The organism is Kribbella sp. NPDC050124 (genome assembly GCF_044460355.1).
Classification (GTDB): domain Bacteria; phylum Actinomycetota; class Actinomycetes; order Propionibacteriales; family Kribbellaceae; genus Kribbella.
Map to the genome: position 1 here is coordinate 167,117 of NZ_JBITJU010000015.1, position 50,189 is coordinate 217,305.

The 50,189-nt window shown below is 69.4% G+C and carries 52 protein-coding genes (1 of these 52 cut by a window edge); 16 read left to right on the forward strand and 36 right to left on the reverse strand.

All coding sequences use genetic code 11. The features are described 5' to 3' along the window. Together ACIBL3_RS29940 and ACIBL3_RS29945 are read right to left on the reverse strand one after the other, a co-directional pair. A protein-coding gene (locus ACIBL3_RS29940) for an HPP family protein (RefSeq protein ID WP_396357027.1) crosses the window boundary here: on the reverse strand, positions 1–282 show its 5' portion. Its footprint begins 309 nt before the window's first position; the window shows 282 of its 591 coding nt (coding positions 1–282); it begins with the start codon at positions 280–282; its stop codon lies off the left edge, out of view. A 37-nt stretch (positions 283–319) separates the two neighbouring features. Continuing rightward, complete coding sequence (locus ACIBL3_RS29945; RefSeq protein ID WP_396357028.1) at positions 320–1,147, reverse strand: universal stress protein; 828 nt, start codon at positions 1,145–1,147, stop codon at positions 320–322. Positions 1,148–1,344: 197 nt separating this feature from the next. Here ACIBL3_RS29945 and ACIBL3_RS29950 point away from each other — a divergent pair, with 197 nt between their 5' ends. The 3 genes from ACIBL3_RS29950 to ACIBL3_RS29960 are packed head-to-tail and all read left to right on the forward strand — an operon-like array spanning position 1,345 to position 5,763. Beyond that, complete coding sequence (locus ACIBL3_RS29950) at positions 1,345–1,989, forward strand: PEP/pyruvate-binding domain-containing protein (RefSeq protein ID WP_396357029.1); 645 nt, start codon at positions 1,345–1,347, stop codon at positions 1,987–1,989. Next, on the forward strand, positions 1,986–4,673 hold the full coding sequence (locus ACIBL3_RS29955) for a GNAT family N-acetyltransferase (protein ID WP_396357030.1): 2,688 nt from the start codon (positions 1,986–1,988) through the stop codon (positions 4,671–4,673). The genes ACIBL3_RS29950 and ACIBL3_RS29955 overlap by 4 nt, the downstream gene beginning before the upstream one ends. Before the next feature lie 25 nt (positions 4,674–4,698). Then, entirely contained in the window at positions 4,699–5,763 is a 1,065-nt protein-coding gene (locus ACIBL3_RS29960; protein WP_396357031.1) for a zinc-dependent alcohol dehydrogenase family protein, read from the forward strand. A gap of 13 nt (positions 5,764–5,776) precedes the next feature. Here the strand turns inward: ACIBL3_RS29960 and ACIBL3_RS29965 are convergent, their stop codons facing one another. Together ACIBL3_RS29965 and ACIBL3_RS29970 are read right to left on the reverse strand one after the other, a co-directional pair. Next, complete coding sequence (locus ACIBL3_RS29965) at positions 5,777–6,139, reverse strand: hypothetical protein (protein WP_396357032.1); 363 nt, start codon at positions 6,137–6,139, stop codon at positions 5,777–5,779. After that, the gene (locus tag ACIBL3_RS29970; RefSeq protein WP_396357033.1) at positions 6,136–7,161 is read right to left on the reverse strand and encodes an Acg family FMN-binding oxidoreductase; all 1,026 of its coding nucleotides are present in this window, start codon (positions 7,159–7,161) and stop codon (positions 6,136–6,138) included. Before ACIBL3_RS29970 ends, ACIBL3_RS29965 begins: the two co-directional genes overlap by 4 nt. Positions 7,162–7,325: 164 nt before the next feature. On the opposite strand from ACIBL3_RS29970, the gene ACIBL3_RS29975 reads away from it, so the two are divergent. The 4 genes from ACIBL3_RS29975 to ACIBL3_RS29990 all read left to right on the forward strand — a co-directional run bounded on the left by ACIBL3_RS29975 (position 7,326) and on the right by ACIBL3_RS29990 (position 9,817). After that, entirely contained in the window at positions 7,326–7,886 is a 561-nt protein-coding gene (locus tag ACIBL3_RS29975; protein WP_396357035.1) for a hypothetical protein, read from the forward strand. Positions 7,887–8,031: 145 nt separating this feature from the next. Beyond that, positions 8,032–9,012: a universal stress protein gene (locus ACIBL3_RS29980; protein WP_396357036.1), complete on the forward strand. Its 981-nt coding sequence runs from the start codon at positions 8,032–8,034 to the stop codon at positions 9,010–9,012. Between the two features lie 2 nt (positions 9,013–9,014). Further along, positions 9,015–9,575: a flavodoxin family protein gene (locus tag ACIBL3_RS29985; protein WP_396357037.1), complete on the forward strand. Its 561-nt coding sequence runs from the start codon at positions 9,015–9,017 to the stop codon at positions 9,573–9,575. Continuing rightward, on the forward strand, positions 9,572–9,817 hold the full coding sequence (locus ACIBL3_RS29990) for an SHOCT domain-containing protein (protein WP_396357038.1): 246 nt from the start codon (positions 9,572–9,574) through the stop codon (positions 9,815–9,817). Before ACIBL3_RS29985 ends, ACIBL3_RS29990 begins: the two co-directional genes overlap by 4 nt. A 6-nt stretch (positions 9,818–9,823) precedes the next feature. Here the strand turns inward: ACIBL3_RS29990 and ACIBL3_RS29995 are convergent, their stop codons facing one another. From ACIBL3_RS29995 to ACIBL3_RS30015, 5 genes are read right to left on the reverse strand one after another with little or no spacing between them, the layout of a single operon-like run. Next, a complete protein-coding gene (locus tag ACIBL3_RS29995) occupies positions 9,824–10,243 on the reverse strand; it encodes a pyridoxamine 5'-phosphate oxidase family protein (protein WP_396357039.1) in 420 nt (139 codons plus the stop codon). 55 nt (positions 10,244–10,298) lie between these two features. Then, on the reverse strand, positions 10,299–11,018 hold the full coding sequence (narI, locus tag ACIBL3_RS30000) for a respiratory nitrate reductase subunit gamma (RefSeq protein WP_396357040.1): 720 nt from the start codon (positions 11,016–11,018) through the stop codon (positions 10,299–10,301). After that, positions 11,015–11,626, reverse strand: a complete 612-nt coding sequence (narJ, locus tag ACIBL3_RS30005; RefSeq protein WP_396357041.1) for a nitrate reductase molybdenum cofactor assembly chaperone — start codon at positions 11,624–11,626, stop codon at positions 11,015–11,017. The genes narI and narJ overlap by 4 nt, the downstream gene beginning before the upstream one ends. Continuing rightward, complete coding sequence (narH, locus tag ACIBL3_RS30010; protein ID WP_396357042.1) at positions 11,623–13,290, reverse strand: nitrate reductase subunit beta; 1,668 nt, start codon at positions 13,288–13,290, stop codon at positions 11,623–11,625. Before narH ends, narJ begins: the two co-directional genes overlap by 4 nt. Continuing rightward, positions 13,290–16,985: a nitrate reductase subunit alpha gene (locus ACIBL3_RS30015; RefSeq protein WP_396357044.1), complete on the reverse strand. Its 3,696-nt coding sequence runs from the start codon at positions 16,983–16,985 to the stop codon at positions 13,290–13,292. Before ACIBL3_RS30015 ends, narH begins: the two co-directional genes overlap by 1 nt. Before the next feature lie 239 nt (positions 16,986–17,224). On the opposite strand from ACIBL3_RS30015, the gene ACIBL3_RS30020 reads away from it, so the two are divergent. Then, entirely contained in the window at positions 17,225–18,433 is a 1,209-nt protein-coding gene (locus ACIBL3_RS30020) for a nitrate/nitrite transporter (RefSeq protein ID WP_396357045.1), read from the forward strand. Here the strand turns inward: ACIBL3_RS30020 and ACIBL3_RS30025 are convergent. The 3 genes from ACIBL3_RS30025 to ACIBL3_RS30035 all read right to left on the reverse strand — a co-directional run bounded on the left by ACIBL3_RS30025 (position 18,414) and on the right by ACIBL3_RS30035 (position 20,897). After that, a complete protein-coding gene (locus ACIBL3_RS30025) occupies positions 18,414–19,139 on the reverse strand; it encodes a hypothetical protein (RefSeq protein ID WP_396357046.1) in 726 nt (241 codons plus the stop codon). The two genes, ACIBL3_RS30020 and ACIBL3_RS30025, sit on opposite strands and share 20 nt — an antisense overlap. A gap of 97 nt (positions 19,140–19,236) precedes the next feature. After that, on the reverse strand, positions 19,237–19,998 hold the full coding sequence (locus ACIBL3_RS30030; protein WP_396357047.1) for an ABC transporter permease: 762 nt from the start codon (positions 19,996–19,998) through the stop codon (positions 19,237–19,239). Continuing rightward, a complete protein-coding gene (locus tag ACIBL3_RS30035) occupies positions 19,995–20,897 on the reverse strand; it encodes an ABC transporter ATP-binding protein (RefSeq protein ID WP_396357049.1) in 903 nt (300 codons plus the stop codon). The genes ACIBL3_RS30030 and ACIBL3_RS30035 overlap by 4 nt, the downstream gene beginning before the upstream one ends. Before the next feature lie 185 nt (positions 20,898–21,082). On the opposite strand from ACIBL3_RS30035, the gene ACIBL3_RS30040 reads away from it, so the two are divergent. Beyond that, entirely contained in the window at positions 21,083–21,934 is an 852-nt protein-coding gene (locus ACIBL3_RS30040) for a universal stress protein (protein WP_396357050.1), read from the forward strand. 1 nt (position 21,935) lies between these two features. Here the strand turns inward: ACIBL3_RS30040 and ACIBL3_RS30045 are convergent, their stop codons facing one another. Then, positions 21,936–22,448 (reverse strand): DUF1579 family protein, encoded by a 513-nt coding sequence (locus ACIBL3_RS30045; protein ID WP_396357051.1) that lies wholly within the window; start codon positions 22,446–22,448, stop codon positions 21,936–21,938. A 70-nt stretch (positions 22,449–22,518) separates the two neighbouring features. Continuing rightward, complete coding sequence (locus ACIBL3_RS30050; RefSeq protein WP_396357052.1) at positions 22,519–24,273, reverse strand: GAF domain-containing protein; 1,755 nt, start codon at positions 24,271–24,273, stop codon at positions 22,519–22,521. A 138-nt stretch (positions 24,274–24,411) separates the two neighbouring features. Between ACIBL3_RS30050 and ACIBL3_RS30055 the strand changes: the two genes are divergently transcribed. Further along, positions 24,412–25,065 carry a response regulator gene (locus ACIBL3_RS30055; RefSeq protein WP_396357053.1) on the forward strand — a complete coding sequence of 218 codons (654 nt, stop codon included), beginning with the start codon at positions 24,412–24,414 and terminating at the stop codon, positions 25,063–25,065. 224 nt (positions 25,066–25,289) lie between these two features. Further along, positions 25,290–25,886, forward strand: a complete 597-nt coding sequence (locus ACIBL3_RS30060; RefSeq protein ID WP_396357054.1) for a hypothetical protein — start codon at positions 25,290–25,292, stop codon at positions 25,884–25,886. Here ACIBL3_RS30060 and ACIBL3_RS30065 read toward each other — a convergent pair. After that, positions 25,861–26,673, reverse strand: coding sequence for a 2-oxo acid dehydrogenase subunit E2 (locus ACIBL3_RS30065; RefSeq protein ID WP_396357055.1), 813 nt, complete (start codon positions 26,671–26,673; stop codon positions 25,861–25,863). The genes ACIBL3_RS30060 and ACIBL3_RS30065 overlap by 26 nt on opposite strands. A 141-nt stretch (positions 26,674–26,814) precedes the next feature. On the opposite strand from ACIBL3_RS30065, the gene ACIBL3_RS30070 reads away from it, so the two are divergent. Then, a complete protein-coding gene (locus ACIBL3_RS30070; protein WP_396357056.1) occupies positions 26,815–27,804 on the forward strand; it encodes an Acg family FMN-binding oxidoreductase in 990 nt (329 codons plus the stop codon). A 41-nt stretch (positions 27,805–27,845) separates the two neighbouring features. On the opposite strand, the gene ACIBL3_RS30075 is transcribed toward ACIBL3_RS30070, so the two are convergent. Continuing rightward, complete coding sequence (locus tag ACIBL3_RS30075; protein WP_396357057.1) at positions 27,846–28,139, reverse strand: 2TM domain-containing protein; 294 nt, start codon at positions 28,137–28,139, stop codon at positions 27,846–27,848. A gap of 155 nt (positions 28,140–28,294) precedes the next feature. Between ACIBL3_RS30075 and ACIBL3_RS30080 the strand changes: the two genes are divergently transcribed. Beyond that, complete coding sequence (locus ACIBL3_RS30080) at positions 28,295–29,254, forward strand: PEP/pyruvate-binding domain-containing protein (protein ID WP_396357058.1); 960 nt, start codon at positions 28,295–28,297, stop codon at positions 29,252–29,254. On the opposite strand, the gene ACIBL3_RS30085 is transcribed toward ACIBL3_RS30080, so the two are convergent. The 16 genes from ACIBL3_RS30085 to ACIBL3_RS30160 form a co-directional block, all read right to left on the reverse strand. Further along, positions 29,251–29,661, reverse strand: a complete 411-nt coding sequence (locus tag ACIBL3_RS30085; RefSeq protein ID WP_396357059.1) for a pyridoxamine 5'-phosphate oxidase family protein — start codon at positions 29,659–29,661, stop codon at positions 29,251–29,253. The two genes, ACIBL3_RS30080 and ACIBL3_RS30085, sit on opposite strands and share 4 nt — an antisense overlap. A gap of 30 nt (positions 29,662–29,691) precedes the next feature. Further along, entirely contained in the window at positions 29,692–30,300 is a 609-nt protein-coding gene (vanX, locus tag ACIBL3_RS30090) for a D-Ala-D-Ala dipeptidase VanX (RefSeq protein ID WP_396357061.1), read from the reverse strand. Then, a complete protein-coding gene (vanA, locus tag ACIBL3_RS30095; protein ID WP_396357062.1) occupies positions 30,297–31,364 on the reverse strand; it encodes a D-alanine--(R)-lactate ligase in 1,068 nt (355 codons plus the stop codon). The genes vanX and vanA overlap by 4 nt, the downstream gene beginning before the upstream one ends. Then, positions 31,357–32,379 carry a D-lactate dehydrogenase VanH gene (gene vanH, locus ACIBL3_RS30100; protein ID WP_396357063.1) on the reverse strand — a complete coding sequence of 341 codons (1,023 nt, stop codon included), beginning with the start codon at positions 32,377–32,379 and terminating at the stop codon, positions 31,357–31,359. The genes vanA and vanH overlap by 8 nt, the downstream gene beginning before the upstream one ends. Before the next feature lie 24 nt (positions 32,380–32,403). After that, positions 32,404–33,525, reverse strand: a complete 1,122-nt coding sequence (locus tag ACIBL3_RS30105; protein WP_396357064.1) for a lipid II:glycine glycyltransferase FemX — start codon at positions 33,523–33,525, stop codon at positions 32,404–32,406. Continuing rightward, entirely contained in the window at positions 33,522–34,142 is a 621-nt protein-coding gene (locus tag ACIBL3_RS30110) for a M15 family metallopeptidase (RefSeq protein ID WP_396357065.1), read from the reverse strand. The genes ACIBL3_RS30105 and ACIBL3_RS30110 overlap by 4 nt, the downstream gene beginning before the upstream one ends. A 64-nt stretch (positions 34,143–34,206) precedes the next feature. Further along, a complete protein-coding gene (locus ACIBL3_RS30115; RefSeq protein ID WP_396357066.1) occupies positions 34,207–35,397 on the reverse strand; it encodes an RNA polymerase sigma factor in 1,191 nt (396 codons plus the stop codon). After that, entirely contained in the window at positions 35,394–35,738 is a 345-nt protein-coding gene (locus ACIBL3_RS30120; protein ID WP_396357067.1) for a YciI family protein, read from the reverse strand. The genes ACIBL3_RS30115 and ACIBL3_RS30120 overlap by 4 nt, the downstream gene beginning before the upstream one ends. Positions 35,739–35,775: 37 nt before the next feature. Then, on the reverse strand, positions 35,776–36,174 hold the full coding sequence (locus ACIBL3_RS30125; protein ID WP_396357068.1) for a VOC family protein: 399 nt from the start codon (positions 36,172–36,174) through the stop codon (positions 35,776–35,778). Between the two features lie 74 nt (positions 36,175–36,248). Continuing rightward, entirely contained in the window at positions 36,249–37,490 is a 1,242-nt protein-coding gene (locus tag ACIBL3_RS30130; protein WP_396357069.1) for an RNA polymerase sigma factor, read from the reverse strand. Between the two features lies 1 nt (position 37,491). Then, positions 37,492–37,857, reverse strand: coding sequence for a YciI family protein (locus ACIBL3_RS30135; protein WP_396357071.1), 366 nt, complete (start codon positions 37,855–37,857; stop codon positions 37,492–37,494). Beyond that, positions 37,854–38,312, reverse strand: a complete 459-nt coding sequence (locus ACIBL3_RS30140; protein WP_396357072.1) for a hypothetical protein — start codon at positions 38,310–38,312, stop codon at positions 37,854–37,856. Before ACIBL3_RS30140 ends, ACIBL3_RS30135 begins: the two co-directional genes overlap by 4 nt. Positions 38,313–38,407: 95 nt before the next feature. Then, positions 38,408–39,985: a DHA2 family efflux MFS transporter permease subunit gene (locus ACIBL3_RS30145; RefSeq protein WP_396357073.1), complete on the reverse strand. Its 1,578-nt coding sequence runs from the start codon at positions 39,983–39,985 to the stop codon at positions 38,408–38,410. Between the two features lie 49 nt (positions 39,986–40,034). After that, on the reverse strand, positions 40,035–42,146 hold the full coding sequence (locus tag ACIBL3_RS30150; RefSeq protein ID WP_396357074.1) for a hypothetical protein: 2,112 nt from the start codon (positions 42,144–42,146) through the stop codon (positions 40,035–40,037). Between the two features lie 16 nt (positions 42,147–42,162). Continuing rightward, positions 42,163–44,160, reverse strand: a complete 1,998-nt coding sequence (ligA, locus tag ACIBL3_RS30155; protein WP_396357075.1) for an NAD-dependent DNA ligase LigA — start codon at positions 44,158–44,160, stop codon at positions 42,163–42,165. Between the two features lie 50 nt (positions 44,161–44,210). Further along, positions 44,211–45,113 carry an NADP-dependent oxidoreductase gene (locus ACIBL3_RS30160; RefSeq protein WP_396357077.1) on the reverse strand — a complete coding sequence of 301 codons (903 nt, stop codon included), beginning with the start codon at positions 45,111–45,113 and terminating at the stop codon, positions 44,211–44,213. Here ACIBL3_RS30160 and ACIBL3_RS30165 point away from each other — a divergent pair. Next, positions 45,112–45,450, forward strand: a complete 339-nt coding sequence (locus tag ACIBL3_RS30165; RefSeq protein ID WP_396357079.1) for a hypothetical protein — start codon at positions 45,112–45,114, stop codon at positions 45,448–45,450. The genes ACIBL3_RS30160 and ACIBL3_RS30165 overlap by 2 nt on opposite strands. 7 nt (positions 45,451–45,457) lie before the next feature. Here ACIBL3_RS30165 and ACIBL3_RS30170 read toward each other — a convergent pair whose 3' ends face one another. From ACIBL3_RS30170 to ACIBL3_RS30185, 4 genes are all read right to left on the reverse strand, one after another. Continuing rightward, entirely contained in the window at positions 45,458–46,246 is a 789-nt protein-coding gene (locus tag ACIBL3_RS30170) for a MerR family transcriptional regulator (protein WP_396357080.1), read from the reverse strand. Between the two features lie 15 nt (positions 46,247–46,261). After that, positions 46,262–47,023, reverse strand: a complete 762-nt coding sequence (locus ACIBL3_RS30175) for an ABC transporter permease (protein WP_396357081.1) — start codon at positions 47,021–47,023, stop codon at positions 46,262–46,264. A gap of 9 nt (positions 47,024–47,032) precedes the next feature. Further along, a complete protein-coding gene (locus tag ACIBL3_RS30180; protein WP_396357082.1) occupies positions 47,033–47,779 on the reverse strand; it encodes an ABC transporter ATP-binding protein in 747 nt (248 codons plus the stop codon). An 81-nt stretch (positions 47,780–47,860) separates the two neighbouring features. Continuing rightward, the gene (locus ACIBL3_RS30185) at positions 47,861–48,013 is read right to left on the reverse strand and encodes a hypothetical protein (protein ID WP_396357083.1); all 153 of its coding nucleotides are present in this window, start codon (positions 48,011–48,013) and stop codon (positions 47,861–47,863) included. Between the two features lie 242 nt (positions 48,014–48,255). Between ACIBL3_RS30185 and ACIBL3_RS30190 the strand changes: the two genes are divergently transcribed. Together ACIBL3_RS30190 and ACIBL3_RS30195 are read left to right on the forward strand one after the other, a co-directional pair. After that, on the forward strand, positions 48,256–48,867 hold the full coding sequence (locus ACIBL3_RS30190) for a response regulator (protein WP_396357085.1): 612 nt from the start codon (positions 48,256–48,258) through the stop codon (positions 48,865–48,867). Beyond that, the gene (locus ACIBL3_RS30195) at positions 48,864–50,054 is read left to right on the forward strand and encodes a sensor histidine kinase (protein ID WP_396357086.1); all 1,191 of its coding nucleotides are present in this window, start codon (positions 48,864–48,866) and stop codon (positions 50,052–50,054) included. Before ACIBL3_RS30190 ends, ACIBL3_RS30195 begins: the two co-directional genes overlap by 4 nt. The last annotated feature ends 135 nt before the right edge of the window (positions 50,055–50,189 follow it).

Sequence of the window (50,189 nt, forward strand, 5' to 3'; positions counted from 1 at the left end):
CTCGACTGCGGCCACCAGATAGCTCATCACGTCGGCGACCCGGCGCGGCGGCGTGTCCGCGGTCGTCCGGACCGCGGCGACGGGAACGCGGTCGTTCAGCAACGCGGCGTCCTGCACGAGGTCGGCCTCGCTGACGATTCCAGCGAGCGTTCCGCTCTTGTCGACGACCGGCATCGCGGTGATCTTGCGGTCGTCCAGGAGTCGCAGCGCCCGGCCGATCGAGGTCTCGGCGGTCACGGTGACCGCCGGTGTGGTCATCAGGTCCCGGATCAACATCGTCATCACCTCGTTGTGTGAACGGCTCGAAACTCTCGGTTGGTCAGCCACCGGCGGCGGCGGCCGGGATCACGGCGACCGGACGGGTGGCGTGCTGGAGGACGGTCTGGCTGACCGAGCCGAGCAGCAGGCCGGCGAACCCACCCCGGCCACGGGCGCCGAGCACGATCAGGCTCGCGTCCGCGGACAGCCGCAGGATCTGCTCGGCGGGATGCCCGGTGACCCGGACGATCTCGGCGTCGTCGCCGTCGTACCGGGTCCGTAGTTCGGCTTCGGGGTCGCCGGCGGCGTCGTCCGCGAGTTGCCTCGCGGCGACCACACGGACCGGCAGGCTGTGCCGGCGGGCGTACTCGAGGCCGAAGTCGAGTGCTTTCAGGCTCGGCGACGACCCGTCGTAGCCGATGACGACCGGGCCGGGCAGGGCGTCCAGCTCGGTGGCTGTCGTGTCGTCGGGGCGAACGACGACGACCGGGCAGCGGGCGTTCGCGGTGAGGTCGAGGCCGGTCGACCCGAGCATTGCGCCCAGGGTGACGCCGAGGCCACGGCTACCGATCACGACCAGGTCCGCGTCGGCGGACGCCGCGATCAGAACAGGTGCCGGAAAGCCGTCGGCGCGTCGTCCTTCGACGGCGATCCCGGGCTCGAACTTCTCGGCCGACTCGATGGCCTGGCGGACGATCCTGTCGGCGGCAGCCCGCAGGCCGGGGGCCAGTTCGCTCGCACCGAGCGGCACGTTGAACAGCGGCCAGACGAACGCGTGCACCAGGTGCAGCTCGGCGCCGCGGGCTGCCGCCTCGGTCGCGGCCCACCGGATAGCGATCTCCGCGGCCGGCGAACCGTCGATGCCTGCCACCACTCGACCTTTGGTCATCGTTGCCTCCTTCCACTTCACGGTCGCGCGCCGGGGCCTCCGCATCCCAGAGTCGAAGGTCCCGCTCACCCGCGGCCTTCGGTCAGCGTCCGGCCATGGCACGGTCCGGAGTCGGGAAGCCGCGGGACTTTCGGCCCTGTGGGCGCGGCGGTCCCAGGGATCGAATGGAGGGACAGAGCTGAGTTGAAGGAGTGGTCATGAACAGGGCGAGTGCCACCTGGCTGAAGCAGCCTGTGCCGATCGTGCCCAGGGTGCGCCGGGCGGCTGAGGAACGCGCCGGGTTCGCTGTGACCACGGCCGCTTACCGCGAGTTCGTACGGGCGGCGCGGCTGCGGCCGCACATCGCCGGCGAGCTTCGCCGCTGGCGTGCCGGGCGCGACCTGGTCGCTGTCGGCGCCGCCATTCGTACGGCGTTCGCGGATGCCGAGTGGCCGGCCCCGGTGGCAGCGGCGATTGTGGCCGGGTACGCGCGGCTGGGCGGTGACGGGACCGCGGTGACCGTTCGCAGCCTCGGTGCGCCGCAGCAGGAGGTGTTCCGCGACCTTCGGACGACGTACGACGTACTGGCGGCCTGCAAGCGATGCTTCGCAGCGCCCTTCACCGATGCGGCCATCCTCGACCGCAAGGAACGCGGCGTCAGCCAGCTGGACGTAGCGGTGTCGATCGGCATCGAGCGGCAAGCACAGCCGGCCCCGGCGCCGGTGACGGAATTCGCTCCGTCCATCGGGGACTGCGCGGGCTATGTCGTCGACACCGCCGAGATCCGGCGGCTCGCGGCCTGGGCGCTCGCCGCTGAACGGCATCGGAGCCGACCCCGAGCACGGATCGAAGGAGCGCGATGACGACCTCGGTGACCGACCCAGCACACCCCGAAGGCGGGTGGGACGCGCTGGCCGCAGATGGATCCGTGGTCCGCATCCGGCCGATCCGTGCCGATGACGAGACTGCCCTGAAGGCGATGAACGAGCGCTTGTCCGACCGTTCGGTGTACCTGCGGTTCTTCGCCCTCGATCGGCGCGGCGCCGACGCGCACTCGCATCACCTCGCCGACGGCAGCCCAGACCACCAGGCGCTGGTCGCCGAGACCGCCGGACACGTCGTCGGTGTCGCGAGCTACGAACTGCTCCGTCCCGGCGAGGCCGAGATGGCGTTCCTGCTGGACGACGCCGTGCACGGGCGGGGCATCGGCACTCTCTTGCTCGAGCAGTTGGCAGCTGTCGCCCGCGAGGATGGCATCCTGCGCCTCTGCGCCGACACGTTGGCGGAGAACGCGGCCATGCTCCGGGTCTTCGCCGACTCGGGCTTCGAGCAGACGCACCGCTTCGACAGTGGCGTGGTCGAGTTGACTCTCGACACGTCGTACTCGCCCCGGACCCTGGACCGGATGGCCGAACGCGAACGGCAGGCCGAGGACCGCTCGCTGCGGCCGCTGTTCTCGCCAACCGCGGTCGCAGTGATCGGCGCCGGTCGTACCCCTGGTGGCATCGGACACGAGGTACTGCGCGCGATCGCGGCCGGCGGCTACTGCGGTGAGTTGTACGCCGTGAACCCGCGAGCCGACCGGATCGGCGCCGTGGCGGCATACCCGTCGATCCTCGCAGTGCCGGGCCCGGTAGACCTCGCCGTCATCGCGGTTCCCGCCCCGCAGGTGCCGGATGTTCTCGCCGAGTGTGGCCACAAGGGCGTGGCCGGCGCTGTCGTCCTCACCTCCGGGTTCTCCGAGCTCGGAGCCGACGGGCACCAGGCCCAGCAAGAGATTCTCTCAGTTGCCCGCCGGCACAGCATCCGGCTGATCGGGCCGAACTGCCTCGGCATCGTGAACACCGCGCCCGACGTCGCGCTCAACGCCACGTTCGCGGACGTGACGCCGGTGCCCGGCTCGCTGGCGATCGCCGCGCAGTCCGGCGCGGTCGGCATCGCGGTCCTGGACCACGCGAGCCGCATCGGCCTCGGCATCTCGGAATTCGTCTCACTCGGCAACAAGGTCGATGTCAGCGGCAACGATCTGCTGCTGCACTGGTGGAACGACGCGCGGACCGACGTGATCGCGCTGTACCTGGAGTCGTTCGGCAACCCGGTCAAGTTCGGGCGGCTCGCCCGGCTGGTCGGCCGGACGAAACCGGTCCTGGTGGTCAAGGGTGGCCGGTCGACCGGCGGGCAGCGCGCAGGCGCCTCGCACACGGCTGCCGCCGCGACGCCGGACACCGCGGTCGACGCGCTCTTCGCGCAGTCCGGCGTACTGCGGATGGACACCGTCGAGGAGCTCGTGGAGACAGCCCGGGTACTCGCCGGCCGCCCGCTGCCGAAGGGCAACCGCCTCGCTGTGATCGGGAACGCCGGTGGGGCGGGTGTGCTTGCCGCCGATGCCGCCGGGCGCCTCGGGCTCGAGATCCCCGAGCTCAGCTCCGCGAGCCAGCAGGAACTGACCGGTGCCGTCGGCGCGGGAAACCCGGTCGACCTCGGCGCCGCCGCCTCCCCGGAGAACTTGCGGCACGCGCTCCAAGTGATCCTCGACAGCGGTGAAGCCGACGCGGTGCTGGTCTGCTACGCCGCGACCCGGGCCGGAAGTGTCTCCGAGACGTACGCCGCGATCGCTGCCGCCGCCGAAAACACTGACATCCCGGTGCTGGTCACCTGCCTCGGGGCCCCGGACGCGGGGCCGCGCATCCCGCTGGCCAACGGCGCACACTTGCCGGTCTTCCCGTTCCCGGAGAGCGCCGTGCGGGCACTCGCGCACGCCGTGCGGTACGCCACCTGGCGGTCGCGTCCGCAGGGCGTCGTACCGCAGCTCGATCGCGTCGACGCGGAAGGTGCCCGGACGGTCGTACGACGCTTCCTGGAGCGCCAGCCCTCGGGTGGCTGGCTGGATCCGGAGCAGGCCGAGCAGTTGCTGAAGTGTGCCGGAATCCCTGTGGTCCATTCGATCCGGGCCGGCGACCGGAAGCAGACGCTGGACGCCGCCGCACTGATCGGCTACCCGGTCGTCGTCAAGACCGCCGCCGAGGGGATCGTCCACAAGACCGATGTCGGGGGAGTGCGCCTCGGCCTGACCGACGAGAGTGCGGTCGAACGGGCGTACGACGAGATCGTCGCGGCGACCGGTGATCGGCACGTCGCCGTGCAGGCGATGGCCCCGGCTTGGACCGAGATGGTCGTCGGCATGGTCCGCGACGCGTTGTTCGGTCCGGTCGTGATGGCCGGAAGCGGCGGCGTGCTCACTGACCTGATGGCCGACCGCCGCTGGCGAGGACTGCCGCTCACCGATCTGGACGCGGTCGAGATGGTGCGATCACTGCGTTGCGCACCGCTGCTGGCCGGCTATCGCGGCGCCGAACCCGCGGACGAAGCTGCCGTACTCGATGTCTTGCACCGGGTCGCCTGGCTCTCGGAGACGCTGCCGGAGCTGGCAGAGCTCGACATCAACCCGTTGACCGCCGCGCCGTCCGGCGCCGTCGCGGTCGACGCGAAACTGCACGTCACCCCGGCCGCCCCGGCCCGCGACTGGTACGCGCGGCATCTGCGCTGAAGCACCCATCGAGTAGGAGGTCGAAATGAAGGCGTTGGTCTACCACGGTCCTGGGCACCGCAGTTGGGAAGAGGTGTCGGATCCGGTCATCGAGGACCCCGAGGACGCGATCATCCGCGTCGACGCGGTCACCATCTGCGGTACCGACCTGCACATCCTGAAGGGCGACGTACCGACGGTTCAGCCCGGCCGGATCCTCGGTCACGAGGCGGTCGGGACGATCCTGGAGATCGGCGCCGGCGTGCGCGGACTCAGCCCCGGCGACCGGGTGCTCATCTCGTGCATCACGTCCTGCGGCCGCTGCGTCTACTGCCGAGAGGGCCACTACGGCCAGTGCTTGGGCGGTGGCGGCTGGATCCTCGGCCACCTGATCGACGGGACGCAGGCCGAGCAGGTGCGGGTGCCGTTCGCGGACCGCTCGGTGCACAAGTTGCCGGACAACGTCACCGACGAGGGCGCATTGCTGCTCGCCGACATCCTGCCGACGTCCTACGAGGTCGGTGCACTCAACGGGCGGGTGTCACCTGGGGACACCGTGGTCATCGTCGGCGCCGGACCGATCGGCCTGGCCGCGATCGCGACCTGCAAGCTGTTCAGCCCGGCCCGGATCGTTGTCGTCGACCTCGCCGACAGCCGCCGGAAGGCCGCGCTCGAGCGCGGCGCCGATCTGGCGCTGAGCCCGCAGGACGACGTCGCCGGCGAGGTCCGCGCCCGCACCGGTGGACTGGGCGCAGACGTGGCCATCGAGGCTGTCGGCATCCCGGCGACCTTCGAGCTGTGCACCCAGGTGGTTCGCCCGGGCGGGACGGTCGCCAACATCGGCGTGCACGGCGCTCCGGCGACGCTGCACCTGGAGGATCTGTGGATCAAGAACGTCACCATCACGACCGGCCTGGTCGACACGATGACGACGCCACGCCTGCTGTCCATGCTTGCGGCCGGCCGGCTGGAGGTGCCGGAACTCATCACGCACCGCTTCGGCCTGGACGAGATGCAGGACGCGTACGACGTCTTCGCGCGCGCAGGTGAGACGGGTGCGCTCAAGGTGGCGCTGTTCAGCACCGAAGGTGTGGGGCAGGACAACCACTGAGTACTACGCGGGATCAGCCCTGGCCGATGCGGACGGCGACTCTGGTGAGCGCACGGAGGCCGGCCAGGGCCTCGTACACCCGCAGCTGCAGTCCGACGAGGTGGCCCCCGGCAACGAGTTCTCGCCGTACCTCTTCGAGCCGGTCGACGATCCGCGCGACCTCGTCGGCGATGACGGCGTCGGCGGGTGCGGCGCCCGCACGGCAGGCGGTGAGCGCCGGCAGGATGTGGCTGCGATAGGCGGTGACGGTCGCCTGGATGGTCGCCATCAGCTGGTCGGGCCGCGGATCGACGGCGAAGTCCTCGTCCGCCACTCCGCGCAGGCTCTGCTCCCACTGCTCCAGCTCGCGCTGCAGGGACGCACTTGCGATGGTCATGACTCCTCCGGGTTGTCGATGAAGTCCTGCGTCGGCCGGCGCCCGGTGGTCGCCGCGGCGCGTCCGCGGCCGAACCGGATCACCATGTGCGCGAAGCCGGACTTCCGGGTCGTGCCCTGAATCGTGCGCTGAACCGCGCGACGCAGGTCGTCATGCTCGAGCGGCTGGTTCAGGAAGGACGCCGTAGCCCCTCGACGGGTCGCGACCAGGAGCACGCGCTCGAGTGCGAGACCGGCGGCCACGTGGTCGGCTGGTTCGTCGCCCGCCGTGGACAGTACGGCGATCGACGGGTGCTGCTCGAAGGCGGCGCTCGGCCGGGACCGGTCCAGGGGTGCGGTGGCGAGATCGCGGACGACACCCGGATAGGTCGCGGAGCGGGGACCGAGCGCGGCGCTGGGAATCCCGTCCGCGCCTTGCCGGCGACCGACCCAGCGGGCTCGCTCCGCGCTGCGGTGCCAGTCGCCGATCTCACGCAGGTCCGCCTCTCGCACCAGGTCGAGGATCCGCTCGGTCTGCGCGTCGCCCAGCCAGGTCAGTTCGGCCTTCTCCTTGAACGCCTCCTGGATCAACGCGATCCGTAGGTCCTGGGTGATCGACTCGTCCTGGACCGGGGCGCGACTGGTGTGCCGGCGGGGGATCTCGGCGTACAGCACGCTGAGCTCCTGGTCGGGAACGCCGGCCGGCTCGGTGACGATCCGGGCCACGAGGTCGGGCTCCTCCTCCGGGCAAGGCATGAGCCCGAGCCAGGTGTGGTAGCCCATCGACGCCGCCGCGCACCGCAGGTTGAAGGTCGCGGCGCCGGCGGCGATCCGCAGGGCTCGTCCGCTCGGGTCTTCCGCGGGCAGGGCGCGGGAGCTGTCCAGGAACACGTCGATGACGTGGCCGCTGACCTCGAAGCGCCACGGCTGGGTGTTGTGCATGCTCGGCGCCGCGACAGCAGCCGTGAGCAGTACGTCGATCTGTTCCGGCGACAGCCGGTCTTCCACCATCGGGGGCCTCCTGGTCGTTCTTCGCGGCCACAAACTGTTCCGCGCCCCCAGCGTCGCGCGCGCGAGACCGCCGAGGCTGCGGGCATCGGTCCTGAAGTGACGGGCCCTTCGGCTCTTCGCGCGGTGACCAGGGCCTCTGACGACGGACCGCCGTACCGGCTGATGCTCGAAGTACAGATCAAGGAAGGGACGAGATCATGACCACCACTCCGGACCGTCGGCGGATCCCGGCGCCTGTGATGGAACCTGACGGTGATCGGTACCCGATCATCACGACTGCGGCGGGCCGGGCTCTGGCCGTGCTGCGGATTGCCTTCGGCCTGACGTTCCTGTGGGCCTTTGTGGACAAGGTGTTCGGGCTCGGTTACGCGACCCCGGAGGGCAAGGGCTGGATCGACGGTGGCGACCCCACCGCCGGATTCCTGGGCAAGGGAACCAGTGGCCCGTTCGCGGACTTCTACCAGGGTCTGGTGGGTGACTGGTGGGTCACTCCGCTGTTCATGATCGGGCTGGCCGCCATCGGTCTGGCGTTGACGCTGGGCATCGGGATGCGGATCGCCGCGCTGTCCGGAAGCCTGCTGTACGTGCTGATGTGGACGGCGAACCTGCCGCCGGAGAACAACCCGGTGCTGGACGATCACATCCTCGGCGCGATCACCCTCGTGGTTCTGGCTCTGGTTGCTGCTGGCAACTGGTGGGGCCTCGGCCGGCAATGGGCACGACTCGACTTCGTCCGCCGCTTCCCGTGGCTGCGGTGACCGAACGCCGGGTGTGAAGAACAGCTGGGAGGACCAAGGTCCTTCCAGCTGTTGCCGTCCGGCCTGGCCGGCGAGGCATCGCGCCTCTGCCGTCCAGGGGCACCGGCGGGCGACGCTCGAAGTGAACAAGTCGAGGAGGCGTGCGATGAACAGCTGGGTGCGGAGCGGACCGGTGGTCGTCGAGGTCGATGGCACGGCCGAAGGGATGCGTGTCGTCGACTATGCGTGCGTAGAGGCCCTTCGGACCGATGCCGGCCTGGTTCTGGCCGCGTCCTATCGGGCGCACAGCACCTTCTCCCCGATGCGGCCGGACGACCAGCCGAAGTCACCCGGCGACATCGCCGATGCCTGGCTGCGAGCGGCCGTGGCACATGTCCACCACCGGTACGGCTACGGCCTGCAGCTCGAGGCCGTGTCGAAGGAGGGGGCGCGGGCGCGGGTGCTCGCGGAGATCGCCCGGCACGCCCGGGTGCTGATCGTCGGGCGGACCCCGAAGCGTGGGCCGCAACGGCTGATGGCCGCTCACGCGAACCTCGGCCTGGCTGCCCGGGTCGGCTGCCCGGTGCTCGTCGTACCGCTGTCCTGGCGGCCGTCCGTGCTCGATCGCAAGGTTGCGGTCGGCGTCGACGGATCGGCGTTGTCGGCGGAGGCGGTGGAGTTCGCGTTCCGGACCGCCGCCGACCGTGAGGGGGACCTGATCGTGGTGCGGGCGGGCCTGCCGCCGGACCACGCCTGGAACGACGACGATGTCGAGGACTCCTGGATCAGCCGGGCCGATCACGCCATCGGCGAAGCGATCGCCGGCTGGACCGGTCAGTTCCCCGACGTGAAGGTGACCCGGTTCCTGAGCAGCCGGCCGGCCGCTGAAGCGCTGGTGCGCGAGAGCGAGCAGGTCGGGCTCGTGGTCGTCGGAGTGCACGACCACTCGGTGGCGGTCTCCGATCCGGTGGCCCGCCGGTGCGTCGCGGCGATGGTGTGCCCGGTGGCCATCGTCCCGCACCACCTGACGGCCGCCGAGCGGGAGCTCCTGGACCGGGTCGGCCGCGACCACGTGTTCTTCACCCTGCCCACCGCTGTACAGGCCTTCCAGGACCGTACGGCGACCACCACCGAAGCAAGGAGCTGACCATGTCCGAGACACCACGTGCCCTCATCGTGTACGAATCGATGTTCGGCAACACCTGGAAGGTCGCGGCTGCGATCCGGGACGGCCTGAGCACCGTCATCGACACCGACCTGGTCCGCGTCGACCAGGCGTCGACCCGCGTCCCGATGGACGTCCGGCTGCTGGTCGTCGGCGGACCGACTCACGCGTTCAGCATGAGCCGGCCGTCGACGCGGTCGGACGCCGGGAAGCAGGGCGACGTCGTGATGCCGGTCGAGACAGGCATCCGGGAGTGGCTCGGCGCGCTGCCGACCTGCACCACGAAGACGCTGTCCGCGACCTTCGACACCCGGATCACCAAGGTTCGCCGGCTGCCCGGTTCGGCCGCTCGGTCCGCGGACAAGATCCTGCGCCGCCGGGGCTTCCGGCCGCTGCGGCCACCGGCGAGCTTCTTCGTCGACGACACCACCGGCCCGATCGAGGAGCGGGAGCTGGAGCGGGCCCGGCAGTGGGGAATGGAGCTCGGCCAGGCGCTGCGGTCCTCGCTCGGGATCATCCGGCGGGGGAGCAGGCGATCCGCATGATGCACGACGGCGTCGATCCGAACCTGATCTGGATCCTGTTCGGACTGACGATCTGGCTGGCGGCGATCGGCGGCGCGGTGGCAGTGACGGTCCGGGCGGTCCGCTGGCCGCCGCCACGCGCCGCGACGCGGCTTCCGTCGCCGCTCGACCTCCTGGAACGGCGGTTCGCCGCCGGTGAGATCAGCCGGGAGGACTTCGACGAGGCCCGCGCTCGCCTGCGCGAACACGAGCTCGACCTGTGACGGGGGTCAGTGCGCCGTCAGCCGCCGACCGGTGATCCGCCCGAGACCGAGCCGGATGAGTTGCGCGTCCGTGCGGGCCACCCAGGACTGCACGGGCAACCGGCGATGCACTTCGGCATGCTCATTCGCAGGTACGACTGACAGTCGGCCGACCGCGGTGACCGTCCAGCCGTGCCGACGGTCGGTGTCGACGTCATCGGCCTCGAACGCCACGACGTCGCCGCGCTCGGCGGCTCGGAGCTTGTTGCCCTCGGCAGTGAGGAAGACCAGGCTGTCGCCGTCGATGAAGAAGTTGACCAGCCGGACGGCAGGCAGACCGGCCTCGCTGAACACGAGGCGGCCCAGCGGCACGGTGCGGAGCAACCGCAGGCATTCGTGCTGGTCGAGAACCTCCAGCACAGCGTCGTCGAAACTTACGTCGGTCACAGGCTGAGCTTGAGGGTCGGGGCGGTCGCTCGGTAGGGCCGAAGGTCCCGACTGGTCAGGCGTCTCGCTCCCAGCCGCGGCGGGACCGGCGGTTCTGCGCCGCGTCGCGGCTGCGGTAGACGATGTACGGCCGGAAGAGGTAGCCGACCGGCGCGCTGAACGCGTGGACGAGGCGGGTGAACGGCCAGATCGCGAACAGCAGCATGCCGATCAGCGTGTGCAGCTGGAACGCGAACGGCGCCTCCTGCATGGCGTCGACATCCGGCTGCAGCGCGAAGAGCGAGCGGAACCACGGGGAGACCGTTTCCCGGTAGTTGTGTTCCTCGCCGACGGCGCCTGACCCGAGGAGCGTGGTGGCGAGCCCGGCGACGATTGCGGCGACGAGGACGACGTACATGGTCTTGTCATTCTTGGTGGTGGCCGTGAAGACCGGGCCCTGGGTGCGGCGGCGGTAGACGAGAAGGGCCACACCGACCAGCGTGCAGACACCCGCCACGCCGCCGAGCGCCAGCGCCTGAATGTGGTAGCCGTGCTCGCTGAGGCCGACGGCGGACGTCCAGGACTCCGGAATGACCAGTCCGATCAGGTGTCCGATCACGACCACGAGGATGCCGAAGTGGAACAGTGGGCTGGCGATCCGGAGCAGGCGGCTCTCGTAGAGCTGGCTGGATCGAGTCGTCCAGCCGAACTTGTCGTAGCGGTAGCGCCAGATCGTCCCGACCACGAGCACAGCGATGGTGACGTAGGGCAGGATCACCCACAACAGCGTGCTCATCGCGGTTCTCCCGCCGGGTACGGCTCGAGCCCGACCCGTTCCTGCGGAGGTCCTTCGGCTGCGATCCGGCGCGCCGCGAGCACGACGTCCGGTCCGGACGGCGGGAGGGTGGCCAGCACCGTTTCGACGAGCTGTGCGTACGGCGACTTGTGCCGATGCAGCGCGTCCTTCAGGAGTTCCAGAGCAGCGCGGTGCTGTGTGAGCAGCGCCAGCCCGGCCTTGGGATCACCGGTGGCGGCGAACTCGAGAACGACACTGAGGTGATCGGGCAGCTCGCCCTCAGGCGGTGTCAGACCGGCGGCGCGGTAGATCTCCTTGAAGCCGACCAGGGCCTTGCCGCGCTCGCGGGTGTCGCCATGGGTCCACCACGTCAGGTAGAGGCAGCATCGCGGGCGCAGGTCGAACGTCGCCACGTAGTCGCGCTGGGCGGCGTCCGGTGTGGTCGCCGCGAGATGGCCTGCGAACGAGTGCAACGGAGTCGCGAGCTTGTCCGGCAGCGTCGAGATCGCGTTGGTGATCATGGGGAGTTGCTCGAACAGCTCCTGGTCGGGGTATCCGAGGAACAGCGAGGTTGCCTTGTGCGCTACCGCGGTGGTTCGGGTGTTCATGACTCACCGGCTTCGTCACGGCGAGGTGGGAAAAGACCGGCCGGTGTTCCCTGCCCGTCCCAGTTGAGCAGGTTGACCCGCCGGGCCACTGTCTCCTCGCCCGCGACCTGATCGTCGGTCTGCCGGTGCCGCAACGCATGGAACGTCTCGACCGCCACCGGGACCGGCCGACCGGATGCCTCGCCGAACGGCTTCGACCCGGTCAGATACATCCCGGGTCCGCCCTCGTAGTCGAGCGAGCAGCCGATCTCCTCCAGTTGCCGCCCGGTCTCCTCGTAGGCGGTGGGGATGACGTAGCGGTCGTCGTACTTCGCGATCGCGAGCAGCCGGTACATCGCCGAGATGCTCGCCTCCGTCATCCCGACCCCTGCCGGGATGTCCGGTCGGGCCGGGCGGCCGAGGTTCAGGTCGCGCTGGTAGGAGCGCATCGCGGCCAGCCGCCGCAGGACACCGTCGACCACAGCCGTGTCGCCGGCGGTGAACAGCTCGGCCAGGTACTCGATCGGGATCCGCAGCGACTCGATCGCGCCGAACAGGTTGCCGGACTCCTCGGCGTCGTGACCGGTCTCGCGGAGCGCGTCCACGACGGGCGACAACGGCGGGATGTACCAGACCATCGGCATGGTGCGGTACTCGGGATGCAGTGGCAGCGCCACCCGGTACTCCTTGGCCAGCTTGTAGACCGGCGACCGCTGGGCCGCGTCGATCCACTCCGCGCTGATCCCTTCCAGTTCCGCGGCGCGGATCACCGACGGGTCGTGCGGATCGAGCAGGACGTCTAGCTGGGCGGCGTACAGGTCCTTGGGGTCCTGCACGGAGGCGGCCGCGAGGACGGCGTCGGCGTCGTACAGGAAGAGGCCGATGTAGCGCAGTCGGCCGACACAGGTCTCCGAGCAGACGGTGGGCAGGCCGACCTCGACGCGCGGGTAGCAGAACGTGCACTTCTCGGCCTTGCCGGTCTTGTGGTTGAAGTACACCTTCTTGTACGGGCAGCCCGACACGCACATCCGCCAGCCGCGGCACGCGTCCTGGTCGACCAGGACGATGCCGTCCTCGGCCCGCTTGTACATCGCCCCGGACGGACAGGACGCGACGCATGACGGGTTCAGGCAGTGCTCGCAGATCCGGGGCAGGTAGAACATGAACGTCTGCTCGAACTGCAGCTTGATGTCGCGGGAGAGCTTGGCCAGCACCGGGTCCTGGACGGCGAGCTCCGGACCGCCGGCCAGGTTGTCGTCCCAGTTCGCCGACCACTCGATCTTCATCGGCTCGCCGCTGATCAGGCTGCGGGGCTGGGCCACCGGCATCTGGTCGCCGAGCGGCGCGCTGGTGAGCTTCTCGTAGTCGTAGGTCCAGGGCTCGTAGTAGTCCCGGATCGACGGCAGCTTCGGGTTCGCGAAGATCGTGAGCAGCTTGCGCAGGCGGCCGCCACCTTTCAGTTTCAGGCGCCCGCGCTTGTTCAGCTCCCAGCCGCCCCGCCACTTCTCCTGGTCCTGGTAGGTCCGTGGGTAGCCCTGACCGGGCCGGGTCTCGACATTGTTGAACCAGACGTACTCCATCCCGGTCCGGTTCGTCCACGCCTGCTTGCAGGTCACCGAGCAGGTGTGACAGCCGATGCACTTGTCGAGGTTCATCACCATCGCCAGCTGCGCCATCACCTTCATCAGTACGTCACCTCCTGGGACCGGCGGCGGACCACGGTGATCTCGTCGCGCTGGTTCCCGGTCGGGCCGAGGTAGTTGAACGCGAAGGACAGCTGCGCGTAGCCGCCGATCAGGTGCGTCGGCTTCACCAGCAGCCGGGTCAGCGAGTTGTGGATACCGCCCCGCTTGCCGGTCGTCTCGGTCAGCGGTACGTCGATGGTCCGCTCCTGAGCGTGGTGCACGAACACGGTGCCGGCCGGCATCCGGTGGGAGACGATCGCCCGGCAGACCAGCACGCCGTTGCGGTTCACCGCCTCCACCCAGTCGTTGTCCTTGGCACCTATCGCGGCGGCGTCGGCCGGGCTCATCCACATCGTCGGTCCACCGCGGGACAGCGACAACATGAGCAGGTTGTCCTGGTACTCGGAATGGATCGACCACTTCGAGTGCGGGGTCAGGTAGCGAACCGTCACCTGCCGCTGCCCGTCCGGTCCGGGCTGTGGCTCGCCGAACAGCAGGTTGAGGTCGAGCGGCGGGCGGAAGACCGGCAGCTGTTCGCCGAACTCGGCCATCCAGTCGTGGTCGAGGAAGAAGTGCATCCGGCCGGTCAAGGTGTGCCACGGCTTGAGGTGTTCGACGTTGACCGTGAACGGCGCGTACCGGCGGCCACCGGTCTCACTGCCCGACCACTCCGGGCTGGTGATCACCGGCACCGGCCGCGCCTGCGTGTCGGCGAAGACGATCCGCTTCTCCTCGCTGCCCTCGGCGAGCGCGACCAGCGGCGTTCCGGTGCGCCGCTCAAGGGCCCGGAAGCCCTCCACCGCCAGTCGCCCGTTGGTCGTCCCCGACAGGGCGAGGATCGCCTCCGCGAACTTCTTGTCGGTGTCCAACGCCGGCCTGCCCGCGGCGATGCCGGCCGACATGACGCCGTTGCGGTGTGCGAGGTCGTCGACCTCCCGGTCGGGCACGACCGTGACCGCCTTCGTCGTCACGCCGAGCCGGTCGACGAGTGGTCCGAGGGCGGCGAGTTGCTCGGCCACCGCTGCGTAGTCGCGCTCGACAACACTGAGTCCCCACATGGTTTTGCCGGGGACGGGATCGATGTCCTCGTGCCGCCAGTCGCGGACGACGCCGCCGGGTTGGGCGGTCTCGCCGGGAGTGTCGTGCTGCAACGCGGTGGCGACCAGGTCACGCCGTACGCCGAGGTGTTCGGCGGCCAGCTCGCTGAACCGGCCGGCGATGGTATGGAAGGCGTCGAAGTCGGTCCTCGTCTCCCACGGCGGATCGACGGCGGGGTTGAAGGCGTGCACGAACGGGTGCATGTCGGTGCTCGACAGATCGTGCTTCTCGTACCAGGTGGCGGCCGGCAGCACGATGTCGGACAGCAGCGTGGTGGAGGTCATCCGGAAGTCCATCGAGACCAGGAGATCGAGTTTGCCTTCCGGTGCCTGGTCCCGCCAGGTCACGTCGCGCGGTCGCTTGTCCGGTGGTGTCTCGTCGGCGCGCAGGTTGGCGTCGGTGCCGAGCAGGTGGCGCAGGAAGTACTCATTGCCCTTGCTCGACGAGCCGAGCAGGTTCGCCCGCCACACCGTCAGCACGCGCGGCCAGTTCTCCGGCGCGTCCGGATCCTCGCAGGCCAGCTTGAGCGTGCCGTCGCGCAGGCCGCTGACGACGTGCTGCGCCGGGTCGTTGCCCGCCGCGTCCGCTTCGGCGACCAGGTCCAGCGGGTTGCGGTCGAACTGCGGGTACGACGGCATCCAGCCGAGCCGCGCGGACTGAGCGACGACGTCGGCGGTGTGCATCCCGGTCAGCGTGCCGGCGGCCAGCGGCGAGGCGAGCGCGTCGGCCTGATTGCCGTCGTACCGCCACTGGTCGGTGTGCGTGTACCAGTAGGCCGTCCCGATCATCTGCCGCGGTGGCCGGACCCAGTCCAGGCCCATCGCCAGCGTCGCCCAGCCGGTGATCGGCCGGCACTTCTCCTGGCCGACGTAGTGCGCCCAGCCGCCACCGTTGCGGCCCATGCGGCCGGTCAGCATCAGCAGGGTCAGGATCGCCCGGTACGTCGCGTCGCCGTGGAACCACTGGCAGATCCCGGCGCCCATGATGATCATCGACCGGCCACCGGACTCCTCGGCGTTGGTCGCGAACTCCCGGGCGATCCGGGTCGCCGTCGCGGCCGGCACCGACGTGAGCTGCTCCTGCCAGGCGGGTGTGTACGGCGTTTCGGCGTCGTCGTACCCGGTCGGCCAATCGCCGGGCAGGTCGTCGCGACGTACGCCGTACTGGGCGAGCATCAGGTCGAAGACCGTCGTCACCAGCCGGCCAGCCACCTCGGTCGCGGGGACACCGCGACGGAGTACACCGGCCCCGGACGGCTCGTCGAAGCGCGGGAGCAGGACCTCGACGTTCGTCGAGCCGGCAAGGTCCTGGACGGTCAGCTGCGGGGAGACTTCACCGAGATCGAGGTTCCAGCGCCCGACGCCGGAGTCGGTGTATCGGAAGCCCATCGAGCCGTTCGGGACGGCCGGCCCGCCGGTCCGGCCGTCGAGCAGGACCGTCTTCCAGGCAGCGCCTTCGGTGTCGTCGCCGAGGTCGGCCGCGGTGAGGAACTTGCCCGGGACCAGCGAGCCGTCCTTGTCCTGCAGCGTGACCAGGAACGGCAGGTCGGTGTACTGCCGGACGTAGTCGACGAAGAACGGCACGCGCCGCTTCACGAAGGACTCGGTCAGGATCACGTGGCCCATCGCCATCGCCAGGGCGCCGTCGGTGCCGGGCTGGGCGGGCAGCCACTCGTCGGCGAACTTCGTGTTGTCGGCGTAGTCCGGCGACACCGCGACCACCTTGGTGCCGCGGTAGCGCACCTCGGCCATCCAGTGGGCGTCCGGCGTCCGGGTCACCGGCACGTTCGAGCCCCACATCAGCAGGTACGACGCGTCCCACCAGTCACCGGACTCCGGTACGTCGGTCTGGTCGCCGAACACCTGTGGTGACGCGACCGGAAGATCGGCGTACCAGTCGTAGAACGAGGTCATGCAGCCGCCGATCAGCTCGATGAACCGCGCACCGATCGCGTGCGACACCATCGACATGGCGGGGATGGGGGAGAAGCCGGCGATGCGGTCGGGGCCGTGCGCCTTGATCGTGTGCACGTGGGCGGCGGCGATCAGCTCGGACGCCTCGGCCCAGCCGATCCGCACCAGGCCGCCTTTGCCGCGAGCCTGGTGGTAACGGGTCCGCCGTACCGGGTCACCGACGATGTCCGCCCAGGCGGCGACGGGATCGCCGAGTCGCTCCTTGGCTTCCCGGTACATCTCGACCAGGACGCCGCGCGCATAGGGGTAACGCACGCGTGTGGGGGAGTAGGTGTACCAGGAGAACGCCGCGCCGCGTGGGCATCCGCGCGGCTCGTACTCCGGGCGGTCGGCGCCGACGGACGGGTAGTCGGTCTGCTGCGACTCCCAGGTGATGATGCCGTCCTTGACGTACACCTTCCACGAGCACGAGCCGGTGCAGTTGACCCCGTGGGTGGACCGCACGACCTTGTCGTAGCTCCACCGGTCCCGGTAGAACACGTCGCCGTCCCGGCCACCGCGTTTGTGGACCGTCCGCAGGTCGTCGGACACCTCGGCCCGGCGGAAGAAGCGGCCGGTTCGCAGCAAGGCGTCCGCGGCCGCATTGTCCAGACCAGCTGCTGCCCTGCCTGGTTCCGCGCCCATCCCGTTCCCCTCGGATCGAAGCCGGCTGACCTGTCCACCGAACTGCAGTGCGCACCGTTTCGTCAATGGGGACACGGCGGAAGACCGCCGGATCAGGCCGAACGGCCGCCGGGCTGGCGTCCTTCGGCCTTCGATGGTGGGACTTCCGCCTCTGACCGTCGGTCACTCGCGTTCCTAGGCTCGATCAAGACGCCGATGAGTGACTCGGCGGGACTCGAGGAGGCATAGTGGTGGGATCGATGCCTGATCGGCCGGAAGTCGACGTGCCGGCGCGCAGCGTGGCGGCGCGACCGGTGGTGCAGCTTGCCGTGGCGACGACCGGATTCCTGCTGACCTTCTGGGCCTGGGCGCTGATCAGTCCGCTGGGCGCCAGGTACGCCGACCAGTTGAACCTGAGCTCGTTCGAGCAGGCGCTGGTGGTCGCGACCCCGGTCCTGGTCGGCTCCCTCGGCCGGATCCCGGTCGGGGCGCTCACCGACGCGCTCGGCGCGCGCCGGATGATGCCGGCGATCGCGGCGCTGACCGTGCTGCCGGTCCTGTTCATCGGGCTGGTCGCGGACAGCCTGCCCACCTTGCTGCTCGGTGGCTTCTTCCTCGGTCTCGGCGGCACGTCGTTCGCGGTCGGCGTACCGCATGTGAACTCGTGGTTCGAGCCGGCGCGTCGCGGTACCGCGATCGGCATCTTCGGCGCCGGTACGGGTGGTACGGCGCTGTCCGCGTTCACCACGGTGCCGATCACGGATGCCTGGGGTGCGGAGGCGCCGTTCCTGCTGGTCGCGGGGCTGCTGGTGGTGCTCGCCGTCGTGTCGGCGTGGTTGCTGCATCCGGCACGGGGCTGGACGGCCGGCTCGCCGCACGGCTTCGTGGGCCGGGCCTGGCGGACCGCCCGCAAGCCGGTCACGATGCAGTTGGCCTTCCTGTACGCGGTCGGCTTCGGCGGGTTCGTTGCCTTCAGCGTCTACCTGCCGTCGTACCTGCGCAGCGCCTACGACCTGACGCAGTCCGACGCCGCGTTCCGGACGGCGGGCTTCGTGGTGATCGCGGTCGTGGCGCGTCCGGTGGGAGGCTGGCTGTCCGACCGCCTGCACCCCGTTCCGGTCCTGGTCGCAGCCTTCGCCGCGACCACGCTCCTCGCCGCCGTCGCTGCGATCGAGGCCCCATTGATGCCGGTCGCGACGATCGCGTTCCTCGGTCTGGCCGCCGCGCTGGGTGCGGCCGCCGGAGCCTGCTTCGCGCTGGTCGCCAAGGTCGTCCCGGCGCCGCAGGTGGGTGCGACGACGGGGATCGTCGGCGCCGCCGGTGGCCTGGGCGGCTTCTTCCCGCCACTGGTCATGGGCGTGGTGCGAAGCGCCACCGGCGACTACACGCTCGGCTACCTGTTGCTCGCAGCAACAGCCGCGGCCGCCACCGCGTTCACCTGGTTCGTCGTCAGACGCGCTGAGTCCTGATTCCGCGCGGCACGGCCAGGACGACAGCGACGACGCCGAGGACGAAGAACGCGCCGGCGCTGACCAGGACGACGATCGACAGCCAGTCGAGCGACGGCACGGTGGCGCCGACGTCGACCTGAGTGTCGATTCCGGCGGTGCCGTCCGGCGACATCACCACGATCGTCCAGTCGCCGCTCTCGAAGGTCCAGTTGACCGTCTGTACGCCGGGCCCGCTGGCTTGCGTCCGCCAGAAGCTCACGTCGGTCGGTGCCACGGCAAGCGCCGTACCGGCGTGATCGGTGGTGTCAGTGGCGCCCGGGGCGAAGGACCGCACCGTCGCGTAGTGCACACCCTTGAGGTAGTTGCGCACGTCGCTCGAGCGGGCGACTCCGATGAACACCGGTCCGTCGCCGGCCGACTCCGCCCGCACCCGCAGGTCCCCGACCAGGCGTCGAGGCACGTCGGTTGCGGCGCCGGTGTCGAGCGTCATGTCCTCGCTGACCACTGCGTAGCCGGTGGTCGAGAGCGACACCGTGTCCGACGTCAGATAGCCCGCGCTGTCACGCTGAGTCTGGTCGAGCCAGAGCATGGTGCCGCCGACGACCAGTCCGACGGCCGACGCCAGTGCGACTAGAGCGCCGAGCACTGTCGTGATCACTCGACCCGCTGTCCATCGGCCGGCCCTCGTGCTCGGGGCGTTGCCGGCCGGATACGTCGTACTCATGATTCCTCCCGAGAGTTGTCTTCAGTTCCAGCCTCCGCACCGGGCCGGTCGCCGACAGGGCCCTCGGTCACGCATCCCGCGGACCTTTGGCGCCGGGTCAGACGATGTCTCTGCGGATCGTGACGGTGCTGCCGAGCACCGCGAGCACGACGCCGTACGCGGCCAGCAACAGACCGGCCTCGGCTGCGGGGAGGAAGGCGACATCGGGCTGGTAGGTGTTGGTCAGGCCGCCGAAGGCACCACCCGGAAAGTACTTGAAGTAGTCGCGAATCGTGGGCAGGAGCGACACGAAGGACTCGACGACGAGGGAGTAGACGAGGGTCCCGACCACCGCGGCGACCTGGTTGCGCACGAGCGCGCCGATGCCCACCCCGATCACGGTGAAGATCGCCTGGCCGAGCACCACACCCAGCAACGTCGCGGGGATTCCGTTCGCCGTCATCGGCACGTCGATTCCCTTGGCGCCGAGCCAGGGTACGGCGATCGCGACGGCCACGATGACGTTGGCGGCTCCGAAGAGCAGGCCGGCCACGGCGTAGGCGATGACCTTGGCGACCACTACCCGGTGGCGGCGCGGGGTGACCAGGAAGGTCGGGGTGATGGTCTGGTGCCGGTACTCGCCGGTCATCGCCACGATGCCGAGCACCACGGTGAAGACGGCGGCGCTGCCGGCTGAGCTGAACAGCGACTGCTGTCCCTCGACGGAATCGAGCGGCGGGCCGGTGTTCTCCGGCCGGCCTGAGAATGCGATGAGCAGGCTGACGAACAGCGCGGTCATGCCGACGGCGCCGGCGAGCAGCCACAGCCACAGCCTGGTGGTGAACAGCTTCGTGAACTCGGCACGGACGAGGTCGGTCATCGGGACGCACCTCCGCCGGTCAGTGCGAAGAAGATGTCCTCGAGGTCGCTCCGCTCAGCCGTCAGCTCGTGCAGTTCGACGCCCGTGACGAACGCCAGATGGCCGATCTGCTCAGGTCCCAGACCGGTCACCACCAGGGCACCGTCGCGCTTGACCATCCCGGCCTGGCCGGGCAGGGCTGCCGCCAGGCGGTCGAGGTCAGGTCCGCGGACGACCACTGGCCGAGCGCGGACGTCGGCCAGCTCGTCCAGCGTGCCCTGCCGCACGAGCGAACCCTTGTCGATGATCACGACGCGGTCGACGGTCTGTTCGACCTCGCTCAGCACGTGGCTGGACACCAGGATGGTTCGTCCCTCGGACGCCAGCCGGCGAAGGAAGTTGCGGAGCCAGACGATGCCTTCGGGGTCCAGGCCGTTGGCCGGCTCGTCCAGCAGCAGCACCAGCGGGTCGCCGAGCAGAGCGGCAGCCAGCCCGAGGCGTTGCCGCATGCCGGCCGAGTACTCGCGCACCTTGCGCGGCGCCGCTGGCGTCAGGCCGACCAGGTCGAGTACGGCGTCCGTGCGTCGTACCGGATATCCGTTGGCCACGCAGAGGATCCGCAGGTGGTTCTCGGCTGTCCGCGCCGGGTGGAAGCCGGACGCCTCAAGGACGGCGCCGACTGTGCTCGACGGTTGGGGGAGGTCGGCGTAGCGCAAACCGCCGATGGTGGCTGTGCCCGCGGTTGGGGTGACCAGGCCGAGCAAGCAGCGCAGCGTCGTGGTCTTGCCCGCGCCGTTGGGCCCGAGGAATCCGGTCACGGTTCCCGGTTCCGCGGTGAAGTTCAGGTCGTCGACCGCGCGCACCGCGCCGAACGCCTTTGTCAGGCCCGACACGGCGATCCGTCCGGCCTCGTCTGTCATGACATCCACTACAAAGCCTGGTCGACATCCTGCGCCAGTGCCGAAGGACCCGGTCCCGGGCCTGTCCGCTGACTCCCGCAGCCGTCGGTTCAGGACTTTCGGCCCTGCTTGACGTGGTCGTTGCGGAGGTGGCATGGAGGCTTGCGCACTGCGATCATCATGATCAGCGGACGAAGGGGCGGATCATGGAGAGTCCACGGAAGTTCATCCTGGTCGGGATCGACGGCGGTCCCGCGAGTCAGGTCGCGTTGCGCTGGGCCGTCGATGCGGCTGCCGCGCGAGATCGCGCCGTACGGGTGGTGTACGCATACCTGGACGAGGTCGTTCAGTCGTCGGCGATCGCGGCCGAGGGCTACCTTCCCGTACCGGAGGTGGAGCTGTACCAGGCCGAGCTCGACGCGGCGGTCGATTTCGTCCGCGACCGGCTCGGGTACGAGAACGGGTCGGGCTGGCTGGCCGCCGACAAGGCGGCGAACGCGATTCTGAACGAAGCGTCCGAGGCGGAGATGGTCGTGCTCGGCTCGCGGCCGCACACCAAGCTCGGAGCCGCCCTGCTGGGTTCGACTGCGACTGCGGTGACGGCCAAGGCGCCATGTCCGGTGGTCGTGGTGCGCGGAGTCGACGCGACCGGGCCGGTGCTGGTCGGCACGGACGGCTCTGCCGACTCCGAGGCCGCTGTGCTGTTCGGCTTCGAGGAGGCGGCTCGGTCCGGCAACCCGCTCGAGGTTGTGTATTGCTGGAAGCCGTCGGATCGCGAGGACTCGTCGAGCGGTGATACGGAGGCACTGCTGCGGAATTGGCTGGCCGAGAGCTTGGCGCCGTACCGGGAGAAGTTCCCGGCGGTGCGGGTGCGGGCGGAGGTCGCAGCAGGGCGGCCGGGCGCCGTTCTCGCGGAACGCAGCGACCACAGTTCGATGGTGGTGGTCGGCTCTCGCGGACGCGGCGGCGTCGCAGGTCTGCTACTCGGTTCAGTGAGCCAAAGCGTCCTCCACCAGGCGACCTGCCCAGTCGCCGTCGTACGCCCAACAAAGGAGTAGCTCAGCCCTCGAGGATGCTGCACACGTAGCGCTCGACGAGCTGGTACGGACCGCCACCGACGGAGGCTTCGTTACGCCAGATCACGATGTGCGCGTCGGCGAGTTGCCAGAACAACCGGATCCGAACTGGCGGCGTGCCGATGCTCTCGAACGTGAGCTGATCTCCGTCGATCCAGCCGCGCAGGATCTCGGTGTGACCGTAGTTGTCGGCCACCGTGGCCCGGTACTCCTGCGCTCCCGGATCCCAACCGGCCACCCAGTGGAGCTGCCAGCGCAGGACGAATGTGCCGTCGGTGAGGAACTGGTCCTGCTGGTAGTTGCCGACGATCCACAGGCCGTCCTGGATCACCTCATGGCGGCCCTCGCCGACGGCGGTCATCGAGGGACTGCCCGGACCCATCCCGCCGGGCTGGATCGTGCCGGTCCAGGTGATGTCGCGGTGGAAACGGGCGAGGGCCTGCATCTCAGGTCCGGCTTCGAGCGGTCGCGGTACGGCGGTGAGGTCTGTAGTCATGCTTCAGAACACACCGGTGACGCCGTGCGCGAGGAGGGCCGGAGGCCATCGGCGGCAGGGGCTATCGGCCTCAGTTGGGGGAGGTGGTGAGGGGGGCGCGTAGTTCGAGGATGGTGCCGCGGGGCTCGTTGGCGGAGAGGTGGACGGTCCCTCCCAGGGCTTCGGCGCGTTGGCCGAGGTTGCGGAGGCCGCTGCGCCGGTCGGTGTCCTGGAGACCGATTCCGTTGTCCGCGACCCGGGCGACGACGTCGTCCGGCGTCACGGTGACCTCGACGACGACGGCGCTCGCCTGGGCGTGCCGGACCACGTTCGAGAGCGACTCCCGGATCGCAGCGAGGATCTGCGGCCGAACGGTGGTAGGTACGGCGGTGTCCAGCGGGCCGGTGCAGATCAGCTCGGGCCGGAAGCCGAGCGGCTCGGTGTACTCCGACACCAGCGCATGCACGTCCGCCCGCAACGAGCTCTCGTCCGGGTGGTGATGGAGCTCGAAGATCGCGGCGCGCAGGTCGCGGATGGTGGCGTCGATGTCGTCGACCGCCCGGCTGATCCTCTCCTGCACGTCGGGCCTGACCATCCGGTGCATGCCCTGGAGTTGCAGTCCGGTGGCGAACAAGCGTTGGATCACCAGGTCGTGCAGGTCGCGGGCGATCCGGTCGCGGTCCTCGAGCACGGCGATCATCGACCGGTCGCGCTGGGCCTGGGCGCGCTCGAGGGCCAGGGTGGCCTGGCTGGAGAACATCCGGACCAGGTCCGCGCCGACGGTGACCTCGCTGATCGCGCCGTGCTCGGCGGCGACCACGAGCAGGCCGCCGGTACTGCTGCTGCCCTGCGGAAGCGGCGCGATGATGGCCCGGCCGAGGGTCTCCAGCTCCGGGAAGCCGGGCGGGCCGCCGAGCTCCTTGAGCAGTTGCGCCAGGTCGTCCACCATGACCTGCTGGTCGCCGGCCAGCAGGTCGGCGACCATCGGAAGATCGGTGCGAAGCCTGCGGCCGACCTGGGCCTGGAAGACCGCCGGCCCGTCGATGGCCTCGACGACGAGCTCGTCCCCGTCCAGGAGCATCACGGCGCCGACAGCCGAGGCGGAGACCTCGCGAGCGCGCCGGGCGATCAGCTGCAGGGCATCGCCCGGATCGAACTCGCCGAGCATGAGCTGGGTGATCTCGGCGGTGACCTCGTGCCAGCGGCGGCGGCGCTCGGTGTCGGCGTACAGGCGGGCGTTGTCGATGACGACGCCCGCCGCGGCCGCGAGTGCGGTCACGGTGCGCTCGTCGTCCTCGGTGAAGTCGGCGCCACCGGACTTCTCGGTGAGGTAGAGGTTGCCGAAGGCGTGCTCGCGGGTCCGGATCGGTACGCCGAGGAACGTCTTCATCGGCGGATGGTTCGGCGGGAACCCGAACGACCGTGGATGGTGGGTCAGGTCCTGCAGGCGGATCGGCTCGGGATAGTCGATCAGCAGGCCGAGGATGCCGTGGCCCTCCGGGTACGGGCCGATCGCGGCGATCTCCTCGTCGGTGACGCCGTGGGTGATGAAGCGGACCAGTCGCTTGCCGTCGTGGCCGACGACGCCGAGCGCGCCGTACCGGGCGCCGACGAGCTCGCAGGCGGCGGTGACGATGCGGTCGAGGGTGCTGGTCAGGTCGAGGTCGGCGCCGATCCCGACGACTGCGTCGAGCAGCGCCCGGAGTCGTTCTTGTGAGTCCATGATCTCGTCGACGCGGCCCAGGAGCTCCTGCAGCAGGGCGTCCAGGCGCACCCGCGATAATCCCGCGAACTCCAGTGCGCCCTCGTCCCAGGTCCTGGCCGGCTTGTCGGAGCTCCCACCCATGGTGACTACGGTACGGAGTCCGGTTGCGGATGGGAACCGACTGACCCGTCCCGGCGACCGCGCCTTCACTGTGGGTGACGCCGTCCGGCAGGGCGAAGGATTACGCTGACTCCTGGAACGCCGTACCGAGGGGGCAGTGTGACGATCAAGGTGTTTCTGCTGGACGACCACGAGGTGGTCCGTCTCGGCCTGCGGCAGCTCCTGGAGAGCGAGCCCGACATCGAGGTGGTCGGCGACGCGGCGACGGCAGCGCAGGCGATCGCCCGGGTCCCGGCGCTCCGGCCGGACGTGGCGGTGCTCGACGTCCGTCTGCCCGACGGCGACGGCATCTCGGTGTGCCGGGAGATTCGGTCGGCGATGGACAAACCGCCGGCCTGCCTGATGCTGACCTCGTTCTCCGACGACGAGGCCCTGTTCACCGCGATCATGGCGGGGGCCGCGGGGTACCTGCTGAAGCAGGTGAGCGGCACCGACCTGGTCGGCGCGGTACGGCGCCTCGCGGCGGGGGAGTCGTTGCTCGATCCGGCGATGACGACCGCGGTGCTGGAACGCCTGCGGCACTCCGCCGAGGAGGACGACGACCCGAGGTACAAGTCGCTGACGGAGCAGGAACGCCGGATCCTGGACCAGATCGCGGCCGGCAAGACGAACCGCCAGATCGCCGAGTCGATGTTCCTGGCCGAGAAAACGGTCAAGAACTACGTGTCCGGGCTGCTCCGCAAACTGGACATGGAACGCCGCACCGAAGCCGCCGTCTACGCCGTCGAACGAGCCAAACGCCGCTCCCGCTGACCCCAGGCCGGGCCAGTCGGCCGCCGGACCGGGACCTTCGGCCCTGCCTGACGCCCCGCGCGCGAGGCAGGGTGGTGATTGCAGGGGAGCTGACCGACTCGCCGTGAACGGATCGAGAGCAGGTGGCCGGCAGAGTTCCGCGCCACCAGATCCACCGTCATCAAGACGGAACCGTCTCCCGGCGAGCGGCGCTCTTTCACGGTCGATCACGCGAGGAGTCCGCGATGAGCAGGACCGGGCGCAGGAACGGGGAACTGTGGGTGCTGATGCAGGCACGCCGGCTCGGATTCGGCCGCAACCCACTCCGCCGGCGAGTCGACCGGATGGAGTCGGCGATCGTCCTCGGCTCGATCCTGGCCGCCTTGCTGATGATCCCGGCGGCAGCCGCGATCGGGACCGCCGTACGCACCGCGAGTGAGCGATCCGCCGAGGAGCGGCGGGCGTCACTCACCCAGGTGCAGGCGCGGGCCGTGACCGCAGCCGCGACTTCCGTACTCGGTGGAGCCGGGCAAGTGGCTTCGCTGGCCAAGGTCGCCTGGAACGATCCGGCGGGCCGGCCGCACGAGGCGGTGACCAGTGTGCCGATCGGGACGAAGCCGGGGAGTGAGGTCACCATCTGGATCGATCGCTCGGGCGCTCTCACCAGTCCTCCACGCCCGCCCGCCGACAGTGCCGCGATCGGCTCCGCGGTCGGCCTGACTACGGCGATGATGTCGTGGCTGCTGATCGCCGGCCTGGCGCGGCTGGCCGTCGTACCTCTGGATCGTCGCCGTCTGCGCGATTGGGATCGCGACCTCAGGAAACTTTCGTGGCGGTTGTGAGGCCGGCTAGGGGGCCGGCGGTGGTGAGGAGGGTGCGCAGGCGGCTGACGAAGCGGGCGGTGGGGGCGCCGTCGACGATGTCGTGGTCGACGCTGACGGTCAGCTGCAGGAACTCGCGATCGACGAGCCGGCCCTGGCAGAGCACGGGGCGGCGGGTGATTCCGACAACGACGATGCCCAGAGTGTGCAGCTGGAAGGCGATCCCCCAGCCGCCGCCGGCGCCGAACATGCCGACCGCGGTGACTCCGACCGTCCCGGCCAGCGCCCGTTGGCGATGCGGCATCCGGTGCAGAGCACCGAGCAGCGCAACCCGGACGAAGCCCGGCAGCAGGAGGTAGGCCCGCGCCCATGATTGCCGGTGGACCGAGGGACTGAGGTGCGGATCTGCCTTGACGGCGCGGATCTCGCGTTGCAGATCGCGTACGTCGCGCGCCCCGGCGTCGCGGAGGACGTGAGTGAACGCGAACGGACTGCCGTCGACGTCGACCTCGATCGGCAGGCCGATGTCGACCTCGTCGAAGATCACCTCGCGGCGGCGGAGATCGCGATATGCCTGGACGCTCGGGTCGGCGGCCACCGCCCGGGCCACGCACGCGATCACGAAGGCGGTGAACGACAACTCCTCACCGGTCGTCGCCGCATGCGAGCGCAACGTCGAGCGTGCCGATGTCACGTCCACCTCGAACAGGCCGTGGATGGCGTGCCGCCGCCGCGCGGCCCGGCCTGCGTCGATGACGAGCTGCCGTACCCACGGCGCCCGTACGACCCTCGAATCCCCGTGCTGCACCCGTCCACCTCCACTACCGGCCTGGTTCGAGCATGCCGTGCCGCCGGACGGCGTGAACCGGCTGAAGGTCCCGACGCTTCGGGTACGACGCCCCTGCACACCGATCCGCTCGTGGGGGACAGTCGAGAGTCAGGTGGTCTCGTGCTGAAGGCGGTGAGTCGGGTGGTCGAGCTCTCGGAGGGAGACCGGGACGCGATGCTGCGCGCGGCGGTGGCGGCGCCGTCCATGCACAACACGCAGCCTTGGCGGTTCCGGTTCGATGCCTGGGCGGTCGAGGTGTTCCGCGTCCGGGAGCGCGAGCTTCCGGCGGAGGATCCGGATCGGCGGATGCTGTACCTGTCACTCGGCGCCGCGGTCTTCAACCTGCGCGTCGAGGCGGCGGCGCGAGGGTACGCGTCGCAGGTCCGGCATCTCACGGATCAGCGCCGGCCGGACCTGGTCGCGGTGATCGAGCTGGGTGGTCCGCGATCGGATCGGATCGAGCTGCTGGCGCCGTACGTGCTCCATCGGCGGACCAATCGGCAGCCGTTCACCGGTCAGCGCGTGCCGGGCCAGGTACGGGCGGAGCTCGAGCTCAGCGCCCGCGTCGAGGGCGCCGAGCTCCGGTGGCTCGACCACCTGGACCACGGGTGGTGGTTGCGAATGGTAACGAACGATGCGGCGGCCACCGACGACCAGGACGAGGCGAGGACGGCCGAGCGGCGGCACTGGGTCGGCGGCGACCGGGACGTTGACGGTGTCCCCTTCAGTGCGCTCGGGCCGAAGGCGACTGGGGGTGCGTCGGTGGTGCGCGACCTCGCCGCGACCGCGGGCGACGAGGCCCGCCCAGTTGCCTCCTTCGAGTACGAACCGCAGCTTGCGGTCCTGGCTACCCGGTACGACGGACCGATCGAATGGCTGCGGGCGGGTCAGGCACTCGAGCGTGTCCTCCTCGAAGCGACCGCACACGGGGTGTCGACGTCGTTGCTGAACCAGGCGATCGAGCACGAGGACCTGCGCCGGCAGATCGACGATCCACTCGGCCCGCAGACCAGCCCACAGACCGTCATCCGATTCGGCTACGGCCCGGAGGTCCCGCCCACTCCTCGCCGCCCGCTCGCCGACGTCGTGATGCCTGCCGAACAGCAATAGGCGAAGGGGTCTGCCGTGGGTGGCCGGCCCCTTCGGTGTGTTCAGCTGCGACGGGCGATGCGATCCATCGCGGACCGTACGGAGGTCTCGCTCGGCTGCGGCCAGAACACGTCCCAGGCGTGGAAGATCAGGCCGATACCCCAGCCGAACATCGGGAACGCCGGCCAGAAGAAGCCCGCGCCCGTCAGGTACCAGATGACCACCAAGAAGGTGTTCACCGTCACGTAGGCGAGGACGTGGCCGGCGAGCTCACGGCGCTTGCGCAGCTCGTTCACGGCCTGTTCCCGCAGCTTGTCGTCGTCGGTCCGGATCGAACCCAGTGATTCTTCGTCCATGACTGCCTCCCTGTTCCTCACCTTCACTCTCGGACCGGACCGGACACCGGCACAGGGCAGCAAGTCCTGACCTTCCGGTGCCGTCCGCGGGACGTTCGGCCCTGGGCCGAGCCGGGCGGCGGCGGGATGCTGGCAGTGAAGGGAGGAGAGTCCTGATGAACGGCGAGTTGATCGTCTGGCCACGGGACATCACAGGGATCGAGCCGGCGCAGGTCGGCGTGAAGCACGCGCGGCTGTTCGAGCTGTCCCGCCAAGGCGTCCGCGTGCCGTCCGGCTTCGTGGTGACCGCGGCGGCGTACCAGGAGTTCGTCCGGGAGGCTCAGCTCGGCCCGGTGATCGCACGCGAGATCCGCCGGTACCGGGCCGGGCGGGACGGGGTCGCAGTCGCGGCCGCGATCCGGACCGCCTTCTGCGAGGCATCGTTGCCTGCGGCATTGGCCGAACGGATCCTCGAGGCCTACCAGGAACTGGGCGGAGACGGCACCGAGGTCGCCGTACGCTGCAGCCCGGTGGCGCCGCAGGACGACGAGCACGACGAGATCTTCCTGCATCTGAGGACTGGTCCGGACGCACTCGCGGCGTGCCGACGTTGCTTCGCCTCGCTGTTCAGCACAGTTGCTCTCGGCAACCGTGAGCTTCGCGCGCCCGACCACTTGGCGGCGGTGATGCCTGTGGTCGTGCAGCGGATGGTGCGTGCCGATCTCGGGGCGTCCGGGACAGCCAGTGGTGAGAACACGTTCGTCCGCATCCACGCCGCGTGGGGTCTAGGCGAGCCGGCTGTTGACGACCCGGACCAGTACTCGGTGCATCCAGGCGCCCGCCCGATGATCGTCAAGCACCGCGGCGCCAAGCGAACCAAGACCGTGTACGCCGATCCGCACGGGACCCGGACGATTCCGACGACACCCGAGGAGCGCTCGGGGCTGGTACTGAGTGACGACGACCTCGTCGAACTCGCGGGCTGGTCGGTTCTGGCCGACCGGCACTTCAGGCGGCCGATGGAGCTGGAATGGGCCAAGGACGGGTGCTCGGGCGAGCTCTACCTGGTCGAGGCCCGGCAACATGCGCTCCCGGCGATGATCGCGAACGGTGTCGCCCGGGCGTTTCAGCACTAGGCGGACCGGGGGCGCTGACCCCACGGGACCAGTCGGCGGCCGTTGATGGACTCGATTCCGAGGCGAACCAGATATGGGTCGTCCAGCGGGAGCCAGGAGTGCAGCGGAAGGGTACGGCGGAGAGCGGCGGTCTCGTCCGCGCTGACGACGGAGAGGTGGCCGATGGCCGTCACGGTCCAGCCGGTGTGCCGTTCGGTGTCCACGTCGTCGGCCTCGAAGGCGACGACGTCTCCGCGTTCGGCGACCCGGAGTTTGTCACCCTCGCCGGTGCTGAACACGATGGTGTCGTCGTCCACGACGAAGTTGACCATGCGGATCGCCGGCAGACCGCCGTACGTGTGGACGAGCCGTCCGACCGGGACGGACCGCAGCAGGCGATGGCAGGCGGCCGGATCGAGGATCTCCAAACGACCGAAGGACCTCTACGACGCCCTGCCCTAGATGATGGGGAAATCGAAACAGGTGTGCGGGTACGGTTCGTCTTTCAGGGTGTAGTGCCACCATTCGGTGTCGTACCGCGCGAAACCGCAGGTCTCCATGATGGAACACAAATACTGCCGGTTTTGCGCTTCGACCGGCTTGATTCCCGGTGCTCCGTGCCGGGAGATCGAGTCCATGAGGTCGTGGTCGCCGCCCATGGGAGCGAGTTCACCGGTCGCCAGGTAATAGAGCGTCAGGTCGACGGTGCTGCCCCGGCTGTGGCCGGACTTGGCAGCCACGTAGCCGTTGGCGAACATGTCGGCTCTGTCGATGTTCGGGTAGTGACGTGGCTTCGTCCGGCCGTCCTCCGGTTGCCGCGACCAGCGCAGGAAGTTGTCCACGGCGCGTTGCGGGCGGTAGCCGTCCCAGAGAAGCAAGCCGAAACCGAGGGGCTCGGCCTTTTCTCGCGCCCTTTCCAGGGCCGCGCACAACGCTCTGGTTCCGACGATGCGATTGGCCAGGTACCCGTCGACCGGTTTTCCGGTGAAGTTGTCCCAAGTGGCGTACTTGGCGTCCCACCGGATCCCAGGCGCGAACTCGTCCACAAAGACGAACTCAGCTTTCACTGGGATTTCCCGGCCAAGGTCAGCGACACCAATCTGTCGATCACTTCGGCGCGATGCAGCCCGGCGGCCGCCATCATCCTCGGATAGCGGCTGTACGACGTCAGGCCCGGCAAGGTGTTCACCTCGTTCAGGACCACCTGGCCCTCCGGCGTCAGGAACAGGTCGACCCGCGACAGCCCTCGGCAGCCCAACGCGCGGTACACCGCCTTGGCGGTCTCCTGGACGAGTGAGCGTGCCTCCGCCGAGATGTCGGCGGGCACGATCGGCGTCGAGTTGTCCGAGCCGCTCTCGGGCGTGCTCTCCTGATGGATCTTGAAGAATCCGTGCGACAACGCGATACGGTCCACCTCGCCGACGATCAGGTCCGGATCGTTCCCCAGGACGGCGCATCCGACCTCGCTGCCGACGACCGCCTCCTCGATCAGCACCTTCGCGTCGTACTGCGCTGCCGTCTTCACCGCACCCGCCAGGTCGTCCTTGTCGGTTACCTTGCTGACGCCGAACGACGAACCCGACCGGGCGGGCTTGACGAAGACCGGATAGGTGAACCGGTCGGGATCGACAGTCTCGTCCGCCATGACAGTCCAGTAGTTCGGCGTGGCGATTCCCGCGCTGCCGGCGACGAGGTAGGTCAGGGACTTGTCCATGCAGAGCGCCGAGCTTTGAATGTCGCACCCGGCGTAAGGGATGCCGGAGAGCTCGAGCAGGCCCTGGATCGCGCCGTCCTCGCCGAACTTGCCGTGCAGAACGGGGAGCACCAGATCCAGCTTGACCGTTGCGTACTGTCCCTGCCTGATGCGTGACCCGATGCGGTCGGACTCCAGCACGATGAGTCCGTGTGCACTGCTGTCCGGTGACAGCACGACCGGTCGGCAGTCGCCGGTCTCCCAGTCGGGCGCAGGGCCGTCGCACAGCTTCCAGGCGCCGTGCTCGGTGATCCCGATGTACAGGGGTTCGTACTTCTCGAGGTCGAGATTTCTGGACACCTCTTGCGCGGACTTGACGGAGATGGGGTGTTCCTCGCCACGGCCCCCGAAGAGGATGCCGATTTTCAGCCTAGCCATGCTGCTTCCCGCTTTCGTGGTTCAGGCAATTGATGATGGAGTTCTCGACGGTGTCGCTCAGCGCACGGTCGGTGTAGTAGGCGGTGTGTGGACTGATGAGCACGTTGGGCAGCTCTTGCATCCGCAGCAGCAGCGTGCTTTCGACGGGCCGGTCCCGGTGGTCGGCGTAGAAGATTCCTTCCTCTCCCTCGAGGACATCCAGCGCCGCTCCGCCCAATCGGCCGCTCTCCAGGGCATCCAGCAGGGCCTCGGTGTCGAGGAGTGCACCGCGTCCGGTGTTGACGACGTACGCACCGCGCTTCAACTGCCCGATGCGCTGACGATTGAGCAGATGGTGTGTCTGCGCGTTGAGCGGTGTGTGGAGTGTGACGATGTCGCTGCGCTGAAGCACTTCGTCGAGGGAGACGTAGTCGGCAGAGGTCTTGGGGCGGTTGTCGAAGGCAATTACTCTGCAGCCGAAACCTCGCAGCCGGTCCAGGACTGCCGCGCCGATGCGCCCGGTTCCGATGACCCCGATGGTCAGGTCGCGCAGCTCTTTCCCACGTACGGCGTTCAGCCGGTAGTCGTGGACCTCTGCACTGCGGATGACGGACTTGGCGTTGCGAATCGCCATCAGCATCAACATCACGGTGTAGTCGGCCACGCTGTCGGGTGAATAGGCGACGTTGCCGACCGAGATGCCGATGCTCTCCGCGTACTGCACGTCGAGGTGGTTGAACCCGATGCTCCTGGTGGAGATGTAGCGCACGCCGGCTCGGCTCAGTGCGAGTAGCGTCGAGTTGGTGACGTGGGTCTTGTGGCCGATGCTGATGCACCGATTGCCCAGCGCCAGTTCGAGGTTTGCCTCGGATACCGGCGCCTCGGTGAGCGTCGGGAGGACGCCGAACCGAGGCGCCAGCTCTCGGAACAGCACCGCCTCGTCCGCCCCGCACCCGAACACCGTGATTCCCAGCGCCGGGAGCGCATCCACTGGAAAGTGGCGCTCCGCGGTTCGTGCTGATTCACCGGGGGTCATCATGTCTCCTTCTCCGTGCCAGGTTCATCGGCCGCGTCGTCTCAGGTGCTCGCGTTGCTTCAGGTACAGGTCGAAGAGCCGGTAGAACGTGGGTCGCAGCGGCAGGTCCCACTCGCCGACGTACCTGACGGCTTGGCCGCCGGTGCCGACCTTGAACTGGATTAACCCGACGTGTGGGTCGTCGGCGTCGAGCGTGGGCGTGATGCCACGCAGGCTGTAGACGTCGCAGCCTGCCGCCGGCGAGTCGCGGATCATCGCCCATTGGCAGGCGTTGGAGCCACGCACCTCGCGCTTCTCGGTGGACGAGGCGCCGTACGAGTACCACGCCTGCGCGCCGACGCGGACCAGGATGGTGGCGGCGACCAGGTCCCCCCGGTGGTGAGCGAGGTAGAGCCGGATGCGTTCGGGGTCCTCGGCGCTCATCGCCGCGAACATGGCCTCGAAGTACGGCAGCGGCCGGGGCGTGAAGTGGTCGCGCTCGGCGGTGTGGACGTAGAGGTCGTGGAACGACTTCAGGTCGGTGCCGACCGTCACCTCGACGCCCTCCTTGGCCGCCTTCTTGAGGTTGCGGCGCCAGAGCTGGTTCATGCCGCGGAGCAGGTCGTCCTCGGACCGCCCGGCCAGCGGGAGCTCGAAGGTGAACTGCGGATGCCCGGTCCCGAACCCGTCCTCGGGGTTCTGCGGCAGCCAACCGGAGTCCCGGAGCCAGCTGGTCACGGAGGCGCCGGTCGGCGGACTGGGCAAGTCGGTCAGCCGCTTGATGCCCGGGTCGGCGATGCCCTCTTTGACCTGGGCGGCGCTCCAGGTGTTCGTGCGCACCGGCGGGCCGAGCCGGATCGCGAACGCGCCGTGTGCCTCGAGATAGGCCGCCAGCGGGTCGATCCACGCGTCGAGCCCGGTGGTCCAGCCGATGACCGGGCCCTCGGGCAGGTAGGCCAGTGTGTAGCGCTCGAGCCGCGGCACCGGACGGTGCAGGACGAGTCCGGCGCCGACCAACCGCCGGCCGTCGTACCAGCCGAGGGACTCGCTGCCCCACGCGGTCTTGACGCGGCCCCACGCCGGGGTCTGCAGGAAGCTGACCGACCGCTGCGTCCGCGTGAACGCCAAGTGCTCGGCGGCGCTGATCGGCCTGAGTGTCAGGCTCACTGCGTCATCCTGGGGTCGTGTGCCGGGTCGGGGTACCTGGGTGGGCAGCCGTGCTCGACGGCTTCCGGGCGAAGCTCGTAGTGCCAGGGCTCGTTGTCGTAGATCTGGCACAGGCCGTACCTGGCGCCATGCTCGGACAGCCATGCCGTGGCGTCGGCGCGCCCGAGGTCGATCGCGTGCCCCGACACGTGCGGCGACGTACTGGGCGTGGCGACCCATCGCGCGGCCTCTTCCTCCGAGCCGTACTTCGACACCGCCGCACGGAGCAACTTCTCCTGGTACGCCGCCGACCGCCACCCGCTGTTGACGAAGAACTCGACCCCGTCGCGCCGGGCATCAGTCGCAGCCTTGCGCAAGGCAACCAACAGGTCGGCATCGAGATTCGCCACCGCGGGAATCTCGTCATCGAAGACGGTCACTCCCGCCGGGACGAACCCGTCGGCCTCACCCAGTGCCTGGTGGCCGGTCTCGCTTGTCGATACGCGCGGGAAGGCGGAGGATGCCAGGGACTGCTGAATGAAGACGCCGACGACCGCGACATTGGCGACCACGAAGGCCGCGCGGATCATCAGTCGGGTACGGCGGTTCGCTGTAGGCGCCGGTCTGCTCGCGGACATACCACCAGCAAAGACAGCCCGCTGTTGCCAGCACGTATCCGGTTTTCGATATGCCGGCGATAGGTCAGGACAGCCGGGACATCAGGAGGTCGAGCTGGGCCGGGTTGCTGGTGAGCTCGAGGGCCCGGCGGTCGGCTTCGTGGGCCTCTGCGGATCGGTCGTCGGCTCGGAGGAGTTCGGCGTGGACGGCATGGAACAGTGGGTAGCCATCCAGTGCGGTCGCGATGGCGTCGAGCTCGGCGAGAGCCTCTTGTGGACCGTGGATGTACCTGACGGCGACGGCGCGGTGCATGCGGGTGACCGGGGTCGGCTGGAAGTGCAGCAGCAGGTCGTAGAGGACGACGATCTGTTGCCAGTCGGTGTCGGCCCAGGCCGGTGCTTCGCAGTGGCAGGCGGCGATGGCGGCCTGGAGTTGGTACGGACCGGGGGAGTGGTGGCGGCGCGCCGTACGGGTGAGCAAGGTGGTCGCGTCGGCGATGGCTGCCTGGTTCCACTGTGCGCGATCTTGGTCCCGGAGGAGGACGAGCCGGCCGTCGGCGGTGAACCGTGCGGCGACGCGGGCGCGGTGCAGCCGGATGAGGGTGAGCAGACCGGTGACTTCGGGTTCGTTCGGAAGGAGGCCGGCCAGCAAGGTGGTGAGCCATTCGGCGTCGTCGACCAGGTCGCGGGAGTGTGCGCGGTCGCCGGTGCTGGACAGGTAGCCCTCGTTGAAGAGCAGGTAGATGACGGTGAGTACTTCGTTCACTCGCTCGGGCAACTCGTCGTTGCGCGGGATCCGGTAGGGGATCGCGGCGTCGGCGACCTTTCGTTTGGCGCGGGTGATGCGCTGGGCGACGGTCGTCTCGCCGACGAGGAATGCGGCGGCGATCTGAGCGGTGGTCAGGCCGCAGACCACGCGGAGGGTCAGGGCGATCTGTGCTTCCCGTGACAGCGCCGGGTGGCAGCAGGTGAAGATCAGCCGGAGCCGGTCGTCGGGTTCCGGCCGCACCGGCCACTGCAGGTGGGCGAGCTTGCTGCGGTAGTTCTCCTGGCGGCGCAGTACGTCGAGCCCACGCCGCTTGGCGACCGTGAACAGCCAGGCGTCCGGACGGTCCGGGATTCCCTCGTGCGGCCAGCGTCGTAGCGCGGTCTCGACCGCGTCCTGGACCAGGTCCTCGGCGGCGGCGAAGTCGCCGAGCAGCGACATCAGAGACGCGGCGAGCCGGCCCGCGTGCTCGCGCACGACGCGGGCCAGCTCGTCAGCAGGATCCGTCATGACTCCACGGGGCGGATCTCGACGACCGGGCAGCCGGGCCAGCTCTTCACGATCCGCAGGGCTTCGTCGAGGTCGGCGACGTCGAGCTCGACGAAGCCGGAGATGACCTCCTTGCCTTCCATGAACGGGCCGTCGGTGGTCACCGGTACGGCGCCGTCCAGCCGGACCGTGGTGGCCGACTCCGCCCCCTGCAGTTTGGCGCCGCGGTTGGTGATCTTCGGCGCGTGGTCGGCGAACCACTGGTAGACCTTCTGATAGGCCTGTTCGAGCTCGGCCGGGCTCATCGCCTCGAGCTCCTGGGCGAACTCCGGGGTGTCGACGAACATGAGCACGTACTTCACTGCACCACCTCCTGTGATCAGTCTGGCCGGACTCGGGTCAGTCGGTGGGCAGAGTGGCGAACAGGTCGACGCCGTTCCCGGACGGGTCGGCCACGGTCGCGTACCGCATTCCCCATGGCGCGTCGTACGGCTCCTGCAGTCCGGTGACGCCGGCGGCGACGAGTTCGGCGTACTTGGCGTCGACGGCAGCCGGGGACTCCTGCTCGAAGGTCAGGAAGACCCGTCCCGTCGCGGGTGGCGACCAGCCGTTGGTGGTCTTGCCGCGAAGGTCGTCGGAGTCGAGCATCAGGTGCACACCATTCGGCAGGTCGCACCCCGCGTGGTCGTTCGGCCAGTGCTCGTCGCGGACGAACTCGAGCCCGAGCCGCCGGTAGAACTCGATCGCGGCGGTCACGTCGGTCACCGCGATGTCGATAGCGCTCACGGTCGCTGCCATGGTCATGTCCCTTCTCGATGAAGTCCTTTCACGAAGAAGACGATCGGCGGCGGGCCGAATTCGACACCTCCGGCTCACAGAGAACTCGTCGGATCGGTCTCGGACAGCCGGTCGGCGCGGGTGACGAGGTAGTCGCGCTCCAGGGGGCTCGGGGTTTGGGTGGCGGCCAGGCGGTAGTGCTCCGCGGCCGTGGTGACGTCGCCGGCGGACTCGAGGAGGTGGGCGCGGACTGCGGTGAGCCGGTGGTGCTGGGTGAATCGAGGGTCGGCGGCGAGGGTGTCGAGCAGGCGGAGGCCGGCGTCGGGGCCGTGGACCATGCCGGCGGCGACGGCGCGGTTCAGGGTGACCATCGGGTTGTCGGTCTGCCGCTCCAGCAGGGTGTAGAGCCCGAGGATCTGCTTCCAGTCGGTGCTCGCGGCATCAGCCGCTTCGTCGTGTACGGCGGCGATCGCGGCCTGCAGCTGATACGGGCCGGGCTCTCCACGCGTCATCGCCGCCGTCAGCAGCTCGGTGCCCTCAGCAATCAGCTCGGCATTCCAGCGGCGGCGGTCCTGCTCGTGCATCGGAATCAGTCCGCCGTCGTCATCGGTACGGGCCGGCCGCCGGGCATCGGTCAGCAGCATCAGTGCGAGCAGACCGGCGACCTCGCCGTCGGCGGGCAGCAACCGATGCAGCATCCTGGTCAGCCGGATGGCTTCGGCGGAGAGCTCCACCCGGTTCGGCTCCGGCCCTGCGGTGGCCGTGTAGCCCTCGTTGAAGATCAGGTACAGGACCTGCAGTACGGCGTCCAGGCGCTCGGCCCGGTCGTCCGGGGACGGGAGTCGAAAGGTCGATCCGGCGGCCTTGACCCGCTGCTTGGCGCGGCTGATCCGCTGGCCCATCGTTGGCAGCGGCAACAGGTAGGCTCGCGCGATCTCCTCGGTCGTCAGACCGCCGACCGCCCGCAACGTGAGGGCGACCTGGGACTCGCGGCTGAGGGCCGGGTGGCAGCAGAGGAACAGCAGGACCAGCGAGTCGTCCTGGTCCGCCGACGGAGTGCCCTCGGGCGGCGGGAGTTGCCGGGCCGCATCGATGGCCTCGCGCTCCCGGCGGGCCTGGTCCTGGCGCAACAGGTCGATCATCTTGCGGGACGCGACCCGGATCAGCCACGGCCGTGGATCGTCCGGGATACCGTCCGTCGGCCAACCGGTCGCGGCGACCAGCAGGGCCTCCTGGACTGCGTCCTCGGCGGTGTCGAAGTGGCCGTACCGCCGTACCAGGGCACCGAGGACCTGCGGCGCGAGCTCACGCAGCAGGTCCTCGATCCGTCCGGTCACGTCAGCTCCCGTCCGGCCCGTCCGGGATCGGGCGGACCTCGACGGTGTCGCCGATCGCCTCGACGATCCGGGCGGCGATCTCCAGGGCCCGGTCGTGGGTCGCGGTGTCCACGATGGCGTAACTGACGAGGACTTCCTTGAACTCGGCGTACGGGCCGTCGACGGCCACCGCGCCCTTGTCGCCCTTGCGGACGGTGACGGTCAGGGACGGGTCGGCCAGGCCCTCGGTCGAGACGAACTCGCCCGACTCGGTGAGCTCCCGGCCGATGTCCTCGTAGAACTGGCACATCGCGAGGAACTCCGGACTGCTGGTGTCCACCGTCTCCCAGTCGGCCTTCTTCGTGTAGGCCAGCAGGATGTACTTCACTGGTCGCCTCCTCGGTCGCTTCTGGTCATGGTGGACTGGTAGCCGCCGCCACCGGGGTAGACCCACGCTCCGTCCATCCGCGTATCGCCGTCGGTGAAGGTCCCCCGGAAGTACGCCGGTGAGCCCTTCTCGCCGCCCCAGATCGTCAGGGTGTCGCCCTCGAGCTCGTACACGTAGTCGAGGGTGTTCCCCTCGCTGTCGTAGAACCTGGACTTCAGGTCCTCGCCCGGCGCGGCGCCGAAGGGCCGCTCGTGCCCGATCACTTCCAGGCCGTTGATCTCGTGCCCCTGCTGGTGCATCAGGACCCGCTGGAGCAGGAAGTAGCCGCCTTCCATCCACTCGTAGGTCACCGTGCCGACGGTGCCTCCGGACACGGTCCACTCACCGACCAGCCGGTCGAGCCGGCGCAGGGTGTCGCTGGGCTGGGGGACGGGTGGGAACTCGTACTCGGTCATCTCGGACCATCCTTTCGAGGTTGCTCTGATGCCGCTACCTCGAAGCCACGGCCTGGTCTTCGACAGCTTCGCCAAACTTTTTCGGGCGCCTGGCGTCAGTCGGCCACGGCGGGTGGTGCGTCCTTGTCGAGGAGGTGGGATCTCTCGCGTTTGCGGGGGAGCATCAGCGCCGGGATCAGGGTCAGCGCCACGAGCACCCAGGCGACCCAGAAGGTCTGCGCGAACGCCGCCGCCGCGTCCTCCAGCCCGCGGGCGATGGTGGCGGGGTCGATGTGCAGCGGGGCGATCGCCTCCGGCTGGGTGTTGGACAAGATCGCGGCCTGGGTCTCGGTGAGTCCCGGCGTTCCGGGGATGACCGGCGAGTCGTTGAGCTGGTTGGTGAGGATGACCGACATCGTCGCGACCCCGCAGGACGAGGCGATCTGCTGGGTGATGTTGAGCAGGGTCGAGCCGCGCGCGACCTGGGGACCGGCCAGCGTCTTCAGCGCCGAGGTGAACAACGGCATCATGGTGGCGCCCATCCCGAAGCCCATCACGACCAGCATCACCATCAGGGGCGGGTACGGCGTGGTCGCGGTGACCTGGGTCAGGCCGAACATGCCTGCCACGATCAGCAGCAGCCCGAAGGGCACGATCCGGCCCACCGGCACCTTGTCCACCAGGCGCCCGGCGATCGGCATCGTCACCATGGCGCCGAGGCCCTGCGGCGCCACCAGGAGGCCGGCGTCGAGCGTGGACTCGCCGCGGATCTGCTGGAAGTACGTCGGCACCAGGAGCAGCCCGCCGAAGAACGCCGCCGCGAACAGGAACATCGTGATGATCGAGATGGTGAGGTTGCGGTTGCGGAACAGCCGCAGATCCAGCAGCGGATGCTCCGGCCGGAAAGAGTGCCAGACGAACGCCGCCATCAGCAGCACGCCGACGAGCATCGAGACCCAGACCCGGGGCGCCCCGAAGTCACCGTTCTCGGCGGGCAGCGACGACACGCCGAAGAGGAACAGGGCCAGGCCGGGGGACATCAGCGCCACGCCCACGACGTCGAGCGACTCCGACGGCTCCGGGCTGTCCTTGGCCAGCGCGAACCAGGCGTAGATCAGCGCGATCACGCCGAGCGGCACGTTGATCAGGAAGATCCAGTGCCAGCTCGCCACCTCGATCAGCCAGCCGCCCAGGATCGGGCCGAGGATCGGGCCCAGCAGCATCGGCACCCCGAGGATGGCCATCAGCCGCCCCATCCGGTGCGGCCCCGCGGCTCGGGTCATGATGGTCATGCCGAGCGGCATCAGCATGCCGCCGCCCAGTCCCTGCAGGACGCGGAAGCCGATCAGCATGTTGATGGTCGACGCGGTGGCACACAGGGCGGACCCGGCGGTGAACAGCAGGATCGCGGTCATGTAGAGCCGCTTGGTGCCGAACCGGTCGGCCGCCCACCCGGTCAGCGGGATCACGGTCGCGAGCGCGAGCGTGTACGCCGTGACCGTCCAGGCGACGTGCGAGTACGACACCGGGTTGTCGGGCGTGCCGAACTCGTCCTGGAAGGTCGGCAGGGCAACGTTGACGACGGTGATGTCGAGGATCGACATCACCGCGCCCAGGACGACGACGCCGGCGATCTTCAGGACCGCGGCATCGATGTGGTCGGGATACTCGGACTGCCTGGCTGGCTGGCTCACTGTCGGCCCCCTGAGCACGATCGCGTCTCTCCCGAGAGTACGCCGCGGCTCAGTAAGTGAGCTCGATCCGGGTTCCGGCGGGCTGACCGGGGTGTCGCAACCAGAGGACGCCGAGGTCGGCGTCGTACCGCAGGTCGGTGACGTCGGCGCCGTCAGCTCGCACGGCCCGAGGCTCGGTGGGGACGCGCAGCGCGGTCGTGACCTGCACTCCGCGGGGTGCCTCGCAGCCGAAGCGGATCCCGGTCTGATCGTGTTCCCAGTCCACGACCCGGCCGGCGGAGGGCAGCAGTGGTTCCTCGTCGTACGTCAGGTCGCGGAGCCAGGTCAGCTCGCCGGGGCCAAGCTCCCGCTGCCGGACGACGCCCAGCTGTGGGTCGAGCAGATCGAGGTACTTGCCCTCGATCACGTGCGAGCCGCCGGCCTCCTCCAGGACGGCTCCGACGAGGTACGGACCGCGCTGTACAGCCAGCCAGTTGGTGGACTTCCAGGTGTGCCCGCCCGCCTCGGCCAGCTCACGGATCGCGGCGGCCAACTCGTCGGCGCGTTCCGGTGACTCGGTGAAGTCGGCCGGCCGGGACGGAAGGAACCGGACCCGGCCCTGCCCGATCGGCTGGACGCCGTCGGCCCCGCGGTCCGCGCCGAGCGCCTCGGCCAGGTGATCGGCGCAGGTGTCGTAGCGGCCGGTCCACCAGGAGCGGATCTCGTGGTAAGGATCGGCACCGTCGCCGACGTACAGCAGACTGCCGCCACGGCTGACCCACCCGGCCAACGCATAGTGGATGCCCGGCGCCAGCGGCTTCTGGAACTCGTAGCTCAGAACGAGTACGTCGACGTCGTCCAGCGCATCGGGCGTGTCGATCACGTTCTCCAGCTGGACCGGGCAGACCCGCTGCCCGTCGCACAGCGGTGGCAGGGCCAGCCCGTAGAAGTCGGAGAAGTGCAGCTGCTCGCGGCCTTCCACGGCCAGAGCGTCCTGCAGCCCGTCGTAGTGCCCACTTTCGCCGCCGGGGGACCAGCGCTGGAACATGGCGGTGTCCGACAGCGCGATCCCGATCCGAGGCCCTTCGTGCGGCCAGCGCACCTCGGGCTGGTCCACGTCGCGGAGGCTGTTCATGGCGATCAGGTAGCTGGTGGCGGTGTCCGGCGGGATCAGGTGCCGTTCGGTGGATCCGTCGCACAGGTAGGGGCGGTTGAAGATCCGGTTGGGCCACGGCGCCACCTCGTACCGCGAGACGCCCGGGTGCAGCAGCGAGGCGATCAGGGTGCGCTGCCAGTTGGCGAGGTAGTCCTCCCAGGTGCGGTCCGGGTGGTCCTCGATCGGGTCGTGCAGGAACCACATCCGCCGGTCGGTGCCGCGGGTGAGATCCTGGGCGATGCCGTACTCCAGGTAGGCCGTCTCGAACGTGCGTTCGGCGACCTTTCCGGCGTACACGTTGGGGGTGCGGGAGGTCCCGGTCCACACCTGCGCGATGGCGCCGTCGATCGACGGCAGCGTCCGCAGGCGGGACTCGGGGCTGATGATCTGCCACTGGGTGTAGTTCAGGAGACTGTGCGTCGGGACGTAGAAGTGCACCTGGCGGCCCTGCTGGAGCGCTTCGTCACGCAGCACGGAGGTGACTCGGTCGAGGCTGCGGGACAGCAGGTGCTGCTTGAGCTGCCCGGCGCGGAAGTGCGCCTCGGCGGTGCTGTGCGGGGGCTGCCACGGCTCGCCGAAGAAGGCCTGCCACTCCCGCTTGAACGACTCCGAGTAGCCGGCGCGGGCCCAGAACTCCGGCTCTTCGAGATGGATGCCCTCGACCCCGAGCTCGATGATCGGGCGCAGCTTCTGCACCAGGTACTCGGTGAAGCCGAACGTCGGGACCATGTACGGGATGTCGGTGCTGTGGCCGTGCAGGATCGGTGCTCCGTCGCCGGCAGTCTGCGCGTCGGCCCAGTGGTCGGAGCCGTCCCACCGGCCGTCCAGATAGTCCTGGTAGGTGCCCCAGGAGATACCGGTCATCAGGTGGACGCGATAGCCGGCCTCGCGCCACCGGGCGATGCGCTCCGGCGTGGTGTCGTTGAGGCCGTAGATCATCACGAAGTCGGTCCGCAGGTCGATGGATTCGTCGTACGGCGCCTGCTCCTGGAAGCCGGTCGCCTCGCGGTGCTTGCCGTTCGTCATATGCCCTTCCCGGGGGTCAGCGGGGGAGTAGGTCGGCTGCTTGCAGTTGTTGCCAGATCTCGGACTGGTCGACGACGGTGACGCCGAGTTTCTCGGCCTTGGTGAGTTTGGACGCACCGACGTCGGCGCCGGTGATGAGCAGGTCGGTGCTTGCCGAGACCGACGAGGCGATGGTCGCGCCGGCGCGTTCGCACAGGCGCTGGAAGGCCGGGCGGGTGACCTTCTCGCCGGAGCGTGGGTCGCTGATCGAGCCGGTGACGACGACGGTCTTGCCGGCCAGCGGTGCACCGGCCGCGACGACCGGTGGGAGGTCTTCCTCGCGGACGTCGAGCGAGACGCCGGCGGCGCGGAGCCGTTCGAGCTCCGGGCGCAACCGGGTGAGGTGCTCGATCAGCGAGGCGGCCACCTTCGGGCCGATGTCGTCGACTGCGACCACCCCGTCGACGCCCGCGTCGGCGACCGCTTCCAGGGAAGCGAATCCGGCTCGGCACAGCCTGGCTGCGGTGCCCTCGGAGGCCATCGGGATCGCGAGGCCGATCAGTCCCCGGCGCAGTCCGACCTGGCGGCTCGCGTCGATCGATTCGATCATCCGGGCGGCCGAGACCTCGCCGATGCGGTCGAACTCCAGCAACCGCTCGGCGGTCAGCTGGTAGAAGTCCGACGGGTGCTCCAGGATCCCGGCCTCGGCCAGTCGTTCGATCCAGACACCGCCGATCGCGTCGATGTCGGCGGCCGCGCGGGACGCCCAGTGGATCAGCCGCCGTACGGTCTGGGCGGGACAGGCGACGTTGGTGCAGAACAGCTCGCGGCTGTTGCCTTGCTCGATCAGCGGCTGCTCGCAGGATGGGCAGACGCTGGGCGGCACGATGTCCCGCTCGGCTCCGGTGCGCTTGGACGCGTCGAGTACGCCGGCGACGAACGGGATCACGTCGCCGGCGCGACGGACCAGCACGGTGTCGCCGATCTTGATGTCGCGCGCGCGGATCACTTCCTGATTGGCCAGCGTCGCGCGGGTGACCGTCGTACCGCCGACGAAGACTGGCTCCAGCCAGGCGACCGGCGCGATCTTGCCGGTTTTGCCGACGTCCCAGACCACGTCGGCGAGCACGGTGGTCTTCTCCTCGGCGGCGAACTTGTACGCCAGGGCGCCGCGTGGCGAGCTGGACCGGGTGCCGGCGGCAGCGTAGGCGTCGCGATCGGCCAGCCGCAGGACGGCGCCGTCCAGGTCGTAGTCGAGGTCGTTGCGTTGCTCCTCGATCGTGGTGATCACCGACTGCGCCGCAGCGGCGTCATCGCAGTGCCGCATGTCGGCTGCGGTGAAGCCCATCGTCTGCAGCGCGCGCTCGAGGTCGGTGTCGGCGTCGTTGGAGTCGCTGAGCAGATCGAAGGCGAAGAACTGCAGGCGCCGCTCGGCGACCGTGGCGGCGTCCTTGGCGCGAAGAGTGCCCGCGGCGGCGTTCCGCGGGTTGATGAGCGGCTTGTCGGGGTGGGCCGCGTTGTAGGCGGCGAAGGTGGAGCGCAGCATGACTGCCTCACCGCGCACCTCAGTCCGGTCCGGTACGTCGAGCCGCTCTGGGACCCCGTCCGTGAGCGCCCGGACGAGCGGCGTCACGTCGTCGCCGGTGGTCCCGTCGCCGCGCGTGACCGCTCGCGCGAGTCGGCCGTTCTCGTAGACCAGGGCCAGTGACAGGCCGTCCAGCTTCGGCATGACGACCACCGACTGGCCGGGGAAGCGGCTGAAGAAGGCCTCGACCTGTTCGGGCCGGGTCGCCTTCTCCAGCGACAGCATCGGCCGCGAGTGCCGGACCGGCGCGTGCAGCACCGTGGGCGCGCCGACCTGGTCCAGCGGGTTCGGGTCGGGTGCCAGCTCCGGGGTGGCCTCGATCCGCGTCCGCAGCTCGTCCTCGATCGCGTCGTACTCCGCGTCGGCCACCGTCGGCGAACCGCGGTAGTAGGCGTCCCGCAGTACGACGATCCGATCGGCAAGTTCCTGAATGCGCTCCCCATCGTCCACGAGCCAGGACATTACCGGGCGGCCCGGACAAAGTGCCCGGACAAAGTGCCTCAGGTCACCGTGATGATGGTCCGGCCGCGGGTCGTGAAGGCGGCGGGGGCGTCGGCCAGCGGGCGGACGGTCGTCACGAGTGGCGTGAGCCGGCCGTCGTGGCGGCGGGTGGCGAGTTGGACGAGCTGTTCACGGCTGGGCTCGACGACGAAGAAGATGGCCCGGCCGCCCTCGGGATGAACGGCCGGCGGATCGGCGATCGTGACGAGGGTGCCGCCGGGGCGCACCAGGGCAGTGGAGCGATCGCGGATCTCGCCGCCGATCACGTCGAGCACGACGTCCACCTGGCCCGCATCCTCCAGACGGTCGCCGTCCAGGTCGAGGAAGGCGTGGACGCCCAGATCGGACGCCGCCTTCTGGTCGGCGGCTCGGCCGGTGCCGATGACGTGGGCGCCGGCCTCGCGAGCCAGCTGTACTGCGATGGTGCCGACAGCTCCACCGACCCCGTGAATGAGGACGGTTTGGCCGGTCTTCAGGTGGGCGTGGTCGAACAGGGCCTGCCAAGCCGTCAGACCGGAGATCGGCAACGCCGCCGCGGCGACGTGGTCGACACCGGCGGGGAGCGGGGCCAGGTTGCGAGCCTCGACAGCGGCGTACTCCGCGAGGGAGCCGTTGCGCGTCCAGTCGGCCAGCCCGAAGACCCGCTGGCCGACCGTGAGACCGGTGGTGCCGTAGCCGAGCTCGACGACGACCCCCGACAGCTCGTGGCCGGGCACGCTTGGGGTGCGGTCGTGGCCGGCGCGGTCGGTCCAGGTCCCGGGCCAGTCCAGCTCACCGCGGGTGAAGCCGGCCGCGTGGACCTGGACGATGACATCGTTCTCAGCGGCGTGGGGATAGGGGAGGTCGGTCAGGGACAATCCGTCGACGCCGGCCTTGGGGTCCTGAGCAGTGATGGCACGCATGCCGTCGACAGTACGCACCCGCAGCCCGCTGTCGATGGGCCATTTCAGGCCGGAGTTGATGGGCCGCTTCGGCGTGGACGCGGCGGTCGATCCCGAAGGTCACTTGCTGTCGCGGGCGGCGGGGTTGGACATCGTGGGGAGGGACTTCGACGAGTTGAGTCCTGACTTCCGGGCCGACGTACTCCGGCAGCACCCGCGTCTCGGGCTGGCCGAGGAGTTTCTCGCCTGCTTCCAGGCGCGGGCCGAGCGGAAGGCCGACAGCTCCGCCGCACACGCAGTCCAGTCCGGCCTCAGCGCCAGGATGGCCGGCAACCCGCTCGACGGCGAACGGGTTTAGCGGTCGGTCAATGGTCCGGCGGGGTGGTGAGCCGGTCGGCCGGCACTTGTTCGATGCGGGTCCAGCCCTTCCAGCCGCGCTCCTCCAGGATCGCCAGAAGCTGCTTGGCACCCGGTGCGGACTCGGCCATGGTCGCGTCCATCAGTGCGACGAACTGGTCGTCGAAGACATCGGCACCCACTTCACCGGCCTCCACGGCGCGAATCATCAGGCGCTCCATGATGTCGGCCAGCTCGACGATCCGCGGATCGTCCGGCTGCCAGTCGAGTCCGCCGCGCAGCAGGCTGTAGAGCTTCACCATGTCGGGGTCTTCCAGCGCCGCGTGCTTCATGTCGATCACGGCGTCGACCAGGTGCGGCATCTGGGCGGCGACCATGATCCAGGCGTCCCGCTCGAGCTCGATGTACCACTCTTCGACGCCGAGACCACGGAGCCGGTCGAGGTAGCCCACGACGCTGTCCGGAAGCGCCAGGTGCTCTCCGGCGGCGAGCCTGGCGATCCGCTTCCGGTTGCCCTGGAGCCGCCGTACCTCCGCACGCAGTTGCTTGTCGATCTCCTCGACACCAGCGGCGAACTCCTCCGGACCGGCATCGAGGAGTTGCTGCACCCGGGCCAGCGGCACGCCGGCATCGGCCAGGGTGTGGATCCGGATCAGTCGCACCACCGCGGCAGAGTTGTAGGTCCGGTACCCGGACTGGTCGCGCTCGGGTTCCGGCAGCAGCCCGATCTGGTGGTAGTGGCGTACCGCCCGCACCGTCACTCCCGCGTACGCCGCCAGCTGGCTGATGGTGAGCATGGGTCTCAGCCTGCCTCAGGCGATCTTGCGGCGATAGGTGACCATCGCGAGGCCGTAGGCGACGACGAGGATGCCGACACACCACGCGAGGGCGGTCCAGACGTCGTCGCCGACCGGCTGCTGGGTGAACAGGTCGCGGATCGTGTTGACGATCGACGTCACCGGCTGGTTCTCGGCGAACCAGCGCACCGGGCCGGGCATGGTCTCGGTGGGCACGAAGGCCGAGCTGAGAAAGGGCAGGAAGAGGAGCGGGTAGGAGAACGCGCTCGCGCCTTCCATGGTTTTCGCGGTGAGACCGGGGATGACGGCCAGCCAGGTCAGCGCCAGCGTGAACAGAAGCACTATGCCGGCAACCCCGAGCCACGCCGGCACTCCGGCGCCCGAGCGGAAGCCCAGGAGCAGCGCGACGCCCACGACGATCACGAGCGAGATCCCGTTGGCGAACAGCGAGGTCAGCACGTGCGCCCACAGCAGGCCCGGCCGAGCGATCGGCATGGACTGGAACCGCTCGAAGATCCCGCGCTGCATGTCCATGAACAGCCGAAAGGCCGTGTAGGCGACCCCTGACGCGACCGTGATGAGCAGGATGCCGGGCAGCATGTAGTTGACGTACTTGATCGGACCGGTGTTGATCGCGCCGCCGAACACGAAGACGAACATCAGCATCATGGCGATCGGCATGATCGCGGTGGTGATGATGGTGTCGACGCTGCGGGTGACGTGGCGCAGGGTGCGTCCGGTGAGTACGGCGGTGTCGCTGAAGAAGTGCGTGGCCATGGTCGCTCCCTACTTCGTTCCGGCGCCGACGACCGCGAAGAAGACCTCTTCGAGGGTGGGCTGCTTCTCGACGTACTCGACCTTGGCCGGCGGCAGCAGCCGCTTGAGTTCGGCAAGGGTGCCGTTGGCGATGATCCGGCCCTCATGCAGGATCGCGATCCGGTCGGCCAGTTGCTCGGCCTCCTCCAGGTACTGCGTGGTGAGGAGCACCGTGGTCCCGCGCCCGGCCAGCCGCTTCACGGCCTCCCACACCTCGATCCGCGCCTCGGGGTCGAGACCGGTCGTCGGCTCGTCCAGGAAGATCACCGGCGGACTCCCGATCAGGCTCATCGCGAGGTCCAGGCGGCGACGCATCCCGCCCGAGTAGGTGGACACCCTCCGCCCACCCGCGTCGGTCAGCGAGAACCGCTCCAGCAGGTCGTCCGCGATCGCGCCCGGGTTCTCGAGGTGACGCAGCCTCGCGACGAGCACGAGGTTCTCCCGCCCGCTGAGGATCTCGTCCACGGCGGCGAACTGCCCAGTGAGGCTGAAGGATTCGCGCACGTCGGCCGGCTGCGTGCCGACGTCGAAGCCGTTCACCCGTGCCGTCCCGGCGTCGGCCTTCAGGAGCGTGGCGAGGATCCGCACCGTCGTGGTCTTGCCCGACCCGTTCGCGCCGAGCAGGGCGAAGATGCTGCCCCGCTCCACCTCGAAGTCCACGCCCCGCAGCACCTCGACCTTCCCGTACGACTTCTCGAGTCCCTGCACCCGAATCATTGGTCTCCTTACTCGAGTCGTTCCGTTCACCAGGGTGGAGGGTTGACGCAGCGTCAAGGTCAAGCCGGCCGGGCGGCTGGTTCAAACGGCCGGCCAGACGACTCCGTAGGCGGGTTTCCGCGGCCGCGTCGGCGTACGGCGCTCGACGACGGAGATGGTCTGTTGCAGCCGTGGCGCGCGGTGTCCGCGGTCGTCGTCACGGCCCGTCTCCAGCAGGGTTGCCTTGTGGTTCATGGTTGCTCCTTTGTTCTTGGTGCCGAGGCGTTCCCGGCTCGCCAATCAGGTTCGCCCGGTTGGCGCCTCGGCCCCATCCACCGAGCGGGCCCTGCACCGGCTGACCCCGGGGTCCCCCGATTGGGGGAGCTGCGTCGCTCTGGACCAGCGCGGGACGGCGGCGGCATGCTGGGGACTGGGGGCGGGACATGACGGCGAGCGGGCGTAGTACCGGCGCGCGAGAGATGGCGCGGGTGGTTGTGGTGGACGATCACCCGTTCTTCCGGGACGGGCTGATCCGGGGGCTGCGTGAATCCGGCTATCTCGAGGTGGTCGGCGAGGCCGAAACCGGGCGGGGAGGCCTCGAGGTGATCGCCGCGGAGCGCCCGGACGTGGCCGTGGTCGACTACCAGATGCCTGACCTGACCGGACTTGACGTGGTGCATGCCATCGTCCGTGAGGGGCTGCCCACCCGGGCGCTGATCCTGTCAGCCGTCACCGACAGCGCGGTCGTCTTCCGAGCTTTGGAGGAGGGTGCGCAGGGCTACCTGTCCAAGGAGTCTCGCCGTTCGGAGATCGTCGACGCGGTACGGCGGGTGGGCCAGGGCCAGACCGTGGTCCCGCCGGAGCTGGCTGCCGGGCTGGCCGATCAGATCAGGCTACGGGCGGCGTCTGCCGGTCCAGTCCTCAGCGAGCGGGAACAGCAGGTACTGGCCGGCTTCGCCCGCGGGCTGTCCATCCCCGAACTGGCGGCCGAGCTGTATCTCGGCGCCAGTACGGTCAAGACCCACACCCAACGGCTCTACGAGAAGCTCGGGGTCTCCGATCGCGCCGCCGCCGTGGCCGAAGGTATGCGACGGGGCCTGCTCGAATGACCGGTTCGGACCCGATCGCCGCAATGCCGGACCGAGGGGTCCGGATCCAGGGGATGTTGAGGCTGCTGCTCGCCGCGTTCCTGGTGGCGGTCCTGGTGACCGAACCACCCGATCACCACCGCTTGCTGTGCTGGGTGATCGTCATCGCCTACGTGCTCTGGAGTGTGTTGACCGCGGCGGTCCAGCGACGCGGCTTGGGCCTGATGCCGTACACCTGGCTGGCCCTCTCGGTCGACGTGATCACGCTGACCGGGTTGTCCCTGGTTGCGGACGCATCCGCAGACACGACCTGGACGGCGTACACCTTGCTGAACGGTCTCTTCGTGGTCCCGCTGCTGGCCGCGACACAGCTCAGCCCGCTGGTCTGTGCTCTTGCGACGGCACCGACGGTGGTCGCCTACCTTGTCTCCGGGCTGCTCATCCGGCCGATGGACGAGGAGCCGATCTCGTACGTCGTACTGGCCGCCGTGCTGCTCGCTGTCGTCGGGCTGGCCTGTGTGCTGTTGTCGGCGCTGCAACGATCCCGGGTTCTGACGATCACCAGGCTGCTCGAGGAGCGGAGCCAGCTGGTGGAGGACATGGTTCAGATCGAGCAGCGCGAACAACGGAACCTGGCGGAGACGCTGCACGACGGAGCTCTCCAGTACGTGCTGGCTGCCCGCCAGGAGGTCGAGCCGGCGCTCGGCGGTGACGCCGAAAGTCTCGAGCGAGTCGAGTTCGCCCTCGCGGAGACGACCCGGCTGTTGCGGTCCACGATGTCCCAGTTGCACCCGGTGGCGCTGGAGTCGGCCGGATTGCTGCCGGTCCTCGAGGACGTGGCCGACTCCACGCGCTCACGCGGGCGGCTTTCGGTCGACGTGGAGACGCAGGACTGGGACGAGTCGACCCGTACGGCGGTGGACGAGTTGCTGCTGGTCACGGTTCGCGAGTTGCTCACGAATGTCGTGAAGCATGCCGCGGCTCACAAGGTCGTCGTACAACTGGCCCGGACCGACGGGGTGGCCAGGCTTCGCGTGATCGACGACGGGCGGGGACTCGGGGGAGTGGACCTCGACGCCCGGCTACGGAACGGTCACCTCGGTCTCGCGTCGCGGCGGATCCGGGTGGAAGCTGCCGGCGGGTGGATGCGGCTGCGGGACGCCGAACCGCACGGCACTGTCGCGGAGGTGGAGGTTCCGTTGGCGTGAAACGGCGTGGGGGGGGGGGGGGGCGGCCGCGCGCGCGGGGGGGGGGGGGGGGGGGGGGGCCCCCCCGGGGGGGGGGGGGCGGGGGGGGGGGCCGGGGGGGGGGGGGGGGGGGGGGGGTGGGGGCGCCCACCCCCC

Coding starts and splice junctions, on each gene's coding strand:
- ACIBL3_RS30170 (WP_396357080.1), bottom strand. CDS start 46,246: ATGCTCACCATCAGCCAGCTGGCGGCGTACGCGGGAGTGACGGTGCGG.
- ACIBL3_RS30180 (WP_396357082.1), bottom strand. CDS start 47,779: ATGATTCGGGTGCAGGGACTCGAGAAGTCGTACGGGAAGGTCGAGGTG.
- ACIBL3_RS30160 (WP_396357077.1), bottom strand. CDS start 45,113: ATGCGTGCCATCACTGCTCAGGACCCCAAGGCCGGCGTCGACGGATTG.
- vanA (WP_396357062.1), bottom strand. CDS start 31,364: ATGGCTAGGCTGAAAATCGGCATCCTCTTCGGGGGCCGTGGCGAGGAA.
- ACIBL3_RS29990 (WP_396357038.1), top strand. CDS start 9,572: ATGATGCACGACGGCGTCGATCCGAACCTGATCTGGATCCTGTTCGGA.
- ACIBL3_RS29985 (WP_396357037.1), top strand. CDS start 9,015: ATGTCCGAGACACCACGTGCCCTCATCGTGTACGAATCGATGTTCGGC.
- ACIBL3_RS29945 (WP_396357028.1), bottom strand. CDS start 1,147: ATGACCAAAGGTCGAGTGGTGGCAGGCATCGACGGTTCGCCGGCCGCG.
- ACIBL3_RS30115 (WP_396357066.1), bottom strand. CDS start 35,397: ATGACGGATCCTGCTGACGAGCTGGCCCGCGTCGTGCGCGAGCACGCG.
- ACIBL3_RS30015 (WP_396357044.1), bottom strand. CDS start 16,985: ATGGGCGCGGAACCAGGCAGGGCAGCAGCTGGTCTGGACAATGCGGCC.
- ACIBL3_RS30045 (WP_396357051.1), bottom strand. CDS start 22,448: ATGACTACAGACCTCACCGCCGTACCGCGACCGCTCGAAGCCGGACCT.
- ACIBL3_RS29975 (WP_396357035.1), top strand. CDS start 7,326: ATGACCACCACTCCGGACCGTCGGCGGATCCCGGCGCCTGTGATGGAA.
- ACIBL3_RS30040 (WP_396357050.1), top strand. CDS start 21,083: ATGGAGAGTCCACGGAAGTTCATCCTGGTCGGGATCGACGGCGGTCCC.
- ACIBL3_RS30035 (WP_396357049.1), bottom strand. CDS start 20,897: ATGACAGACGAGGCCGGACGGATCGCCGTGTCGGGCCTGACAAAGGCG.
- ACIBL3_RS30185 (WP_396357083.1), bottom strand. CDS start 48,013: ATGAACCACAAGGCAACCCTGCTGGAGACGGGCCGTGACGACGACCGC.
- narI (WP_396357040.1), bottom strand. CDS start 11,018: ATGAGCACGCTGTTGTGGGTGATCCTGCCCTACGTCACCATCGCTGTG.
- ACIBL3_RS30060 (WP_396357054.1), top strand. CDS start 25,290: ATGAGCAGGACCGGGCGCAGGAACGGGGAACTGTGGGTGCTGATGCAG.
- ACIBL3_RS30140 (WP_396357072.1), bottom strand. CDS start 38,312: ATGACCGAGTACGAGTTCCCACCCGTCCCCCAGCCCAGCGACACCCTG.
- ACIBL3_RS30025 (WP_396357046.1), bottom strand. CDS start 19,139: ATGAGTACGACGTATCCGGCCGGCAACGCCCCGAGCACGAGGGCCGGC.
- ACIBL3_RS30050 (WP_396357052.1), bottom strand. CDS start 24,273: ATGGGTGGGAGCTCCGACAAGCCGGCCAGGACCTGGGACGAGGGCGCA.
- ACIBL3_RS29965 (WP_396357032.1), bottom strand. CDS start 6,139: ATGACCATCGCAAGTGCGTCCCTGCAGCGCGAGCTGGAGCAGTGGGAG.
- ACIBL3_RS30075 (WP_396357057.1), bottom strand. CDS start 28,139: ATGGACGAAGAATCACTGGGTTCGATCCGGACCGACGACGACAAGCTG.
- ACIBL3_RS29950 (WP_396357029.1), top strand. CDS start 1,345: ATGAACAGGGCGAGTGCCACCTGGCTGAAGCAGCCTGTGCCGATCGTG.
- ACIBL3_RS29955 (WP_396357030.1), top strand. CDS start 1,986: ATGACGACCTCGGTGACCGACCCAGCACACCCCGAAGGCGGGTGGGAC.
- ACIBL3_RS30125 (WP_396357068.1), bottom strand. CDS start 36,174: ATGGCAGCGACCGTGAGCGCTATCGACATCGCGGTGACCGACGTGACC.
- ACIBL3_RS29980 (WP_396357036.1), top strand. CDS start 8,032: ATGAACAGCTGGGTGCGGAGCGGACCGGTGGTCGTCGAGGTCGATGGC.
- ACIBL3_RS30175 (WP_396357081.1), bottom strand. CDS start 47,023: ATGGCCACGCACTTCTTCAGCGACACCGCCGTACTCACCGGACGCACC.
- ACIBL3_RS30110 (WP_396357065.1), bottom strand. CDS start 34,142: ATGTCCGCGAGCAGACCGGCGCCTACAGCGAACCGCCGTACCCGACTG.
- ACIBL3_RS30020 (WP_396357045.1), top strand. CDS start 17,225: ATGCCTGATCGGCCGGAAGTCGACGTGCCGGCGCGCAGCGTGGCGGCG.
- vanH (WP_396357063.1), bottom strand. CDS start 32,379: ATGACCCCCGGTGAATCAGCACGAACCGCGGAGCGCCACTTTCCAGTG.
- ACIBL3_RS29960 (WP_396357031.1), top strand. CDS start 4,699: ATGAAGGCGTTGGTCTACCACGGTCCTGGGCACCGCAGTTGGGAAGAG.
- narH (WP_396357042.1), bottom strand. CDS start 13,290: ATGAAGGTGATGGCGCAGCTGGCGATGGTGATGAACCTCGACAAGTGC.
- ACIBL3_RS30150 (WP_396357074.1), bottom strand. CDS start 42,146: ATGACGAACGGCAAGCACCGCGAGGCGACCGGCTTCCAGGAGCAGGCG.
- ACIBL3_RS30195 (WP_396357086.1), top strand. CDS start 48,864: ATGACCGGTTCGGACCCGATCGCCGCAATGCCGGACCGAGGGGTCCGG.
- narJ (WP_396357041.1), bottom strand. CDS start 11,626: ATGAACACCCGAACCACCGCGGTAGCGCACAAGGCAACCTCGCTGTTC.
- ACIBL3_RS30165 (WP_396357079.1), top strand. CDS start 45,112: ATGCCGTCGACAGTACGCACCCGCAGCCCGCTGTCGATGGGCCATTTC.
- ACIBL3_RS30030 (WP_396357047.1), bottom strand. CDS start 19,998: ATGACCGACCTCGTCCGTGCCGAGTTCACGAAGCTGTTCACCACCAGG.
- ACIBL3_RS30080 (WP_396357058.1), top strand. CDS start 28,295: ATGAACGGCGAGTTGATCGTCTGGCCACGGGACATCACAGGGATCGAG.